Source organism: Nocardia sp. NPDC003726 (assembly GCF_053586955.1).
In genome coordinates, this window is the sequence record NZ_JBSFNF010000005.1 from 292,640 (window position 1) to 345,930 (window position 53,291).

Consider the following 53,291-nt stretch of genomic DNA (forward strand, 5'->3'; position numbering starts at 1 on the left):
ATCCGGCCGGTCGCGGCGCTGGATCAGCGCTTCCAGCACCTCGGAGCCCGCGGTCTCGGCGAGCGCGGCCAGCTCGGCCATGCTGGCCTCGGCCTGCGTGGCGGTCCCCGTGGTCCATACCCCGACCAGCACGACGCGCTCCAGGCGCAGCTGCCGGTACTCGACCTCGGTGATGTCGGTGAGCTCGGTGGACAGGCCCGCGACGCGGCGCAGCGAGCTGCGGTCCTCCAACTGGAGTTCACCCGTGGTGGGATCGGCCGACCAGCCCGAACGCTGCATCCGTGCCCGGTGCTCGGCGACGACGTCGCCGGTCACCGCGTCTTCGCCCGTCACCGCGTCGTCGGCCGCATCGGCGGCGCGGTCGTCCGCGTCCGCCGGAGTGAATTCATACGTCTCTGATTTCCTCATACACCATCCATGCTGCCACGACATCACCGCAGCACGCACGCGGTTATCCGGGCGCGACGCCGCTACCGGCCCTCCCACCAGGATCCGGCGAGGCGGCCGGTGGCCACCAGCACCGACGGACCGCGCAGCCACGCCGAGCCGCGCTCGAGCCCGACGGTCAGTTCACCACCCGGCACGCGGACCGTCACCCGGCCGGAATCCTCGGCGATCCGGAAGCCGTCGGCGGCCAGCGCCGCGGCGGCCGCGGCGACGGTTCCCGTTCCGCAGGAACGCGTTTCGCCCACACCGCGCTCGTAGACCCGCATGTCCACCGACGCCTCGGCGTCCAGCGCCGTGACGATCTCCACGTTCACTCCGTGCGGGAACAGATCCGGATCGAAGCCGGGCGGCACGGTCAGGTCGAGCTTTCCGAGCGCGTCGGCGGACATGCCCGCATCGACGCAGGCCAGATGCGGATTGCCGACATCGATGCCGATCCCGGCAAGTGCCCAGCCCGCGATGGTCGCGGTGGACGGGCCGAGTTCGCGCACCCGGCCCATGCCGACGGTGACATCCCCGGTGACCGAGTTCCCGGCATGCACGGTGACCGGACGCGCGCCGGCGCGGCTGCCGACGACGAAGCTGTCGCGGGTCTCCAGTCCCGACGCGTGCAGGTAGTGCGCGAACACGCGCACCCCGTTGCCGCACATCTCGGCGATCGAGCCGTCGGCGTTGCGGTAGTCCATGAACCAGTCGTCTGCTGCCACGCCGTCGGGAAGCGCCGAGAGCACACCGGCGTCCCGCAGGGCACCGGCCCGCGCGACCCGCAGCACGCCGTCCGCGCCGAGCCCGCGCCTGCGATCACACAGCGCGCCGACCTGCTCGGCGGTCAGCGCGAGACCGGCTTGCGGGTCCGGCAGCACCACGAAATCGTTCTCGGTGCCGTGGCCCTTGGTGAACTCGATGTCCGGCACGTGCGATGTCTCCCTGTCTCGTCGTCACTTGGCAAACGTCCGGCGCTGCCGGGAAATTTCGTAGAGCGCCACCGCGGCCGCCGACGGCGCGCCCAGCGAGCTGGCCGTGCCACCCATCGGGATGTGTACCAGGTCGTCGCAGGCCGTCTGCCAGGCGGCGCTCATGCCGCTGGTCTCGTTGCCGACGACGAGCACGGTCGCGTCGGTGAAGTCGTAATCGTAGGCGGCGTGGCTGCCGTGCTCGTCGGTGCCGACGATGCGGGTGGGGATGCCACGGCGGATCTGCCGGTTGCGGAACTCCAGCACCTGCGCCGGCCCGGCGGCGCGGATCACCGGCACCGCGAACAGCGAACCGGTCGAGGCGCGCACCGCTTGGGGGTCGTACTGGTCGGCGCCGTGCCCGGTGACGATGACGCCGCTGGCGCCGAACGCGTCGGCCGAACGGATCAGCGTGCCGAGGTTGCCCGGCGAGTTGGGCCGGTCGAACACCACGACCACCGGCGCGTCCTCACCAGGCTCACCCGGTTCGAAGGTCTCCAGCTCGGGCTGGCGCGACTCCGCGACGGCGACCAGTTCCGGTATGCCGCCGGACTTCTCGCCGAGCTCGGCCATCAGCTCGGGCACGAGACCGACCTGCGGCACGCCGCTGGTGTCCAGCACTTCACGCGCCCAGCCGGACAGCTCGGGGCCGCCGAGGCGGTACAGCAGCGTCTCCAGCGGCCAGTCGTTGGCCAGGGCCTGCGTGATCGGACGGACCCCCTGCACCAGGAAACGACCGTCGCGATGACGTTTGGTGCGGTTGTTGAGGTAGGCCTGCCACACCTGGACGGAGGCGTTGCGCGTGCTCACACGTCGGGTCACTGCGAAGTCCGTTCTTTCTCGTCGAGCAGGGCCAGCGCCGTCGCGGCCGCGTCCGGGGCGGCGCCGTCCACCCACCGCACCCGGGGATCGCGCCGGAACCAGGAGCGTTGCCTGCGCACATAGCGCCGGGTGCCGATCAGGGTGCGTTCCTGAGCGTGGTTCAGGTCGTATTCGTTGTCCAAATAGGCCAGGACTTGTGCGTAGCCGATCGCGCGGCGGGCCGTGACGCCCTCCCGCAAGCCGCGCTCGATCAGGCCGAGCACCTCCTCGACCAGCCCGCCTTCGAACATGGCCGCGGTGCGCCGCTCGATGCGCGCGTCCAGCGCCGCGGTCTCCCGGTCGACGCCGATGATGACGGTGCCCCAGCGCGGCCGCCCGATGGTCGGCGCCGAGGCGGCGAACGGCCGTCCGGTGAGTTCCACGACCTCGAGCGCACGCACCATGCGGCGCCCGTCGGTGGGCAGGATGGTGGCCGCGGCCGCCGGATCGGCCGCGCGCAGCGCCGCGTGCACGGCCGCGACGCCCTGCTCGGCGAGCACCGCCTCCCACCGCGCCCGCACCGCCGGATCGGTGGCCGGGAACTCCCATTCGTCCAGCAGCGCCTGGACGTACATCATCGAGCCGCCCACGATGACGGGCACCCGGCCGCGCCCCATGATCGCGACGACGTCCGCGCTCGCCGCCGCCTGATACGCGGCCACGGACGCGGTGTCGGTCACCTCGAGCACGTCGAGCTGGTGGTGCGGGATGCCGCGGCGCTGCGCGACGGGCAGCTTCGCGGTGCCGATGTCCATGCCGCGATACAGCTGCATGGCGTCGATGTTCACGATCTCGCCGCCGAGTCGTTCGGCCAGGTCGAGAGCGAGGTCGGATTTGCCGGTCGCGGTGGGGCCGACGACCGCGATCGGAGTGATGTCGGGGTCCGTCACGGCGCGTCGTCTCCCACGGGCCGCCAGAGGCTCACGTGGTAGCCGACGCCGAACGGAGCGTCGCGGTACCGCGTCTCCACCAAGGGGTCGGTGCGGAACAGTCCGGCCAGCACCTGATAGGCCGGGCGGCCCGCCACGCCCAGTTCGGCGCACAACTCGGGGTCGAGTGCCCGCAGCGCGGCGCGATCACCGGTGCTCAGCGCGTGGTCGAGCCGATCCTGCGTCGGACGCGCCCGTTCGTCGAGATAGCCGGGGGCCTTGACGGACAGCGTCGCCGCCCCGTCGGCGACGACCAGCACACCGCGCGGCTCGTCGTCGCCGTCCAGCTCCGCCCGCAGCTTCGCCCCGTACTCCTGGCAATGCCGCGCGGGAGCGCCCGCGGCGACGATGCTCGCCTCGGCGACCGCCTCGGGGGCCACCTGCCCGCGCAACCACGCGCCGATCAGCACGGCCAGCGGCAACCCGGCATCGGCCGGGCTCCCCCCGGCGACCGCGGCACGGGAGAGGCCGACCCGCACGTCAACGCCGAAGCCACGGAACGTACCCGCGGTATCGGGACCGAACGTGCGGTCGTCCGCACCGACGCCGACCACCGTCCAGCGGCCCGTCACGGCCGCGAGGGCGCGCACGGTGTCGAGCACCGCCGACCGCAGCACCGCGCGCGGGTCCGAATCCCCTGGTCCCGCCGTGTCCGTCCGGCCGCCGCACAGTTCGGGAACCAGCACGGGCGGCGAAGGGACGAGGACGGCGACGGAGAACACGTCGTAACCGTAGTCGTTGCCCGGAGCACCGGCGCCGCCCGGCTTCGAGTGTCTCTGCCGGAAACACCGCCAGGATTGATAGTGTTCGAGGAGCTACAACCCAGGTCATCAGGGGTTGGAATCCCCGGGATTCCTCCGTGGGAAGGCGTGGATCGATGGTCACAAGGGCTCGGACCGGGTTGAATGGGATGAGCTAGGGCGTAACCAGGCAGCCGTGACGCGCGGCAGGGACGAGGAAAAATGACCGACAGCAACGGAACCGCGAAAGCCGGCCCCGGCAAGATGCCCCGTTCTTCCGGTGCCCCGAAACCGGGCCGCTCGATTCAACCGCCCAAACCGCACGCGGTCAAACCCGCCCCGGGCCCGGCCCAGCAGCATCCCCATCCCGTCGTCGTGCCCACCGTCTCCGATCCGAGCCTGTGGGGCCGGGTCGACGAAGACGGCACCGCCTGGGTGAAGACCGCCGAGGGCGAACGCCAGGTCGGCTCGTGGCAGGCCGGTGACGCCGCGGAGGGCCTCGCCCACTTCGGCCGCCGGTTCGACGATCTGGCCACCGAGGTCGCCCTGCTGGAGGCCAGGCTGGCCGCGGGCGCGGACGCGCGCAAGACCAAGGCCGCCGCCGTCGCGCTGGCCGAGTCGCTGCCGACCGCCGCCGTCATCGGCGACATCGAGGGCCTGGCCCGCCGCCTGCAAGCCATCGCCGAACACTCCGAGGAAGCCGCCGCGCACGCGAAGGAAGAGAAGGAGCGCGCCAGGCACGAGCACACCGAACGCAAGGAGGCGCTGGCCGCCGAGGCGGAGAAGATCGCCGCCGAGTCCACCCAGTGGAAGGCCGCGGGCGATCGGTTGCGGGAGATCCTCGACGAGTGGAAATCCATCCGCGGCGTGGACCGCAAGGTCGACGACGCGCTGTGGAAGCGCTACTCCAAGGCGCGCGAGGCGTTCAACCGGCGCCGCGGCGCGCACTTCGCCGAACTGGATCGCGAACGCGCCGCCGCGAAGGCGCGCAAGGAAGAACTGTGCGTGCAGGCCGAGGAGCTGTCCGGCTCCACCGACTGGGTGGGCACCGCCAGCGTCTTCCGCGACCTGCTCACCGAGTGGAAGGCCGCCGGTCGCGCACCGCGCGAGGCCGACGAGGCGCTGTGGCGGCGCTTCAAGAGCGCCCAGGACGTCTTCTTCGCCGCGCGCAACGCCGCGGTCTCCGAGCGCGACGCCGAGTTCGAGCAGAACGCCGCCGCCAAGGAGGAACTGCTGAACGCCTACGCCTTCATCGATCCGTCCGCCGACCTGGAAGCCGCGCGCGGCGCGCTGCGCGAACTCCAGGACAAGTGGGACGCCATCGGCAAGGTCCCGCGCGAGCGCATGCAGGAACTGGAAGGCAAGCTGCGGGCGATCGAGAAGCGCGTGCGCGACGCCGTCGACGCGCAGTGGCGGCGCACCGATCCGGAGGCGATGGCCCGCGCCGCCCAGTTCCGTGAGCGTGTGGCGCAGTTCGAGGAGCAGGCCGCGAAAGCGCAGGCCGCGGGCAAGGCCCGCGACGCGGAGAAGGCGCTGGAACAGGCCAAGCAGTGGCGGGAGTGGGCCGAGGCCGCCGAGGGCGCCGTCAGCAACCGCTGACACCGGACACCGACAGCGGCCCCTCCCGACCGGGAGGGGCCGCTGTCGTTCGCGGAACAGGCTCCGGTCAGGAATCGCCCATGAGGCGACGGCGGTCGCGTTCCTCCGCCGCCGCGGCGGCGTTGCGGCGCTGCTCCTCGGCGGCCAGGTGCAGCGCGGTCCGGCTCCACACCACCCGGATCCAGTGGAAGGTGAGCACGACGGTCACGATCGCGCCGAGGATCAGGCCGATGCCGGGGCCTGCGCCGATGTAGTTGCCGAGTCCCGGCGTCTGGCGGTGCCAGATGGACAGCACGCCGAACACGGCCGCCACGGCGCTGCCCGCGACCGCGATCCACGCGAGCACCCAGCGGCGGGTCATCAGCGCCAGCATCGAGAACCCGATGCCGAACACCACCACGAACCACACGAAGATCCGCGAGGGCAGCCCGATGTGCTCGGCCCGCGCGACGTCGGTGTTCAGCAGCACGTCGAAGCCGCGCGCCGCGCCCGCGTGCGGCAGCACCAGCGAGGCCAGCAGCACGAACACCGCGCCTGCCACGACCATCGCGCGGACCCCGGGATCGATCTCACCGGCGATCTTGCGCTCGACGGCGTCCAGATCGTCGCGGAATTGTTCGAAGTCGCTGGTGCTCTCGACCGAGCTCACTGAGTCCTCGTTTCGTTCGTCTCCAGCGGGGCGCGCCTGCTCGCGCCCCGGAGCCGCGGACGCGCCGGGCTGGTCCTCGCCGGACGCGGCAGACCCTTCCACGCCACGAGTGACGTCGTCATCGTCGTCCGCGTTCGTGGTCATGCGCCGCAGCCGGTCGAGCAGCCCGCGGCCGCCGGTTCGGGTGCGGGCGCGCCGATGCGGGGCAATCCGAGCCCCACGCCGATCGGCGCCGTCTTCGGCGTGACGCCACGCTCGTGCGCGTCACCGGCGCGGGTGCGGCGGTGGCTCTTGATCGCGGCATCGGCGACCAAGTGGTGCGGCGCCGCTGCGGTGATGTCCACCGTGACCAGGTCGCCGGGGCGGATCGGCTCGGCCGTGCCGCCCGGGCGGAAGTGCACGAGCCTGCCGTCGCGGGCGCGGCCGCTCATCCGCGCGGTGGCGGCGTTCTTCTTGCCGGCGCCATCGGCTACCAGCAATTCCACCTCGGTGCCGACCAGCTCGCGGTTGGCGGCAAGGGAGATCTCCTCCTGCAGCGCGATGAGCCGGTCGTAGCGCTCCTGGACCACGGCCTTGGGCAGCTGGTCGGGCATCTCGGCGGCGGGCGTGCCGGGCCGCTTGGAGTACTGGAAGGTGAACGCGCTGGTGAAACGCGCCTGCCGGACCACGTCCAGGGTCTCCTGGAAGTCTTCCTCGGTCTCACCGGGGAAGCCGACGATGATGTCGGTGGTGATCGCGGCGTGCGGCATGGCGGCGCGCACCTTGTCGATGATGCCCAGGTAGCGGGCCTTGCGATAGGAGCGGCGCATCGCCTTGAGCACCCGGTCCGAACCCGACTGCAGCGGCATGTGCAGCTGCGGGCAGATGTTCGGGGTCTCGGCCATGGCCTCGATCACGTCGTCGGTGAACTCGGCGGGGTGCGGCGAGGTGAAGCGGACCCGCTCCAAGCCGTCGATGTGCCCGCACGCGCGCAGGAGTTTGGCGAACGCGCCGCGGTCGCGGGGTTCGTCCGGGTCGGCGAACGAGGCGCCGTAGGAGTTCACGTTCTGGCCGAGCAGCGTCACCTCGAGCACGCCTTGGTCCACCAGCGCCTGCACCTCGGCGAGCACGTCACCGGGGCGGCGGTCGACCTCCTTGCCGCGCAGCGAAGGCACGATGCAGAAGGTGCAGGTGTTGTTGCAGCCGACCGAGATGGAAACCCATCCCGCGTAGGCGGACTCGCGCTTGGCGGGCAGGGTGGACGGGAACGCCTCCAGCGACTCCAGGATCTCCACCTGGGCTTCCCTGTTGTGCCGCGCCCGCTCCAGCAGCACCGGCAGCGAACCGATGTTGTGGGTGCCGAACACCACGTCCACCCACGGCGCCTTGCGCACCACGACGTCGCGGTCCTTCTGCGCCAGGCAGCCGCCGACGGCGATCTGCATGCCGGGACGGCTCGCCTTGATCGGCGCCAGGTGCCCGAGCGTGCCGTAGAGCTTGTTGTCGGCGTTCTCGCGCACCGCGCAGGTGTTGAAGACGACGAGGTCGGCCTGCGCGCCGGGCGCGGCCTTCACGTAGCCCGCGTCCTCCAGCAAACCCGACAAGCGTTCGGAATCGTGCACGTTCATCTGGCAACCGAAGGTGCGGACCTCGTAACTGCGTGCTGTGCCCTCGGCGGGCGCGGGAGCCAACACTGCCTGTCCGATCGAATCCACCCGTCCAGGGTACGGGGCGGCCTCCGACGGTTTTCGCGGGCATCTGCCCAGGCTCGGGGGGCGTCCGCGGCCCGAGGACGGAGGGACCGTGAAGTTACGCGCACATGTCGAATCGGCGTGGCGGGAGGGTGTGTCGCGGAAAGTCGGGCAAATTTCCGATTTTTGCCTAAGGTCATGACCATGACCGACGACGCAGCCGCTCCCGGCACGACCGGGGACGCCTCTGCCGGGGACGTCAGCGCCGCCACCAGCGCGCCGCCGATGATCTCGATGCGCAATGTGGACAAACACTTCGGCGACCTGCACGTGCTGAAGGACATCAATCTCGAGGTCCCCAAGGGCCAGGTCGTCATCGTCCTGGGGCCATCGGGGTCCGGCAAGTCGACGCTGTGTCGCACCATCAACCGGCTGGAGCCGATCGATTCCGGCGACATCGCCATCGACGGGACCCCACTGCCCGCCGAGGGCCGCGCGCTGGCCGCGCTGCGCGCCGACGTCGGCATGGTCTTCCAGTCCTTCAATCTCTTCGCGCACAAGACGATCCTCGAGAACGTCATGCTCGCGCCGGTCAAGGTCCGCAAGGTCAAGAAGGACGACGCTCGGACGCGCGCCATGGAGCTGCTCGACCGGGTCGGCATCGCCGATCAGGCCGACAAGTACCCGGCGCAGCTGTCGGGCGGCCAGCAGCAGCGCGTCGCCATCGCCAGGGCGCTGGCGATGAGCCCGAAGGTGATGCTGTTCGACGAGCCGACCTCCGCCCTGGACCCGGAGATGGTCAACGAGGTGCTGGAGGTCATGGTGTCGCTGGCCAAGGACGGGATGACGATGCTGGTCGTCACCCACGAGATGGGCTTCGCGCGCCGCGCGGGGAATCGGGTGCTGTTCATGGCCGACGGCCAGGTGGTGGAGGACGCGGCGCCGGACGCCTTCTTCACCGCCCCGAAGTCCGAGCGTGCGAAGGACTTCCTGGGCAAGATCTTGAGCCACTGACCTGCCGGAACAGCGGCCAGCACACCCACTGGATAGGGAGAAGGAACTCGATGAGGATCAATCGCGCTCTGCGCATCGGCGTCGGGGCGATCGCCCTGACACTCGCCGCCGCGACCGCCACCGCGTGTGGCGGCGGCAGCGACAAGTCCGCCCTGGATCACGCCAAGGACGGCAAGCTCACCATCGGCATCAAGTTCGACCAGCCGGGCCTGGGCCTGCGGAACAAGGACGGGTCCTACAGCGGCTTCGACGTCGAGGTGGCCAAGTACGTAGCCGGGAAACTGGGCGTGCAGCCGAACGACATCACGTTCAAGGAGGCGCCGTCGCCGCAGCGCGAGACCCTGATCGAGAACGGGCAGGTCGACTACATCGTCGCCACCTACTCGATCAACGACAAGCGCAAGGAGAAGGTCGACTTCGCCGGACCGTACTACGTCGCGGGACAGTCGCTGCTGGTGCGCGCCGACAACACCGACATCAACGGCCCGGACAACCTGAAGGGCAAGAAGGTCTGCTCGGTGAAGGGCTCCACCCCGGCCCAGAACATCGAGAAGAACTTCCCCGATACGCAGCTGCAGACCAACGACACCTACTCGCTGTGCCTCGAGGGCCTGCGCGCGGGCTCCTGGGACGCGGTGACCACCGACGACATCATCCTGGCCGGTTACGCGGCGCAGAGCAGCGGCGCGTTCAAGGTGGTCGGCAAGCCGTTCACCACGGAGAACTACGGCATCGGGTTGAAGAAGGGCGACAAGGAACTGCGCGACAAGATCAACGACGCGATCGAGGCGATGATCGCCGACGGTTCCTGGAAGAAGGCGTTCGACTCGACCGTCGGCGCGTCGGGCTACCAGGCCCCGCAGTCGCCGACGGTGAACCGGTACTGAGCGTCCGCACTGCCCGCCCGGCACGGGTGGCCCGTCCCCGACCGGGCCGGGCCACCCGCCGCACCGCCCCTGCCCATCGAGACCCGATCGGAGGAACGCGTCCGCCGTGTTCGACCTGATCTCGAGGTACGACAGCCAAATCCTCGAAGCCTTCTGGGTGACCATCCAGCTGACCGTGCTGTCCGCGGTCGGCGCGCTGATCCTCGGCACCGTCGTCGCGGCGCTGCGCGTGTCTCCCGTGCCGGTCGCCCGCTGGGTCGGCACCGCCTACGTCACCGTCTTCCGCAACACCCCGCTCACGCTGATCATCGTGTTCATGTCGCTGGGCCTCTACACGACGATGGGCTGGCGCCTGGCCGGTGAGGGGCCGGACTCGTTGGCGCAGAACAACTTCCGCTTCGCGGTCGTCGGCCTGAGCATCTACACCGCCTCCTTCGTCTGCGAGTCGCTGCGCGCGGGCATCAACACCGTGCCGATGGGCCAGTCCGAGGCGGGCCGCTCGCTCGGGTTCGGCTTCCTGCAGAACCTGCGGCTGGTCGTATTGCCGCAGGCTTTCCGCTCGGTGATCGCCCCGCTGGGCAGCGTGTTGATCGCGCTGACCAAGAACTCCACCATCGCCTCGGCGATCGGCGTCGCCGAAGCGGCGACCCTGATGGCGGAGATGACCGAGACCGAGGCCGCCGTCCTGGCGATCGGCGCGATCTTCGCGCTCGGCTTCGTGATCCTGACCCTGCCGACCGGCCTGTTCTTCGGCTGGCTGGCCAAGAGATACGAGGTGGCCCGATGAGCACGGGAGCTTCGGTCCTGTTCGACGCGCCGGGCCCGAAGGCGCGGCTGCGCAACAACGTCTACTCGCTGCTGGTCGTGGTCGCCGTGGCCGCGACGGGCTGGGTGCTCTATCGCGGTTTCGCCGACAAGGGGCAGTTCACCGCGGAGAAGTGGAAGCCGTTCCTGGAGGCGGAGGTCTGGTCGACCTACCTGCTGCCCGGTCTGCGCGGCACGGTCGTCGCCGCGCTGCTGTCCATCGTGCTGGCGCTGATCGTCGGCATGATCTTCGGCATCCTGCGGCTGTCGGACCATCGCGTGGTGCGCTGGATCGCGGGAACCGTCGTCGAGGTGGCGCGCGCCATTCCCGTGCTGATCCTGATGATCTTCCTGTTCGCGGTGTACTCCGAGTACGACCTGTTCGCGTCGGAGGATCTCGCGCTCGCCGCGGTGGTCACCGCGCTGACCGTCTACAACGGCTCGGTCATCGCGGAGATCGTGCGCGCGGGCATCCGCTCGCTGCCGAAGGGGCAGACCGAGGCGGCCGTCGCGCTGGGCCTGCGCAAGAACCAGCTGATGCGGTTGATCCTGCTGCCGCAGGCGATCACGGCCATGCTGCCCGCGCTGATCTCGCAGATGGTGGTCGCGCTCAAGGACTCGGCGCTTGGCTACCAGATCACCTACGTCGAGATCGTGCGCTCCGGCCAGCAGCTCGGCGCGGCCGAGCAGAACACGATCCCGGCGCTGATCGTCATCGCCATCGTCATGATCGCGCTCAACAGCGCGCTGACGCTGGTGGCGACCAAACTGGAGCAGCGGCTACGGGCACGCAGACGCGGCAAGGGCGGCGGCGCGGTTGTCGCCGCCGACTCGGTCATCACCGACGCCGCGCCCGGCGTCGACCTCGGCCACAAACCCTGAGTCCGGCGTCGGAACCGTTGCAGCGCAAGCGAACTGGCTACCGCGCGGCAATACCGCACGGCGCGGATCGCGGCGCCGGAGTGTTGCGCTCGAGCTGAGCGCAACACTCGTGCCCGCGCAGGCGTCCGTTCAATCTCGTAGGCATACGCCGATCCCCGGTACGACCGGTGGGACGGTCATCAGTGCTTCAAACCTGCGGGAGTTGATCGATGACCAGCCGTACCTCCGCCCTTTTGTTCGACGAGTCCTTCCCCGACTGGGACGAGCAGGTCGGGATCGGCGGTGGCGCGTTCGCCTACCTGGCACCGGGTCAGCACGCGCGCTACCTCGCCGAAATCGGCGCCCCGCGTCCGTACCCGGCGCCGCGGGTGTTCTTCGCCGGCGAACATCTGTCGGTCGCGCACGCCTGGATCCAAGGCGCGCTGCAATCGGCGCTGGAGTCGGTGCGCCATGTGCTGGATCAGGTGAGCGTGCGGCTTGATCGCGCCACCTGGGTGCTCGCGTCGGTGAGCGCCGTGTGGGGCGCAATCCGCAAGTCCCCGACACAGGAGTAGGAAATGACGGTTACCACGACCTCGATCACGCTGGAACGCGCGACGCTCATCGTCAGCGAGGCGCTCGCCCACGGCACCGCGCACGGCTTCGACCCGCTCACGGCGGCGGTTCTCGGCCAGGGCGGCCATCTCGTCGCGTTACAACGCCAGGACGGCTCCGGCATATTGCGACCACAGATCGCGATAGCCAAGGCCTGGGGCGTGCTCGGCCTCCCCAATCGCGAGATCGCCCGCCGCGCGGCGGCCGCGCCTGCCTTCTTCACCTCGGTGGCGGCACTCGCCGAAGGGCGCATCCTCGACGTGCCCGGCGGCGTGTTCACCCGGGACTCGGCGGGCGGAATTCTCGGCGCGGTGGGGTCGACTGGGGCCGCGACCTCCTTGGAGGACGAACGCGCCGCCATGGCGGGCATCGAGGCCGCCGGTCCATCCTCCGACACAGGAGAGGTGTAGACCGACTATGCCGCACCCGAAACCCGCGCAGCGTTGCACCTCCGCCGCGGCGGTACGAAGGGTACAGACCTCGACCGCCGCGGGCCGGGCCCCGATCGGCTGTCCGAGCAGCGACAATCAGCAAACCGATCGAAAACGTCGTAGCCGTCCGAGATTCCGCTAGACCCGGGATCTCCCCAGTGCGGTGGCCGCACCCGGCACAGGTGAAGCCGCGCACCGGCCCTCCGTATCCCGCACAGCCGACCGGCGTGGAGCGCAGTTGTGAGCGGGATACGGCTCGGCCCGACCGGGCCGGATCGATTCGGCGATCGCCGACGACGACCGCGCATGGCTTCAGCCGCCGTCGCGAGGCGCCGACCCCGGTGCCGGCGACGAACACGCACGAGTTCGTGCGGTTGGACGGCAGCCGGTATACGACATCGCCGGACCGACCGGCCCCGGCTCTGCATCACCGGAAGCCACGTGCGCCATCGAGTTCAATCGATGGACTCGTCGAGGTCGCCCTCGACTCCCCGAGCTGCCAATTCGGTTTTGACCACCCGGTAGGCCGTGGACTGGCCGTAACCCCGCCGGGCGAGCATGCCGACGAGGCGGCGGATCGTCTTGTCCTGGTCCAGGTCTCGCGGCAGCGAGCGCAATTTGCGGCGGACCAGCTCGGCGGCGCGGGCCTCCTCGTCGTCGCCGGTGATGGCTTCGAGAGCGGCCGCGGCATCCGACTGCGCGACGCCCTTGCGCCGGAGTTCCTGCGCGAGCGCCTGTTTGCCTTTACCGGAGAAGGTGTGGCGAGAATGCACCCATTGCTCGGCGAAGGCGGCGTCGTCGACGAGCCCCACTTCGCCGAGGCGATCGAGCGCCCGCTCGCTCACTTCGGCCGAGTACCCCTTGGCGGCCAGACGCTGCGCCAGCTCGGCACGGCTGCGAGCGCGAACGGCCAGCAGACGCAGACACGCCTCCTTCGCCTGCTCGACCGTTCCGCCTTCGGCTCCGGCCGCTCCCGGAGCCGCCGATCCTCCTTCGGAGCCGGCCGATGCCGAGCCGGTCCGCGCTCCCCGGTGACTACGACGGGACCCAGCCGAGCGCACCCGCTGCGGATCGGATGCGCCCGGCCGGGTTCCCATGGTGTCCGGCGCGGCCGAATCACCTTCGGCCCTCCGGACGAGTTCGTGATCCTGCCCGCGGGACCGGGCGCCGTCCGGCGAACCGGAGGCGGACAGGAGTTCTTCCAGCCGGCGCCGCATCTCCTGCACCGCGTCGGCTCGGGCCCGCCCGGAGCCGGACGGAGCCGTTCCGGGCGAGCGACGGCTGTGCGTCGGCTCAGAAATCGGCGGGCACCTCCGCGGCCGCATCGGCCGTCACGTCGGCGCCGATGCCGAGCTTCTCCTTGATCTTCTTCTCGATCTCGTCGCGGACGTCGACGTTCTCCAGCAGGAACTTGCGGGCGTTCTCCTTGCCCTGACCGAGCTGATCGCCCTCGTAGGTGTACCAGGAGCCGGACTTGCGGATGAAGCCCTGCTCGACGCCCATGTCGATGAGCGAGCCTTCCTTGGAGATGCCGTGACCGTAGAGGATGTCGAACTCGGCCTGCTTGAACGGCGGGGAGACCTTGTTCTTCACGACCTTCACGCGGGTGCGGTTGCCCACCGCGTCGCTGCCGTCCTTGAGCGTCTCGATACGACGCACGTCCAAGCGCACCGAGGCGTAGAACTTCAGCGCCTTGCCGCCGGTGGTGGTCTCCGGCGAGCCGAACATCACGCCGATCTTCTCGCGCAACTGGTTGATGAAGATGGCGGTGGTGCCGGAATTGTTCAACGCGCTGGTCATCTTGCGCAGCGCCTGGCTCATCAGGCGGGCCTGCAGGCCGACGTGGCTGTCGCCCATCTCGCCCTCGATCTCGGCGCGCGGCACCAGCGCGGCCACCGAGTCGATGACGATGATGTCGATGGCGCCGGAGCGCACCAGCATGTCGGCGATCTCCAGCGCCTGCTCACCCGTATCGGGCTGGGAGACGAGCAGCGCGTCGGTGTCGACGCCCAGCTTGCGGGCGTAGTCCGGATCGAGCGCGTGCTCGGCGTCGATGAACGCCGCCACCCCGCCCGCGGCTTGCGCGTTGGCCACCGCGTGCAGCGCCACGGTGGTCTTACCCGAGGATTCCGGGCCGTAGATCTCGACGACGCGGCCGCGCGGCAGGCCGCCGATGCCGAGCGCGACGTCGAGCGCGATCGAGCCGGTGGGGATCACCGAGATGGGCTGGCGCGCCTCCTCGCCGAGGCGCATGACGGCGCCCTTGCCGAAGCTCTTCTCCACCTGGGCCAGCGCGAGCTCGAGCGCCTTGTCCCGGTCGTACGCCTGTGGTGCCATGTCCTGATCCCCTTTTCGACGGGTAAGTCTTTCTGTGGTTGGCGCCTACAGTAGAGCGCGGCACCGACAAGTTCCGGCGACCAGCCTAGACGAACAGGTGTTCGAGTCAAGCGACGCGCCCCGCACGCGCCGCGCCGCTCCCGGCGAACTCCGGGCGATCAGCGCACGAGCGCGATCCGGTCGGTGTCCAGCAGCGTCTGCGCCTGTTTGAGCACACGCAGGGAAGGCGTCACCTCCACGTCGGTGATCCCCGCCAGCGCGCCGAGCCGCTCGGTCACATACCGGTAGAGGTCCGCGGTGTCGCGGCAGATGATCGAAGCGAACAGGTTGGACGACCCGGTGGTGGCGGCGGCGAAGACGATCTCCGGGTGCGTGGCCATCGCGCGCCCCACCGCGTCCAGGTCGGCGGGCCGCACGCGCAGCCACAGCGCGCCGCGCACGCCGTAACCCATCCGCTCGATCGCGAAATCGACGTCGAAATACAGCACGCCCGCCGCGGTCAGTTCGGCCATGCGCCGCGCGACCCGCGGCGCCGTCCACCCGGTCGCGGCCGCGAGCTGGGCGTATGGAGCGCGCCCGTCCCGGCCGAGCAGCGTGAGCATCGCCTCGTCGGCCGCCGAGAGGTCCACCGACGCGTTCGGTCCCACACCTGAGCACCTCGGCCGGGCCGGGCCGAGTTCGTCCAACTGAGCGGCGGTGAGCAGGTGCCGATAGCGCGGCCACTCCTCGTCCAGCGGGAAACGATGGATGACCTCGTGCGCGGCCAGTTCCAGCACTTGCGGGGCGCGGGGCAGGATCTGCAACAGCAGCGCGTCGCGCCGCTGGATCGAGCGCGGCCTGCCGACGCAGGTGACCTCGGACCCGGTGGACAGCAGAGTCACCCAGCTCAGATCCGGGAAACGGGCCAGCGATTCGGCCAGCCGCAGCGCTTTGTCCGGTGTGGATTTCAGGCGCAGCACCCAGCGCGCGTGGCCCAGCGGCACCGCGTTCACCTGCCCGGCCACGTGCAGGATGCCGCGCTGTCGCAGGGCGCGGTACCGCCGCGCCACCGTCTGCTCGGAGACCCCGAGAACGCCGCCGAGCCGGGCGAACGGAATCCGGGCGTCGTGCACCAGCGCGTGCACGATCTGTTTGTCCAGCACATCGAGTTCGGAGGATTCGCTCGAGCTGTCGTCATCCACTAGAGGAATCTAACGCTGATGTGGCTGCGGATAGGGGGTTCCGGTCGATTGCCGCACGCTTGGCGTCGAAATCGTTCGAATCCGCCGTGGAGGCTCCCGTGAGGAAATGGCTCCCCTTGTTCGCCGCGTGCCTGGGCACGCTGATGCTGCTCATCGACGTCACCATCGTGAACGTCGCCCTGCCGGACATCGCCGCCGATCTGGACACCGGTTTGTCCGGCTTGCAGTGGGTGGTGGACGGCTACGCCCTGGCGCTGGCCGCATTGCTGCTGGTGCTCGGCTCGCTCGCCGACCGGGTCGGCGCGAAGCGCGCCTACCTGGCCGGACTGGTCGTCTTCGCGGTCGCCTCGCTCGGCTGCGGCGTCGCCCAGAGCGCGGCCGGCCTCGTCGCGGCGCGCGCGCTGCAAGGCGTCGGCGGCGCGGCCATGTTCGCCACCACGCTGTCGCTGCTGCACGCCACCTACACCGGCCGCGACCGCGGCGTCGCCTTCGGCGTCTGGGGCGCGGTGTCCGGCGCGGCGGCTGGCATCGGCGTGGTCCTCGGCGGCGTGCTCACCGAGGCGCTGTCGTGGCGCTGGATCTTCTTCGTCAACCTGCCCATCGCCGTGCTGGCGATCGTTCTCACCGCCGTCGTGTTCCCGCCCGCTCGGCGGCGGGCGGGCCGAGCGGTGGACGTGCCCGGCATGCTGGCCTTCGCGACCGCGGCGACGGCGGTCACCTACGGCGTCATCCGCGGCGGCGAGCACGGCTGGACGGACGCGGCCGCGCTGACCGCGTTCGCGCTGGGCGCCGCCGCGGCGGCGATCTTCGGTCGGGTCGAGGCACGCGGTGCCGCGCCGATGTTCCCCTTGGCACTGCTGCGCAATCGCGATTTCGGCGCGACCCTGTTCGGCGCGTCCGGTCAGACGTTCGCCGCGTTCGCGAGCAGTCCTCTGATCTCGCTGTGGCTGCAGCAGCAACTGCGCATGTCGCCGCTGCACGCGGGTCTGGCGATGCTGCCGATGGCCGCGACCGCGTTCGTGGTGGCGGGCGCGTTCGGACGGCTGCTGCACGACGTCGCGCCGAAGTGGACCATCGGCGCGGGGTTGGTGGTGGTCGGCGTGGGCAGCTGGCTGCTGATGCTCGTCGGGGCGGGGTCGTCCTGGGTCGCCCTGGTGCCGGGATTCGTGGTGATCGGCATCGGCATCGGCGTCAACGCGCCCGCCCTGGTCTCGGTCGGCATGGCCGCGGTCGCCCCGCAGCAGGCGGGCACCGCCGCGGGTGCGGTGAACACCGCGCGGCAACTGGGCCTCGCGCTCGGCGTCGCGGTGCTCGGCACCGTCTTCCGCGGGGTGGCCGACGCCGCGCAGCCGATGACGGCGCCGCACTTCGTCTCCGGGCTCGACGCGGCGTTCGGCGTCGCGGCCGCGGTGGGCATCGGATTCGGACTGATCGCGTTCGCGTTGTTCCACCGCCAGCGCGCGAACGCCGGGGCCGACGCCGAGCGCCAGACCGTCGCCGCCTGACCCCACTCCCCCGCGAACGGCGGCGCCCCGGCCGGGCGTCGCCGTTTCGCACCGAGCCGGCAGTTCTAACGCTGCGGCAGCACGGACTCGTCACCCGGATCCCTCGGCCCGAAGATGCGCCGCTCGGATTCCTCGATCCGGACATCGTTGATGCTGGCCTCGCGCCGGGACATCAACCCGTCCGGCGCGAACTCCCACTGCTCGTTGCCGTAACTGCGGAACCACTGTCCGGATTCGTCGTGCCATTCGTACTGGAACCGCACCGCGATGCGGTTGCCGTCGAAGGCCCACAGATCCTTGCGCAACGCGTAGCCGTTCTCGATCGACCACTTCCTGGTGAGGAATTCGACGATGGCGTCGCGGCCGGTGAAGAACTCGTCGCGATTGCGCCACACCGAATCCTCGGTGTAGGCGGCGGCGACCAGTTCCGGATCGCGGGTGTTCCACGCGTTTTCGGCAGCCCGCACTTTGGCCTTGGCGGATTCCGCGTCGAACGGGGGCAGGGGAGGTCGCATGACAGCTACCTTTCTCGAAGTTTCACGGATTCACGGGAGAAAGCTCGGCAGGACCCCATCGCAACGCTCCCCCTGATCGCTCGACCACCTCTTCGATGGCGAAATCGATCGAGCACTGCGCGCCCGCGGTGAATGTTTCGGGCGCCCAGATCAATTCGGCGGTGCCGGTGAGCTGCAACATGGCGCCCGTGGACCAATCCGGGATCAGGATTCCGCAGCGGGGATCGACCGCGATGTTGCCGAGCGTCATGAACATCGAATTGCCCCGATAGTCCGGCCAGCGCAGCCGGGTGGGCGAGAGCACCTGCAGGAAGCCGGGATTCCCACCGCGGTGCGAGGCGTCGGCGTTGCCCTCCTCGTCCGCGGTCGCGACGAAGAACGTGTCGGCCGAGGCGATCGCGGCCCGCTGATCGGCATCCAGTGCGGCGCCGTGACGCACCTTGGGCGCGGCGGCACCGGGTGTGTAGCTCTCGACGTCCCGCCGGGAGATGTACTTGGGGCAGTTCGAGTACACCTGATCGGTGACAATGCGCAAGCCCGCGCCGTCCGGCGCCGATCTTCCGTTGACTCGCATCCGCCTGCGCCGCTGCGGTTGCAGGGCAATCATGCCGACGCGGGAGCGCCGGGTCAGCGCTTCGTGCAGCGGATCGGCGGCGGCCGGACGGGTGCCGATCGAAATGGTCCGCTCGTCCACCGCCCGGACGAATCCCGGCTGCCCGACCAGCTCGCTCGCCCACATCCGGCCCGCCGCGTCGGCGGCGGCGAGCACCACCATCCGCTGGTCGGCCAGGAAACCGGCGGCGACCGCGGGAATATCGGAACGGATCATGCGGCCGACCCGGTCGGCGATGTCGCCCTGCCCCATCCGGCGTTGCACGGCGATCTCCCCGCGATGGAACGCCCCCATCACGATGCTCCCTTCGCTACCCGGCCGGGTCAGAAGAAACCGCAGGTCGGTGCGGCGCCGCTGGGCGCGGGGGCGGATTCGGCGCCGCTGGGCGCGTACACCTCGAGCCGGATGCCGTCGGGATCGGTGAAGAAGATCCCGCCCGACGCGACGCCCTCGCCGTGCGCCACCACGCCGTCGTGGGCGAAGGCGACCGAGAGCTCCCGCAGCACCCGTTCCACCGCGCGCACCTCGTCGATGCTGCCGACCTGGAACGAAAGATGATGCAGCCCCGGCGTTTCGGTGGAGAACGCGCCGTCGCTCTGCTCCCACAGCGTGACGACCAGCTTGCCGTCGCGGCCGAGGAAGGCCCAGCGGCGCCGCTCGTCGGCGCTCGCGGCGATCTGGTCGAAACCGAACGCCCGGCGATAGAAGTCCACGGAGCGATCCAGATCGGAGACGTTCAGGCCGATGTGACCGGTGCTGAGCTGAGGCGCGGCGACCGAGGTCATGGGTTCCTCCTAGGAAGATTAAACCACCTTATGTGGTTTCACTGGTTAGAACCTACCCAAATCCGGACGCCAGTGTCAACCATTCAAATAGTTTTACCGGTTAGAAAGGAGGTGGTGGCCGTGGCCGACAACGCGCGCTCGGTACCCTCGGGCATGCCCGATCCACGCCCCCACCTCGGTGAACCCCTGGCGCTCGATCTGCTGAACACCAGATGGATCGAGCACGGACCACAGGACCTGCTCACCGATGTCACCGGCCTGCGCACCTGGCTGGCCTCGGCGGGACTGACCGATCGCGCGACCGCCGACGAGGCCACTTTGCACGCGGTGGTGGCCGCTCGCGCCGCCATCTACGACGCGGTCGTGCACGCCTCCCCGGCCGGGCTCAACGACGTGCTCGACCACGGCCGGGTACGTCGCACGCTCACCGCGACCGGTCCCGCCGACCTGGTGGACGTCCCGGAGCCGGCCTGGCTGCCCGGCTGGCTGGCCGCCGACAACCTGCTGGAGCTGTTGGGCACCGCACCGGACCGGATCCGGCAATGCGCGCATCCGGAATGCGTGCTGTTCTTCTACGACACCTCGAAGAACGGCACCCGCCGCTGGCACTCCATGGCCACCTGCGGCAACCGCACCAAAGCGGCGCGGCACTACGCGCGAAAAGCCTGAGCCTTCAGAACAATTCGTCCAGCAGCCGGTAATACGTCAAGCGACTCTCGTCCGGCTCGGCCAGCCCGTAGGCCGCGAAGAAGGCCGCCACCTCCGCTTCACCGTGATCGGCGCGCAGATCGCGCGCGGCAAGCGCCAGATCGCGGTAGCGGTCGGCCACACCGAGGCCGGAGACATCGAGCAGGACCCCGTTCGTCAGCACGTTCGGCGGAGTGAAATCGCCGTGCGCCACCACCAGGTCCTCTCGATCCGGCCGCTGCGCCAGCAGCCGCGCGAGGATCTCCGCCGGGGTGGCTGCGGTGTTGTCGTCGTCGAAATCGTCCGCGTCCACGAGTCCCTCGACCACGTTGCGGCGCGCCCGCGCCAGCACGACGTCCAGGCTCTCGTCGAACGGGCACTCGGCGACCGGAATGTCGTGCAACCGCCGCAGCAGTCTGCCGAGCGCCGTGCCGACCGACGCCGCGCCCGTGTCCGCAGACCAGCTCGGTGCGCCCGCGTCCGCGAGCACCAGCACGTCGTCCTCGAACGCCGCGACCTCCGGCACGGGTATCCCGTGGTCGCGCAGCCAGGTGAGCCGCTGATACTCGGCGACCGCCTTGGGCCCGCGCTCGAGCCAGTAGACGCCGTCGACGCGCACGACCTCACCGCTCATGCCCTCGTGCCGGTCCGACCAGCTCGGCGCCGCGCCGAGCAGCGCCGCGACGGTGGGTGGCAACGGGATCGGCAGCTCGTCGAGCGTGTCCAGCGCCGCGCGGGTGGATTCGATCTCCTCCGGATCGCCCTCGGCGATGCGCAGCCGCATCGCCTCGGCCAGCAGTTCGCGCGCCTCGGGCAGGTGGCCGCGCTCGGCGAGCGCCTTGCCCAGGTGCTGCACGGCGAACGAGAGCACCTCCGGCGCGGCCACCCGCGCGTGTTCCACGGCGCGGCGGTACAAGCGCTCCGCGGTGCCCGCGTCGCCACGGTAGCGGTAGACGTCGCCCAAGTTGATCCACACGGTGATCCGGCGCCGTTCGGTGTCCACCAGTTCGAGCGCGCGATCGAGGTGATCGAGCGCCTCGTCGTAGCGGCCGAGCAGCATCAGCTCGATGCCGGTCTGCCGGTAGCCCGCGAAGTCGTCGGGACGCGCCTGCGCCACCCGGACGGCCAAACGCTCCGGGTCGTGCGGGATCATTCGCTGCCGCTCGTCGAATCGGTACAGCGGCTCGTCGCGCTCCACCTGCCCGGGGGCGCTCACCAGCGCGTCCTCGGCACGTCGAACTCGGCGCACAGGGCGCGCCAGACGTCGCGGGGATCGGTCCCGGCCTCGATGGCTTCGGCGCCCGTGCGCCCGCCCAGCGCGGGAATCACGTGGTCGGCCAGCAGGGCGTCGCCGCGGGCCACACCGAACTCGGTGTGCAACAGTTCCTGAAACTCGGTCAACCGCACCGTCCCGAACTTACTCCGGTCGCAGGCGTTCGCTGGTCAGGGGCACACCGGCACCCGCTCCGGTCACGAGTGAACGGCTTGGCGGACCTGGTGGCACAGGGCGACCGGATCCGGGAAATCGGGGGTGGCGGCGGCCTCCTGCGCCGCTCGGGTGTAGCGGGGATCGGCGAGGATCGCACCGACCGCGGCGCGAACGGCCTCGGGCGACAGCGGCCGGACGACAATCGAACTGCCTTGCCGCGCCACGCGATTGGCCAACTCCCACTGGTCGCCGCCGCCGGGAACGGTGACGATCGGCACCCCGGCGGACAACGTCTTGGCCAGCAGTCCGTGACCGCCGCCGCCGACGACGACGGACGCGTGGGTCAGCAGTTCGTCCTGCCGCCCCAGCCCCGCCGTGGCCCACGGCGGCAGATCGGCGGGCGGCGTGTCCAGCATCGAAATGGCCACGCGGACACCGGTTCCCTCCAGCGCCTCCAGGACGGTCTCGACCATGCCCGCCACACCGGTGTGCGCGGTCGATGGGGCGACCATGACCAGCGGTGCGTCCCCGGGCGGGAGATCGAGGATCGCGTCGGTCGGCTCCCACAGCAGCGGGCCGATCACGTGGGCGTTCTCCGGCCAGTCCGGGCGCGGTACCTCGAGCGCGGGCAGGGTGGCGATCAGGCGAGCGGCGGGGCCGGGATCGTCGGCCGGGAGACCGACGCTCTCGCGCGCCCGCCCGCGCTGGCGACGCCCGTTGCGCAGAGCACGCGCGGTCAGGCCGCGCAGCACGCCGTCGCGCACCCGTCCGCGCAGGCCCACACCTGGCGCGAGCCCACTCCCGATGGGCGGCAACCCCTTCGACGGCAGGTACAGCGGGTGCGGGGACAGTTCCACCCACGGAACGCCGAGCCGCTCGGCGGCCATGCCGCCGCCCGCGGTCAGCACGTCGGAGATCACCAGTTCGGGTAGCATGGCGCTGAGTTCGGGCAGGATCTCGGTGGAGATGTGCGCGGCCCGCTCGTGGATGCGCTGCCCGGCGTCGGCGTCGTCGTCCACCGGTCGCGGCGCAAGGCCTTTGAGTCTGCGCACCCCGATTCCGGCGGCGAGTGCCGCGTCGAACCACCGCGGACCGGTGAACAGGACCGGCTCGTCACCGGCCGCCAGGAATTGGGAGCACAACGCGATAGCGGGGAATGCGTGACCGGGATCGGGCCCTGCGACGACGGCTACTCGCATCCGCCTAGCCTGCCACACCCTCGGGCGGGCCGATCACTCCCGCGTCGCGGCGTCCGCCGCTACAGCTTGCTCACCGTCGAGTTGTCCGACCCCGACACCGCCTTGTACAGCAGGTACAGCCCGAACACGATGGCGCTGATGACCAGGATCGGGAACAGGCCTTTGATCAGCGCGCCGATGACGGCCAGCGCGATCCAGACGACCGCGACGATGCCGATGATCTTCCACAACATTTCGATGCCTCCATGAGTCGGTTTCCGCTTCGAGCATGACACTCGGATCAGCGGGAATCACCAGGTGAGAAGGCATTTCGGGGTTGAAATCAGGGTTCACCCTTACTCCGCGGCCCGGCTGGGCACGCGGCGATCGGGGTTTCGGCGCCGACCGGTCGTTCCCCGTCCGGAACACAGACGCTGGTGCGCGCGTCGGCGGACGCGCGCACCAGCATCGGCAACGTGCCGCTCAGCCTTGACGCTCGGCGTCCGGCAGCTCTCCGGCCAGCGGATCGTCCTGCGGCATGCCATCCGGTTCCCGCATACCCAGATCGGCCGTGTCGATCGCGTAGGGATCGACCGTCGGTTCCCGGCCCACGCGCGACCGGTCGCCGGTCGGCGGCATCGGCAAGGTCTCCTCGTCCGGACCCGCGTGGTTGCGCCTGCGCGCCGTCACGACGTCTTCCGGATCACCGGTCCGCCGCTGCGGCGGACGGGTCATCGCGGGGCGGGCGCGCGGCGGCTGCGGCACCGGCTGCCTGCCGTAGACGTCCCAGGCGGACTGATCCGGATCGATCTGGTAGTGGTCGAACAGTTCCTGCTCGGCCTGCGGGCTGATCTGGCCGTTGTGGTCGAGCTGCGGCGAGGCCTTGACCGCGTCCTTGCCGACTCGCACCTGCAACACCGCCGACTCGGGGCGGTGTTCGGCGCCGGCCAGCGGGACCAACGCGTCGGCGCTGAACAGGCCGGTGGATACCGCGATCCAGGTGGGTGATCCGGAATTGTTGTCGACGTAGACCCGTTTGACCTTGCCGATCTTCTCGCCTTCGGGGCCGTACACCGAGCTGCCGATGAGCGTTTCCAGCATTTCAGTCATGGGTTCCTCCGCAGTTCGTCCGTGCGATGCGCAGCCCGACAGACCGCGGCTGGCCACCGCCCGTGCTGGGAAAAGAGTTCAATCGCTGATGGGTCGATCGGTGGCGTCGGGGGCCGCGGCCACGCGCTGCGCTCTGCGCGACAGCCGCACCGGGTCCTCGGCGCTGTCATACGTCAGATACCGGCTGACGTCCAGCCGCTGCGTGTCCTGGTCGAGCAGCGATCGACGATGGGAAACATCGAGCATGACGTGCTCCTGCCAGTAGTGCATGTGCCCGGCCCCAGACGAGGCCGGAGGTGATCAGCTACAGGGTGGCAACTACCCGTACTTCGGCCGATCAAACCGGACTCGCCTGGCAATTCGACGACACGCCGCAGCAGGAGGATAAAACAGCTATCTGCTAGCTATCAGGATCCGGCGCGCTCTGGACGGGCCTGCGCGCGGCCGCTCCTGATCAGCGTCAGCGCCGACGGGCCGCTGGTGAACCGGAAGTCCGTGCCACGATGGTCCACCTCGCCGTCGGTGGCCAGCGACACCGGCTCGCCGGTGACCCGCACCTCCACGCGGGAGACCCTGCGGTGCCGATAGGTGGGCGAATACTCCAGCGTGCCGGTGAACGTCGCGAAGACCAGCCGCAACCGCGAGAACGGGACGTCGGCACGCAGGTAGCGGACATCGAGCGTGCCGCCGTGCAACTCCGGACGCGACATCGGGATCTGGTCGGCCGGGTGGTAGGCGCCGTTGCCGACGAACAGCATCCACAGCGCGGTGCGCGTGCCATCGACGATGACGTGCAGGGGCTGGGCCCGGAAGAGCACGCGCACCATGGCGATTCCCGCCGCGGGCCATTTGCCGATCCGGCGTTCCCAGCGCTCGCGGACGCGAACGAAATCGGGATAGCCACCGAGACTGGCGGTGTTGACGAAGGTCCGTGGCTCGGCGCCGTCGAAGCGAACCTGCGCCACGTCGACGGCCACCGCTTCGCCCGCTTCCAGCCCGGCGACGGTCACATCGACCTCCGCCACTCCGGCGTCCCTGGCGAAGTGGTTCAGCGTGCCACCGGCGAAGACCGCCAGCGGCAACCGGTGCCGCACCGCGTACTCGGCGACGGCCGACACCGTGCCGTCCCCGCCGACGACGCCGAGAGCACGGATGCCGTCGCGCCGCAGCAGTTCGTCGACCCGCTCCCCGACATCATCGCCGCCGCCGAGTTCGAGCACGTCGGCGGCGGGCAACCGCGTGCGAAGGGCGGCGAGCGTATCGTCGCCGTCGCCCGATCCGGCGTGCGGATTGCCGATCAGCAGCAATCCTGCGCCTTGCGGCAGCGGTTCTATATGCGCGACCGGGCCGAGGACAGCGGGAACCTCGTCGCGCACCGCCCACCACCGCCGGGTGGCCAGCGCGATCGCGCCGCCGAACAGCGCGCCCGCGACCACATCGGAGGGCCAGTGCACACCGATGTGCACCCGCGAATATCCCACCGCGGCGGCCACCGGGGCGACCGCGACGGCCGCACGGGGCGATTCCAGCGCCATGCCCGTCGCGAAGGCCGCGGCGGAGGCCGCGTGCCCCGAGGGAAACGACGAGGAGACCGGCGGAGCGACCAGCCTGCGCACGAATGGAACGGATTCGTCCGGCGGACGGCGGCGCGGGAACAGCGGCTTGGCCACCCCGTTGGCCACGCCGCTGGCGATGCTCAGAGCGAGCAGCCCGCGCACCGCACCGCGGCGGGTCGAGCGATCCCCGGCGACGAACAGCACCGCTCCCAGCCCGATCCACAATCGACTCTTGTCGGCGGCGGTACTCAGAGCCTTCAGCACCCGGTCCGCCGGCGTCGCGCGCACGCGCGCGCTGCGACCGACCAGCCAGCGATCCAGGCTGCTCGTCATTCCGATCACCCCACCGTCGCGTTCGCGAGCCGAGAGAAACCGCATCGCTGCAGCCTACCGGCCGCCTGTGCGCCGCGCCTTGGCCCGCGGCGGGACACATGTGCTCAGGTGTCCACCCGATCCAGCAACGCGGTCGCGACCGAGGCAAGTTCAGTGCACGGATGTACTCTGATCTCGAACGCCAAACGGCGCTGCGCGACAACAGGGAAGGGATGATCGAATGACGCAGACACCCCAATCAGCACACAGTCATGCACTGAATCTCGTCTGACGGCGGGATCTCGATGGAACAGACGAACGAGCTGGCACAAGAACTCGCGGCCGCGGCCCGGCGGCACGGCTCCGCGATCGCGGGCATCGTCGGATCGGCCGCACGCAAGGCGTCGTGGGAGGTTCTCGATCTCATGGCCGAGAGCCGCGAACTCGTCGGCGCGGCGTTTCGCGCCAGGGCCGAGGAATTGCGCCGCCGGGACCGGCCGAGCTGACCGGACCCGATCAGATCGGTGGCCGTTGCGACGCGGACACCGATTTGTCGGCCACCTCGATGAGGGCCTGCGCCCAGCCGTCCAGCCGGTCGGAGGCGTGGCGCAGGTCCGCCACGATGGTGTCGAAGTTGTGCCGCACCACGGTGTGCTCCGGGACCGCGAGAATCCGGCCCGCCGCGGCAACCACCTGCTCGTACTCCGCGACGCCCGCATCGAGCCTGGCCAGGATCAGCCGCAGGTTCTCGGTGAGCGCCACCGCCGCGGGGGAATCCGCGCTTCCGATGGCGCCGAGCCCCTGTTCCATCGCCGTGATGTCGGCGGCCAGCGCGTGCAGCGCCGCGGCCCCCGAAGCAGCCGTTTCGAGCATGTCGGCCAGTTCGTCCGGAGGCAGCCGATGCGAACGGGCGATCTGGGCGCCCATACCGTGCAACGCCTTCTCCGCGCGCACCAGACGCGCGATCGTCGGCCTGGCCTTCGACCACAACGGGGGGAGCTTGCGCGGAATGAAGGCCGCCTGCGGCAGCGGCGCTCCGCGCAGTCGCAGATAGCGGCGAGTGCTCAGCGCCGCACCGGTCACCAGCGCCACCGCGCCGCCGCCGACCATGACCACGGCCCACACCGGCGCCGAAAGGGCAACCAGGCCAACGGTTCCCACTGTGGTGAGGCCGGACACCGTGCCCAGCTGGAAGCTGCGGCGGCGGGCCCTGCGGCGGCGGCGCAACTCCCGCTCCCGTGGATCGGCCCAGCGGCGCACCGCGACGAGCGCGTGCTCACCGGCTTCGCGCAGACTGTCCGGCAGGCTGCCCGGCTGTGGCGCGAGCGCGGCCTGTGCCCGGATCATCGCCGTCCCGCGCAGGCGCCGCGTCTCGAGGCGCCGCTCGCGAAATGCACTGCCGCTCATACCTTCTCTCCCACCGGTCGCACCCATCGGACAGACCGAGACCCGACTCGGCCGACGGCCGGCCGGTCGGGTCCCCACGCCTTGTCCCCCAGTGAACCAGCCCCCACCGACACGTGTTCGCCGAACACCCGGTCGCGGCTACTGCTGCGCGGCCTGTCCCTTGTTCATCTGCGGCTGCGCCGCCTGTGCCGGGTTGATGGCGGGCTGGGCGCCACCGGCGGGCAGCTGGTCACCGCGCATGGACGCGCGGATCTGCTCCAGCTTGCTGTGCCCGGCCATCTGGATGCTGGCCTGCTGCACCTCGAGCATGCGGCCCTGCACCGAGTTCTGCGCCAGTTCCGCGGCGCCGAGCGCGTTGGCGTAGCGGCGCTCGATCTTTTCGCGCACCGCGTCCAGGCTCGGCGTGCTGCCCGGGGCCGACAGCGTGGAGTCCATCTGCTGCAGCGAGGCGGAGACCTGCTCCTGCATCTTCGCCTGCTCCAGCTGGCTGAGCAGCTTGGTGCGCTCGGCGACCTTCTGCTGCAGCAGCATCGCGTTCTGCTCCACGGCCTTCTTCGCCTGGGCGGCCGCCTGCAGCGACTGGTCGTGCAGGACCTTCAGGTCCTCGACCGACTGCTCGGCGGTGACCAGTTGCGCGGCGAACGCCTCGGCGGCGTTGGTGTACTGGATCGCCTTCTCGGTGTCACCCGCCGCGGTGGCCTGATCGGCCAGCAGGACGGCCTGGCGCGCGTTGGCGTTGAGCTTCTCGACCTCGTCCAGCTGCCGGTTCAGCTTCATCTCCAGCTGACGCTGGTTGCCGATGACCGACGCGGCCTGCTGCGAAAGGGCCTGGTGCTGCCGCTGGGCTTCCTCGATAGCCTGCTGAATCTGGACCTTCGGATCCGCGTGCTCCTCGATCTTGGAATCGAAGAGGGCCATCAGGTATTTCCAGGCCTTGACGAACGGATTAGCCATCGATTGATCCCGCCTCCATCTGACATGCCGCGCTCGGGCGCGACTCCAGTGCGCGACCGTCACGCACTCGATATGTGCCTATCCTCCACCATGTGGCACCCGGGCCGGGCGAACCCGGCCCAACCGACGCCTAACGGAGAATCTATCCGCTTTCCGCGCCGGTCCGCAGCGTTGCCGCCGCTGCCGCCTCTCGCCGCCCGTCACGCACCCTTCACCAGGACCAACATGTCCGATCGCGGAGCGGGGATGACGATCCGGGTGTCCTCCGCCAGCGGCAGCGGCCGCGCGGCGGGCTCGGCCACCGACATGGCGGCCGACGCGGGCGCGGCCTCCGGCTCGGCCTGCGCGGCGGGCTCGGCCGCGGTGCGCTCCGGCTCGGCAGCGGCCGTCGCGGCCTCGTCCGCACCGGCGGTCGCTCCGTCGACGCCCGCCATGATCGTGCTCACATCCCACAGCACCCGCGACAGCGGCACGTCCAGCGCTTCGCAGATGGCGGCCAGCAATTCGCTGGAGGCCTCCTTGCGGCCCCGCTCGACTTCGGAGAGATAGCCGAGGCTCACCCGCGCCGACGTCGACACCTCGCGCAAGGTCCGGTTCTGGGCGAGACGCGCACGCCGCAAACTGTCCCCGATCGCCTCTCGCAGCAGCGTCATCTCGTTCTCCTTCGCTCCCGGTCGCCGGGCCGACGCGATTTTCGACCCCACGCATGCCGTTCTTTCTGGCACAACGTCGGAGCCGGGGCGGATGGTTCCCGCCGGGACATCTCAGCCGCTCCGCCCGTCGCGGTCGGCCGGGTCCGTGCCCGCCTCCCGCACACACCGCAGCAGTTCCGCCACCGCCGTGCGCGTCGCACCGATTCTGATCGTCCACCGGTCGCCGGGGAGTTTCAACCGCACCACCTCGGTATGCCCCGGACCGGCCAGTCCGAGGAAAACCGTGCCCACCGGGTGCCCGTCCTGCGAATCGGGGCCGGCCACGCCGGTCAGCCCCACACCCCAGTCCGCGCCGCAGCGCGTGCGGGCGCCGACGGCCAGCTGTTCGGCGGTGCTCGCCGCGACCGGGCCCTCGGCTGCGAGGACCTCGGCGTCGACGCCCGCGAGGCTCTGCTTGAGGTCGGTGGCGTACACCACCAGCCCGCCGCGCAGCACGGCGCTGGCGCCCGGCACCCCGGCGATGGTCGCGGCGAGCAGGCCCGCGGTCAGCGATTCCGCGGTGGCCACCGTTTGCCGCACCGTCACCAGAGCGCGAACGAGTTCGATGGCGGGCACGTCGGCGAGCAGCGGATCGCTCATACGCCGCGGTTCCGCCCCGAGCCGCCCGCGAACCACACCCGGGCCGCCTGACCGACGTAGTCCAGCCCGGTGGCCACGGTCAGCGCGACCGCCAGGTACATCAGCGGCATGCCGATCCCGGCGGCCCAGCCCGACAGCGGCAGCAGCAGCATCGCGATGGCCAGCGATTGGACCAGCGTCTTGAGCTTGCCGCCGCGCCCGGCCGGGATCACCCCGCGCCGCACGACGACCAGGCGCAGCAGCGTGACGCCGATCTCCCGGCCGCAGATCACCAAAGTGATCCACCAGGCCAGATCACCGAGCACGGACAGGCCGATCACCGCCGACCCGATCAGCGCCTTGTCCGCGATGGGGTCGGCCAGTTTGCCGAAGTCGGTCACCAAACCATATTTGCGAGCAAGTTGCCCGTCGAACCGATCCGTGATCGCGGCGAGGCCGAACAGGGCCGCGGCGGCGATCCGCCACCCGGTCTGGTGACCGTCTCCGGCGAACAGCGCCACGACGAACAGCGGCACGATCGCGATGCGCAGCATGGTGAGCACGTTCGCGATGTTCAGCAGCGGCGGACCGCTTTCGGCCTGCGCGGGGGCGAAGCCGGGGCGCAGCGGGGCGGGCGCGCTCCAGGGGCGGTCCGTCTCGTCGGGTTGCACGCTCATGCCGTCGCCTCACCGGCGATCGGCTCGCTCACGGCCGCCTCGCCGGACCGCCGCGCCGGGCGGCGCGGTGCGGTGAGCTGAACGAGTGGATCTGCGGCACACGTTCAGACTATCGGTAGCCGGGCCGACTACTGTGCACCCCATGACCTCTCGGGGACCACTAGGTGGTTCGACAAGCGACGCGTATCCGGGCGCGGCTTCGGCCGCGCACAGCTCCCTCCCGGTCGTCCGACGCGCGCGAACCTCCGATGTGCCCGAGATCAAGCGCCTCGTCGACGTCTACGCGGGCCGGATCCTGCTGGAGAAGAACCTGGTCACTCTCTACGAGGCGGTGCAGGAGTTCTGGGTCGCCGAACTCGACGGCCGCGTGGTCGGCTGCGGCGCGCTGCACGTGCTGTGGGCCGATCTCGGGGAAGTGCGCACGGTCGCGGTGCACCCCGATGTCAAAGGCAGCGGTGTGGGCAAACTCATCGTGCGGCGGCTGATCGAAGTGGCACGCGAGCTGGAGTTGGAGCGGCTGTTCGTGCTGACCTTCGAGGTGGAGTTCTTCGGCAGGCACGGGTTCGTCGAGATCGACGGCACGCCGGTCACCGCCGAGGTGTACGCCGAGATGTGCCGCTCTTACGACACCGGTGTGGCCGAATTCCTCGATCTCAGCTATGTGAAGCCGAACACTCTCGGCAATACTCGAATGCTGCTGACGCTCTGAGTCCATCCCCCACAGGAAGCGATACCCGTGCCGATCTTCGCCGTCCATTACGTCTACTCCGAGGCCACCACCGCGGGCCGGGACGTCCATCGCCCCGAGCACCGGGCCTGGCTGGCCGGTCTGCTCGAGGCGGGGACGCTGCTCAGCAGCGGTCCGTACCCGGACGGGTCCGGAGCGCTGCTGCTGTTCCGAGCGCAGGACGCGGGGCAACTGAAGGACCTGCTCGCCCAGGATCCGTTCGCGCGGGAGAACCTCATCGATGACGTCCGCGCGGTGGAGTGGGCCCCGGTCTTCGGAGCCTTCGCCTCCTGAGGGCTACCGGTCGGTTCGGACCCGCGTGCGCAGCAGGCTGGCGACCGTCGCGATCACCAGGATGACCAGGATCACCCCCAGCGAGACGGGTGTGGAGATCTCCGGCGCCGCGACGTGCTCGCCGCCGTTGACGAACGGCAGCGTGTTCTCGTGCAGGGCGTGCAGCACCAGCTTCACGCCGATGAACGCGAGGATCGCCGCCAGCCCGTAGGACAGGTACACCAGCCGGTCGAGCAGCCCGCCGATCAGGAAGTACAGCTGTCGCAGGCCCATGAGCGCGAACGCGTTCGCGGTGAAGACCAGATACGGCTGCTCGGTCAGGCCGTAGATGGCCGGGATGGAGTCCAGCGCGAAGAGCAGGTCGGCGAAGCCGATGGCCAGCAGCGCCAGCAACAGCGGCGTGACCGCCCGGCGGCCGTCGACCCTGGTGACCAGCTTGTCGCCGTCGTATTCGTCGGTCGTGGGCAGCACCCGCTTGGCCAGCGCGACGATTCTGCTGTCTCGTTTCTCCTCGACCTCGACCTCGTGGCCGCTCTCCCGCAACAGCTTGACCGCGGTGTAGACCAGGAACAGCCCGAACAGATAGAACACCCAGCTGAACGCGCTGATGGCGGCCGCGCCGACGGCGATGAACGCGCCGCGCATGACCAGTGCGAGCACGATGCCGATCAGCAGCACCTTCTGCTGGTAGATCCGCGGCACCGCGAAGGTGGCCATGATGATCAGGAAGACGAACAGGTTGTCCACCGAGAGCGCCTTCTCGGTGACGAAACCCGCGTAGTACTCCCCGGCGTAGGTCGAGCCCCACCGCCAGGCGACCACGCCGCCGAACAGCAGCGCCAGCCCGATGTAGACCGCGGACCAGAACCCCGATTCCCGGAAGGTCGGCTCGTGCGGGGTGCGGACATGGGCGAAGAAGTCGAAGACGAACAGGCCGAGGATCACCACGACGGTGATCGCCCATTCGAGTGCGGTTACGTGCATACGGTGTGCCGATCGAAGAACATGATGTCCATAATGCCCGAATTGTCCGTTACTGCGCGATTGCGGGATGATTGCCACCCATAATTCCACACGCGTTCACCAGGCCGGCCGCGCCACAGTCGTCGCGAGTTGTCCGCGATCACCACTCCCGCGACCGGTAGCCGGAAAGGCTGCCGCCTAGCGGATACCCCTCGGCCGACCGGGAACTGAACGGGGTAGGGTCGTCGGCGACGCGAAAGCGCTTCCCGGCACCGGCATCCGGTGCTACTTTCTGAGCCGCGAAGATCAGACCACAGGAAGGCGAGACGATGACCGCGACGACTGGGCGACACGGGTTGCCGAGCGGTTTGTCGCATGTCCGCGTCGTGCTATCGGTCTCGTCCGTCTCTTGGCGCACGAGCGCGCGGAGCCGCCCCTGAACGTGTCTTTCGCAGACCCGTACCGAGCAGGGGGTCACTCCGCGGCGAACAGCCTGGAGTGACCCCTTTTTCGTGCGACCGATCCCTCGTAGCCCAATCGGTAGAGGCGCCGGACCTAGATTCCGGGAGATGCGAGTTCGAATCTCGCCGAGGGAACCGATCGGATCATTCCGGCGACTCGGCGGGCTCGCCGTCCCCGCCGCCACGGATCGACCACAGCAAGCCTTCCAGCTCATCGGGTTTCACCAGCACGTCGCGTGCCTTGGAACCCTCGCTCGGGCCGACCACGCCGCGGGTCTCCATGAGGTCCATCAACCGTCCCGCCTTGGCGAAACCGACGCGCAGCTTGCGCTGGAGCATGGAGGTGGACCCGAACTGCGAGGTGACGACGAGTTCCACCGCCTGAAGGAAGACGTCGAGGTCGTCGCCGATATCGGGGTCGACGTCCTTCTTCTCGCCCGCCTTCGCGGCGGTGACGCCCTCTTGGTATTCCGGCTCCGCCTGGTTCTTGGTGAAGTCGACGACGGCGTGGATCTCCTCGTCGCTGATGAACGCGCCCTGCAGCCGGGTCGGCTTACCCGCTCCCATCGGCAGGAAAAGGCCGTCGCCCATGCCGATCAGCTTCTCCGCGCCGGGCTGGTCGAGGATGACGCGCGAGTCGGTCAGCGAGGACGTGGCGAAGGCGAGCCGGGAGGGCACGTTGGTCTTGATCAGGCCGGTCACCACGTCCACCGAGGGCCGCTGCGTGGCCAGTACGAGATGGATGCCGGCCGCGCGGGCCTTCTGGGTGATGCGGACGATGGCGTCCTCCACGTCGCGCGGAGCGGTCATCATGAGGTCGGCCAGCTCGTCGACGATGGCCAGGATGTACGGATAGGGCCGGTACACCCGTTCGCTGCCCAGCGGCGCGGTGATCGCCCCCGACTTCACCTTCTTGTTGAAGTCGTCGATGTGGCGCACCTTGTTGGCCTGCATGTCCTGGTAGCGCTGTTCCATCTCCTCGACCAGCCAGGCCAGCGCGGCCGCGGCCTTCTTCGGCTGGGTGATGATCGGCGTGATCAGGTGCGGAATGCCCTCGTACGGCGTAAGTTCCACCATCTTCGGGTCGATCAGGATCATCCGCACCTCGTCCGGCGTCGCCCGCTGCAGCAGCGACACCAGCATCGAGTTCACGAAGCTCGATTTACCCGAACCGGTGGAACCCGCGACCAGCAGGTGCGGCATCTTGGCCAGGTTCGCCGAGACGAACTCGCCCTCGATGTTCTTGCCGAGACCGATCACCAGCGGATGGTGGTCGTTGCGCGTGGACGGCGCCTTGAGCACGTCGGCCAGCCGGACCAGCTCACGGTCGGCGTTCGGCACCTCGATGCCGACGGCGGACTTGCCCGGGATCGGCGCGAGCAGCCGGACGTTCTCCGTGGCGACGGCGTAGGCGATGTTGCGCGCCAGCGCGGTGATCTTCTCCACCTTCACGCCGGGGCCGAGCTCGACCTCGTAGCGCGTCACCGTCGGGCCGCGGACGAACCCCGTCACCGCCGCGTCGATCTTGAACTGCACCAGCACCTCGGTGATCGCCTCGATCATCGATTCGTTGGCGGCGCTGCGTTTCTTGGGCGGATCGCCATCGGTCAGCAACGACAGCGGCGGCAGCGTGTAGTCGCCCTCGACCTCGCGATCGGTGACGAACTCCAGCTGTTTCGGCGGCGGTGGCGTTTGATCCTCCACGACCGCGGCGGGGCGCTGCTTCTTCGGCTTCGGTTTCGGCGCGGGTTCCTCGGCCGCGATCTGCTTGGCGTCGCGCAGCGGGGGCTCGCCCAGCGACTCGGTGACCGCGTCGGGATCGCCGAACTCGTCGGGCGGGTAGTTCTCCGCGGGCGTGCGACCGCGCCGCCTGGTGGTGGCGCGATGCACCGGGAATCCGTCGGCGTCGTAGTCGGCCGGGTCGTAGTTCCGGTGCTCGCCGTCGAATTCGCCGTATCCGTCGTCGGTCTCGGCGCCGAGGTAGCGCCGCAGCTTGGCCGGCACCTCCCGCACCGTCGTCCCGGTGATGAGCAGCGCACCGAAGACGGTGGCCAGCAACAGGATCGGGACCGAGAGCCAGGCGGTGAGGCCGTCGGTCAGCGGCCCCCCGGTCACGAAGCCGACGAAACCGGCGGCGCGGGAACGCCCGTGCGCGTCGGTGGGGGCGCCCGCGGCGATATGCCACAGCCCGAGGGCGGGCAAGCCGATCAGCAGGCCGCCGAGCACCAGGCGCGGCCGGATCTCCGGGCGCGGTTCGGTGCGCATCAGGACGACGGCGATCCCGGAGGCGACGAACGGTAGAGCGGCGGAGGCCGATCCGGAGATCGCGCGGATCACGTCCTCGACCAGATGGCCGATGGGGCCGCCCGCCGACAACCAGACCGCCGCCGCTATCACGGCGCTCAGCGCGATGAGTGCCAGCGCGATGCCGTCGCGCCGATGCCCGTGTTCGATCTCCCCCGCGCGGCTGAGGGCGCGCGTGGTCGCGCCGAGCCCACGGGCCAGCATGGTCCAGCCGCTGCCGATGCCCCGGGTGATCACCGCGAGCGGAGCCGTGTCGGACGGACGGCGCGCCGGGCGCCGGGCCTGCGTGGCGCGCCGGCGGGGCGTGGTGGCGGTCCGGGGCGTCGCTGTGCGGGGCGTCGCGGTACGGGGCGTGGCCGCGCGAGAGCGCGCCGTGGTGGTCCTCCCCCGCGCAGATCCCGCCCGCGCCCGAGTCGTCGTGGTGCTGCGGGACTTACCTGCCATGGCCCCAGGCTAGCCGCAATCGCCCCATCGAAACCATCCGCAACACTGGCGCCGTTGCGCCTCTAGCGGCTTTTGGCCGGTTCCGGGTTCCCCCGACGGCGCGAGAACACCAAAATCAGACCGATCGGTCCGATTCCAGGACCGTCCGGACGGCCTCGGGGGACCCGGAGGTCTCCAGCCGCACCTCGTCCCGGCCGAAGGCGTGCAACACCAGTTCCGACGGCTTGCCGGTGAGCGTGACGACGTCCTCGGACGCGGACCGTACCACCGTCCGCCTGCCGTCCGGCGTCGCCAACTCGACCGTGACCGGCACCTTGCGGTAGGCCATTCCGGCCATCTTCCGCAGCACCGACCACAGCCGGTCCTCGTCGGCGGCGGGCAGTTCGCGTGGCTGCCAATCGGGCTCGGCGCGGCGCACGTCCTCGTGGTGGACGAACATCTCCGACAGGTTGACCACCGCGTCGACCGGCCGCAGCGGCGACCACCACGGCGGACCGGTACGCACCAGCTCCAGCAGCTCGGGGAACGGCTTGCGCGCCGCCTTCGCCTGCACGCGCTCCAGATACCCCGCGAACGGCCGCAGCAGGATGCCCGGCGCGGCGTCGGGTCGTCGTTCCCGAACCACCAAGTGCGCGGCCAGGTCTCGCACGGTCCACGCACCGCAGAGCGTCCGCGCGTCCGGCCCCGCTGCCCGCATCGCCTCGACGATCCCTCGGCGCTCCCGCTGTGCCATAGTCACACCCCCGAACATACCGACCACCCGGCCACGCCGCCGCGCGGCACGACGCGCCGCGGTCACCGCAACCGCGGCGCCACTCGCCGATCCACTCGGGAGCCTCCCTCGGCGCGCGGCCGATCACGGCGTTCGCCGCTCTCCCTGCCGGGAAATCTCCGGCTAGCGTTATGAGAGTCGGCTCTGTACCTTGTCACTCGGTCCATCGGGTCGTGGGCCAATGACAAGAAGGGGCAAATCCTCGTGAAGAAGTTTGCTACCGGTGTGGCCGCGCTCGCGGCGGTCGGTGCGGCGCTGGCTGTCAGCGCGCCCGCCGCGAATGCCTACACCAACAACTACGGCGCGATCGCGCTGTCCACCTCCACCGGTTTGATCGGGTACTCCTACGACTACCCGAACTCGGCTGCCGCAGAGCAACGCGCCGTGAGCGCCTGCGGCGCGGCGGATTGCGAGTCGGTGGTCTGGTTCCGCAACGGCTGCGGCGCCGTCGCCTATTCCAGTGGCACCGGCACCTGGAGCTGGGGGTACGCCTCGTCACGGCGCAGCGCGCAGGGCCAGGCGCTGGCGCACAACGATTCCGACGCCTACATCGTGCACTGGAACTGCACGTCCAACCACGGCTGACGCCCGGACTTCGAGTCGAAGGAAACAACGTGAAGCACCGCACTTTCCGGACCACCGTGGCCGTCGTCCTCACCGCACTGGCCTGCTCGCTCACCGCCTGCGCCTCCAACGACGACTCCTCGTCCACGAGCACCAGCGCCACCCCCGGCCACGCGGCCGGTGAGTTGGAGGGCGGCTCCGGCAAGGGCGACAAGGAGGCCGGCTCCGCGCCGACCACGCCGTCCTCGCCCGCACTGCCGAAGCCCACCGTGCAGCAGCTCAACGAGCGGCTGCAGAAGGCGTTCGATCCGAACGTGCCGAACACCGAGAAGATCAGCTGGATCCAGGCCGCCGAGCAGGATCCCTATCTGGTCGCCAACCTCGTCGACGCCGCTAAGAAGCAGAAGGTCACCGTCGAGGTCACCAACGTGGGTGATCCGAAGGACGGCAAGCTGAAGGCCGACGCCAAGGTCACCATCGACGGCACCCCGGTGGACGACGCGTTCATCCAGTTCGTGTCCGAGGGCGGCCAGTGGAAGGTCGACCACACCTTCGCCTGCAACATCGTCAAGAGCGCGAAGATCGAGTCGGCGGCCTGCCAGGAGTAGGCATACCGATACGGGAAAAGCGCCGGACAGCGCAGCTGTCCGGCGCTTTCGCTGTCGATGAGGTCAGACCCCGATGACGGTCGGCACGATCATCGGACGGCGACGGTAGGTCTCGGCCACCCAGCGGCCGACCACGCGGCGCACGCCCTGCGCGATGCGATGGGTGTCGGTGACGCCCTCCCCCGCCAGCCGCAGCAGTTCGGCTTCCACCAGTTCCGCCGCGTCGAGCAGGGCGGTGGGGTCGTCGGAGAAGCCGCGTCCGCTCAGTTCCGGAGTGCTCACCGCCTTTCCGGTGGTCTCGTCAATGGCGACGGTGATCGAGATGAATCCGCCCTCGCCGAGCACCAGCCGGTCCGACAGCGTCGACTCCCCGACGTCGCCCACCGACAGTCCGTCGACGTACACATGGCCCACCGGCACCCGGCCGACGACCGAGGCGATGCCGTCGACCAGATCGACCACCACGCCGTCCTCGGCCAGCACCACCCGCTCCTGCGGCACTCCGGTCGCCACCGCCAGCGCCGCGTTCGCGCGCAGGTGGCGCCATTCGCCGTGCACCGGCATCGCATTGGTCGGCCGCACCGCGTTGTACAGGTACAGCAGCTCGCCCGCCGAAGCGTGCCCGGAGACGTGCACCTTGGCGTTCTGCTGGGTGATCACCGTGGCCCCGAGCCGGGCCAGGCCGTTGACCACCGCGAACACCGAGTTCTCGTTGCCGGGGATGAGCGAGGAGGCCAACACCACCAGGTCGTCGGGACGGATGTTGATCTGGCGGTGATCGCCGCGCGCCATGCGCGACAGCGCCGACAGCGGCTCGCCCTGCGAACCCGTGGAGATCAGCACCAGGCGGTGGCTGGGCAAGGTGGCGGCGACATCCAGGTCGACGACCACGCCCTCCGGCACGGTGAGGTAGCCCAGATCCTGGGCGATCTGCATGTTGCGGACCATCGAGCGGCCCACGAAGCACACCCGCCGCCCGTACTTCTGCGCCACGTCGACGACCTGCTGGATGCGGTGCACGTGACTGGCGAAGGAGGCGACGATGACCCGGCCGTTCGCCTTGCCGATGACCGAGTCCAGCACGCCGCCGATCTCCCGCTCCGGCGTGACGAATCCGGGCACCTCGGCGTTGGTGGAGTCCACCAGGAACAGGTCGACGCCCTCGTCACCGAGCCGGGAGAATCCGGCCAGGTCGGTGAGCCGTCCGTCCAGCGGCAGCTGGTCGAGCTTGATGTCACCGGTGTGCAGGGCGACGCCGGCGGGCGTGCGGATGGCGACCGCGAGCGCGTCGGGAATGGAGTGGTTGACGGCGAAGTACTCGCAGCCGAACGGGCCGTGCGTGGTCTGCTGCCCCTCGGTCACTTCGATCAGCTTCGGGTGCAGGCGGTGTTCCCGGCATTTCGCGGCGACCAGCGCGAGGGTGAACTTGGAGCCCACGACCGGGATGTCGGGCCGCAGCCGCAGCAGGAACGGCACCGCGCCGATGTGGTCCTCGTGTCCGTGGGTGAGCACGACGGCCACCACGTCGTCGATCCGGTCCTCGATGGGGCGGAAGTCCGGCAGGATCAGATCGACGCCCGGCTGCTGGTCCTCCGGGAACAGCACGCCGCAGTCGACGACGAGCAGTTTGCCGCCGTACTCGAAAACCGTCATGTTACGGCCGATTTCGCCGATGCCGCCGAGGGCGACCACACGCAGGCCGTTCTCGGGCAGAGCGGGCGGGGCGCCCAGCCGGTCGTGCGCGGCGATCGGATCCGCTTGCGCCGGAGGCTCTTCGGCCCGCCGTGCGCCGGACTGTCCCCGTCCGCGGCCCGCTCGACGGGACCCGGAATCCTGCCCTCTGGCCGCTCGGCGCGTCTGCGCAGGCGCTGCCGGCTGCTCGGCCGGTGCGGCGGAAACCGACGTTTCGGCCAGTGGAGGCTCGGGCAGCGCGACGGGCTCCGGCGGCGCGGCCTGCTGCGCCGGAGCGGGTGCGGGCGCTCCCGCGGGGCGGGACGCGCTGCGGCGGCGACGGGGTAGGGACTCGTTCACGACAGCACTCCGACCGCTCGCAGGTCCGCGGCCAGCGCCTCCAGCTGCTCGCCGGTCGGCATCAGCTGGGGCAGCCGCGGCTCGCCGACCTCCACTCCGAGCAGCCGCAATCCGCCCTTGCTCATCGCGACGCCGCCCAACCTGGCCATCGCGGCGTGCAGCGGCAGCAGCGTGGTGTTGATCTCGCGGGCACGCACGACCTCGCCCGCGGTGTACGCCTCCAGCAGCGCGCGCAGCCGCTCCGGCGCGAGATGCCCGATGACGCTGATGAATCCGGCCGCGCCCACCGACAGCCAGGGCAGGTTGAGCGCGTCGTCGCCGGAGTAGAACGTCAGGCCGGTGCTCGCGATGAGTTCGGCGCCCATGTTCAGGTCGCCCTTGGCGTCCTTGACCGCGACGATGCGCGGATGCTCGGCGAGCTTGCGGATGGTGTCGCTGGCGATCGGCACCACCGATCGTCCGGGGATGTCGTACAGGGTGACCGGCAGGTCGGTGGCATCCGCGACGGCGGTGAAATGCGCGACCAGTCCCTCCTGGGAGGGCCGGGAGTAGTACGGCGTCACCACGAGCAAACCGTGCGCACCCGCCCGCTGCGCGTTGCGCGCGAGTTCGATCGAATGTGCGGTGTCGTAGGTGCCCGCGCCCGCGATCACCGTCGCGCGCGTGCCGACGGCATCGACGACGGCACGCAGCAGATCCGCCTTCTCCGATTCGGTGGTGGTCGGCGATTCACCGGTGGTCCCCGAGATCGCGAGCAGGTCGACGCCGCGGTCGACCAGGCGGGCCGCCAGCGCGACCCCGGCATCGACGTCGAGCTTGCCGTCGGCACTGAAGGGGGTCACCATCGCGACACCTACCGTGCCGGACGCACGCAGCTCCGTTGGCGTCGATTCACCGTTCGTCATGGTCAGAAAGGCTACCCGGTCCGGGACACGCCCTCGACACCGTCGTCGGCGATCAGGCCGCAACAAGGACGCGAATCCATATCACCGGCAGCGGCATGATGTCATTTTGCCGCTTGCCTGATGTCATATATGACGTCAGACTGACATCATGGATTTGAACAAGTACACCAGCAGGCTCGGCGAGAACCTGCTCGCCGCCGCCGCACTCGGCGACGAGAAGACGCAGGCCACGGCCGCCGCACTGGCGGCGGCCACCGAAGGGCCGGCCCGCTTGGTGCTGCTGGCCGCACTGTCGGAGCTCGCGGCCGAGGTCAGCGCCGCGCTCGGCGACCGAACGGTGCACGTCTCGGTCGACGGCACCGACGCCTCCATCGATGTGCGCAAGAGCACGACGGGCGAGGAAGCCCCCAGCTTCGAGGAGATGACCGGAGACATCAGCAGGGTCACGCTGCGGCTGGTGGAGCAGATGAAGGCGCGTGCGGAAGAGGCTGCCGCACAGAGCGGTCAGTCCCTGAACTCGTGGCTGTCGAGCGCCGTCCACGGAGCCTTGCGCGACCAGATGCGCGGGTACGGGCCCAAACGAGACACCTGACCCGAACGCGCTACAGCAGCGCCGCGAGATTGCCGCGATCGCCGACGACGACCTCGTCCAGTTCCAGCCAGTCGGCCATCTCGCGCAGCGCGCCGCCGAGTGCGTGCGCGGTGGCGGCGGTGTCGTATCCGGGCTCGGCGAACGCGGCGGGCACCCACAACCGGCCGCTCGCGCGTTCCGCCCGCAGATCGACGCGGCCGACGAGTTCGCCGTCGAGCAGGAACGGGAAGACGTAATACCCGTGCACCCGCTTGTGTTCGGGGGTGTAGATCTCGATGCGGTAGTGGAAGTCGAATATTCGCTCGGTGCGGGCGCGGAAGAAGATGAGCGGGTCGAACGGGCACAGCAGCGCCGCGCCTTCGATGCGGCGCGGCGTGGGAGCGCCCGCCCGCAGATAAGCCGGTTTCCCCCAGCCCGCCACCTCCACCGGGATCAGCTCACCCGCGTCCACCAGATCGGCGATGGCCGGTTCGGTCTGAGTGCGCTCGAGCCGGTAGTAGTCCCGCAGGTCCGCTTCGGTGCCGATGCCGTGCGCGGTGGCGGCGCGCAGCACGAGTTCACGCACGGCGTCCGGCTCGGCCACGTCGCGGGCCAGCACCTCCGCAGGCAGCACCCGCTCGGTCAGGTCGTAGTGCCTGGCGAAGCCCACGCGCGTGGCCACCGACAACGCGCCCGCCGCGAAGAGTTGCTCGCAGATCATCTTGGTATCGCTCAGATTCCACCAGGAACCCTTCGGGCGCGGCTTGTCCAGCTCCAGGTGGCGCTCTACCTCGCCCGCGGTGGCCGGGCCCACCGCGGTGATCACGTCCAGGATGTCCTTGCCCAGGGTGGGGTTGCGCTCGACCACCTTGCGCATGCCCGACCAACGCCCGTGCTCGTATCGCCGCATTCGCCAGCGCAGCAACGGCCAGTCCTCGACCGGGATGAGCGCTGCCTCGTGCGCCCAATACTCGACGAGCGACCGGGGCTGCCGCGAGCCGTTGCTCCATGCGGCCTGATCCAGGATCGTGCGATCGTAGGGGCCGATCCGGCTGAACACCGGCGCGTAATGCGCCCGCACCACCGCCGACACCGAATCCAGCTGCAGCAGTTGCGTGCGGTCCAGCACTCCCAGCACCGTCCGCCGCGTGATCCGACCGGGCCTGCGCGCCCCGAAACCCTGGGCCGCCAATGCCGTTCGCCGCGCCGCCGCAGCACCCATCTTCCGCATGACAGGCAACGATGCCACGAGGCACCGACAGTGTCTGATTTCCAGCGCCTGCGGCGCTGGGTGTTCGCATGCTCGGTCTCGCTTCGCTCGAAACCGGTGGTTGAGGTGGTGTGGTCACGTGACGTGGCAACGGCGCGGCCCGGGAAGCATCCGTTGGCAATAGCTGGGGACCGGGTCGGGCGATCAACGTACTCGGAGGGGCCGATGCTCGGTCTCGCTCGGCTCGGCTCGGCTCGGCTCGGCTCGGCTCGGCTCGGCTCGGCTCGGCTCGGCTCGGCTCGGCTCGGCTCGGCTCGGCTCGGAAGACATGGTTGAGCCGGTGTGGTCACGTGACGTGATAACGGCCTGAGGCCAGGTCGGCCATTGGGAGTGGCTGAGAACCGGGTTGGAGCGGTCAACCTACGCGGAATGGAGCGACTCCGATGTCGCAGATGGGCCGTGGAAGCGCGCGGCAAGTTTCGTCGCGGTGGGAGCCGCGTCGGCAGGTCAGGTGGATACCGTGATCGTGCCGGTGGCGTCTATCTCGGTGCGGCGGTCGCGGTCGGACGCGGTGGCCAGGACGGTGGCCAGGATGCGGCGGCCGGTCGGGAGGATGCGGACGGTGACCGAGCCGTCGTTGGCGGCGTCCAGTTCCCTGGTGGCCGCGTCGATCACCTGCTGGCGCACCTGATGCGGGACGCCGGTGAAACCGCCGTCGTCGAGCAGGATCACCTCCACGCCGCGGGAGCGGGCGCCGCGGGCGGCGCTGCTGAGCTGGTCGGTGGCCAGCTGCGGGGCCCGCAGCCCGTCGCGGAGTTCGGCTTCCAGGAGCCTGCACTGTTCGCGCTCGGCGGCGGTGAGTTCGTCGCCATCGGCAATGCGTTCCAGGATCGGGCGAGCGACCGCGTCCAGCCGCGCCAGCTGACGGGTGCGTTCGGAGTTCTCCGCGGCCATCGCGGCCTCCGCGGCGGCGCGCATGGCCGCTTCCTCGCGCAGCAGCCGCAGCGATCGCTGGGTGGGCCGCATGATCGCCGCGAACAGGGAAACCCCGGCCACCGTGGCGACCGGCACGATCGAGCCGACGGCGACACCCACCCGCAGACCGGCCACCATGCCGACCACGGCGATCACCACGCCGATGCCGGCGACGCCGAGCCAGGCCGCGGCCAAGCGTCCGCGCAGCACCAGCACGGCCAGCACATAGGAGGCGGCGAACGCCGTCCACACCTGCTTGGACCAACCGTGCTCGACGTCGAACGACGTCAGGGCGGTGGCCAGCGGACCGGAGGCGGCGACGAATACGGTCGCCTGCCACGGCAGCGGATCGGTCGGCGCCGCCACCACCACGACTCCGGCCAGCGCCAGCACGACCAGCGCCGCGATGGCGGCTGCCACCGGCGATTCGGAGAAGTTCCTGATCATGTACAGCGCGATGGTCGCTTCGAGCACGGTCAGGAACAGCCAGGCCGCGCGGTCGCGGAGCCCGAGCAGATCGCGCAACCCGAATTCGGTTTCCTGCTCAGCCATTTCCGCCCCACACCAGCGTCACGGTCGTCCCCTCGCCCGGCTCCGACTCCACGAACCCGGCGCCACCGGCGAGCTGACGCATGCGGCCCAGGATGCTCACCGAGATGCCGAGCCGATCCACGGGCACTTCACTCAGATCGAAACCCGCGCCGTCGTCGCGGAACACCACCCGGATACCACCGGCGCTGATCGTCACCGTGACGGTCCGGCGCACCTCGCGCCCGGGGACGGTGGCGTGCCGCAGACTGTTGCGCGCGGCTTCGGCCAGCGCGGCCGCGATCGTGCTCGCGGCGTCCACCGGCAGGTGCAGATCGTCGAATCCGGCCCAGCGCCGTGTGGTGAACCGGATGCCGGGGTTCACCTCGTGCACGGCCGAACGCAGGAATCCGATGGCGGATTGCGCGTCCAAGCGGTCGGGTTCGGTCTCCGCGACCCGGCACTCGTCGAGTTGTTCCAGGGTTCGTTCGGCCTGGCGGCGCAGCACCGGGGATTCGGTCCCGGCCCGGGAAGCGTCCAGCAGCGTGGACAGCACCGCGTCGTGGATCAGCGCGGCGAATCGCGCGCGTTCCCGTTCCCTGGCTGCCGCACCGGCGACCGCCGCGGCGCGGCTGCTCTCGATCGCCGACTCACGATCCACTCGGGCCGCCGCCGCCCTGGCATAGATCACGCACCACAGGAACAGCGCGCTCAACCCGGCCGCCCTGGCGAAATCGCCGAGCAGCGCCAGGGCGGTGGTCTCCCGCAGCACGATCAGATTGACCAGTGCGCTGAACGCCGCGCCCACCACCAGGTAGGTCACGGCCAGCGGCGGCCGCCAGGCGAGCACGGCCGCGAGAACGCCCAACGCCAGCACGCGGTACAGCCACACCGAAGCCGCCTCTTCGGCATTCGGCACCGCGTACGCCAGCGGAACCACCGCCATGGCCCCGAGGAAGCTCACCGCCGCCGCACCGGCCACCCGCTGGATCACGCGCGTGCTCATCCCGACCGAGACGACCGCGAGCGCCGGGAAGAGCCCGAACGCCAGCGCCACCTCGACGGCCGTCCACCGGACGGGCACGAAACGACTCTGATCGGCGATCTCGGGCAGTTCCACGATCGCGGCGATCACGCCAGCGATGCCGATGGCGAAGCCGAACCGGCGCAGGATCCGATCGGCGGCGCCCTCGGAGGCCTTCTCCCTGGACAACGCGAGGACGCCGCGACGCCAACGGCTCGCACGTGGCCGTTCGCGTGGGAGGGAGCGAGGGTGCGACGGGGTGTCCAGCATGCTGGACGCGGTCATCCGCGCGGCTGCCGCTCTGGCACCGGGAGCCACCCGTCCTCCACCGCCCGCTTGTACAGGTCGGTCTTGGTCGGCGCCGGCCGACCGGCGTCGGCGTACTTCTGGCGGATCCGGCCGAGATAGTCGTTGACCGTCTGCTCGGACAGACCGGTCAGCCGCGCGACCCGGGAGGCCTTCTCCCCGGACGCGTACAGCGTGAGCACTTCCTCTTGGCGCGGGCTCAGGCCCACGTTCGACAATTGCGGATCGCCGTCGATGGCGGCGGCCCAGTCGGTGGTGACCACCTGTTCGCCGCTGGCCGCACGACGCACGGCGGCGACGACGGTCGGCACGTCCTCGGACTTGCGCACCACGCCGAGCACCCCGGCGCGCGCGGCGGAGCGCACCAGGAACGCGTTGTCCGCGCCGGTGAAGACCAGTACCTCGATGCCGCGGTCACGCAGGGCGCGCACGTTGTCCTCGGGCGAGGACCCGTCGGCCAGCCGCAGGTCCAGCACCACCAGATCGAGCTTCGGCGCGCCGTCGGCGGCGGCCAGCAGTTCCGGCACGGTGCCCGCGGTCAGCACCAGATCGAGATCCCTTTCCGGCGCAAGCATCGCGGCGAGACCGATCGCGACCGACTCGTGGTCCTCGACCAATCCGATCCGGCGCGGGGCGTTCTCGCTACCTTCGGCCCAGGTCACCTGGTTCTCCCATCCCGAGCTACTCGTCCACATCCCCACCGCGACAACATCGCAGACAGTATGCCGGGCAATGGCGTGCCGTGGTCAGACACCAGAATTCGGGGGATTCACGGCATGAGCCCGGCCGCGAGCGTGGCGCCCAGTTCCCAGCACCGCCGCAGGTCCTCCTTGGCGGGCGGGCCGGAGTCACCACCACGGCGGCCTGCTCCCAGCCGTCGCGGTGCCGCCCACCCCCGCTCCGCGCACCCTCGTCTACACCGGTCTCAGCTCGACGGCGCAGGCGGCCGGTGCGTCGAGGAGCGGAATGTCGAAGTACCGCGCGGCCCGGCGGCGCTGCGAGTCAGCCGCCTTCGTCCTCGATGCGCTGCCGGATCGCCTCCACCGTCCGGTCCTTCGGGAGGCGCTCTGGCCAGCAGACGACCGCGACCAGCACGGCGCCGGGCAGCGCGAAGACCAGCACCCATCCGAGCATGATCCACATCCTCAGACCTCCGAGTCTCGCACCGAGATCGGCTCCTCCTCGATGGTTTCCAGGAGGCCACGACGTGCGGCGAGCAGCAGGTCTTCGTCCACCGGGACATATGACACGGCGGCGAAGGCATTCGCCCTGTGGGCGTGGAGTTTCGCGTAATCGTCCGGGTCCATCGGCCATCCGTCCGGGTGGACGAATGACCATGACCCGTCGTCGTGCTGGAGATGGCGCGGGCCCTCGCCTTCCGGTGCGAGCCCAAGTTTCCGAGCATCTTCGTCGTCGCGTCGCGCGGATAGGTCCACGGCCGCCCCTTCCGTCGTCTAGTGGCACCCGCCGCCGGGGAGTAGTCACCGACCCCAGCACCACAGCGGGGGCAGCGTGCCGAGACTGTCGCCTCGGCATCGACCCGGCGGCGGGGCTTGAAAATGCACGCTAAGCGTGGGAAGCCCCCTTCGGATAGAAAAGTGCGCGTGAGTGCGCAAGTGTTGTCAAAGACCGAGCAACACAGAAGAATCAGCGCACAGTTGCACACTTCGGCCCGCACACGCGCCACGAGAGGACAGCACCATGAAGGTTCGATTCATCGGCGGTGAATCCGGTGGCGACGGATCGCCCCGGCTCTACGTCACCGAGACCGATCCGCCGCGCTACGCGGCGCAGGGTTGGCTGACCGACGATCCGGGCACCGTCGAGATCCCGCACAAGTTGCTGTGGTTCACCGAGCCGGGCACCTGCATATCGGGTGTGCGCGACACCGGGCACGGGACATTCCTGCTGACGGGCGAGCCTGTCACCGACCCGGAAGCGCTGGCGATCATGCAGATTCCGACCCACGAGACGGCCGTGTTGGTGCCGATCAGTCAGGAGGTGCGCCCGGATGCGCCTGCTTCACGGCGCTGCTGAGCTGCGACCGGTGTTCGCCACCGCCCAGCGTTCCGCCTTCCACCTGGAAACGCACGACGACTACGCCAGCGAGTCGGAAGCCGAGTCGCTGTCCGCCTTCCGCGCCGACGAGACCACCGACCCCGGAGGGGAATGGTTCTCGGGCTGGACCAACCACGTTGCCGCCACGGTGGCGCGCGGGGTGGAGGTGCGGCGTGCCCGTATCGTCACCGAGCCACACACGCTCTACACGCGGTATCTGCTCGCGCTGAGCCGCCACAATGTCGCGGCCGGTGAGGACATCCGCTATCTGGCACGGCACTACGCCGATCCATCCGACTCGGCCACGGAGGATTTCTGGTTGTTCGATGAGCGGGCGGTGGCGTTCTCCCTGTTCGATGCCCGCGGGTTCTGGGTGGGGGCGGCTCTGACCGACGAGCCCGTGATCGTCGCGCACGCGGTCGCGATCCGCGACCGGGTGTGGTCGGCGGCGACTCCGTTCGAGGAGTACGCGGACCGATGAATGGGGCGGCACGGGCGAAAGTGGCTCTTGGAGCACGACTTCGAGAGCTGCGCAAAGATGCGGGGCTGGACGGGCGGCAGTTGTCCACCGCTGCCGGGTGGCACTGGTCCAAGACATCCCGCATCGAGCACGGCAAGCAGATGCCGAGCGAATCGGACCTGGCGGTGTGGTGCCGGGTGTGTGACGCGAAGCTAGCGCTACCCGATCTGGTCGCGGCGTTGCGCAACGTCCGGGCGCAGTGGGCCGAGTGGCGGCGTATCACCGCGACCGGGCACACCCGCCGACAACAGCGCGGTCAAGAACTCGAATCCGAAACACGGCAGCTTCGCATCTACAACCCCACCATCGTGCCCGGCCTGCTCCAGACCGAGCCGTACGCCCGTGCGGTGCTGGCGCAGTGCATCGGATTTCTCGGCACCCTCGATGATCTGGACACCGCCGTTGCGGCACGAATGGCACGGCAGGACATCTTGCGCAGCGGCGGCACGCGGGTGGTCGTGCTGGTCCACGAGGCGGCGCTACACACCACCCTCGGAGACGACAAGGTGACCGCCGGGCAACTGCGGCACCTGCTCGACGTGGCCTTCGGGAATCCGCGCCTGGGCTTCGGCGTCGTCCCGCTGCGAGCCGGGTTCGTCTACCTCTCCGGCAGCTTCCACCTGTTCGATCGTCGGCAAGCGCTGATCGAAACCGCCAGCGCCGAACTCACCATCACCGCACCGAGTGAGCTAGAGCTATACGAACGGCTCTGGGACGGGCTACACAGCCAGGCCGTCTACGGCGACGCCGCCCGAGCGCTCATCGTGCGAGCCCTGGAGCGGCGTACGGGGGCTGCGTGAGATCTGGCGGAGCATAGAGGCGGCCTCCGACAGTTTCGGCGCGCTGCCCAGGCACAATGTGAGCCCAACTCGGCTGAAGCGACACCACTGCTCATTCCATGAGCTGGGCCGCCACTGTCGCCCCGAGCTCCCAGCACGCTTCCAGGTCGGCCTTCGATGGCTGACCCGAGACCACCACGTACTCAGCGGCTTTCACCCACCCCAGGCCGGTGGTGATCGAGGTGACGCCCTTCTCCGCACCCTCGGTGCCCTCGTTGCCGTGAAAGTACGCGCCGAACGGGCGGCCACGGGTGGAATCGAGGCAGGGGTAGTAGATGACATCCAGCCCGTGTTTGAGGGCGCCGCTCATGTACCCGAGGTTGGCCGGGGTGCCGAGCAGGTACCCGTCGGCCTCCAGCACGTCGGTCGGCGACAGGGACAGGGCCGCGCGGCGCACGACCTCCACGCCTTCGATTTCCGGATCGGTCGCGCCGGATACCACGGCCTCGAACATCGCCTGACAGTGCGGCGAGGGCGTGTGATGGATGATCAGCAACCGGGCCACTCTGCGATGGTATCGGCCCGCGCGATCGTCAGTCGGCGCCGCGCTCGTGCCGTTCCAGCGCGACCGCGCGGCGCATGGTCTCGCGGGCTCGGGTGCGGTCGCCCGCGTAGTCGTAGGCGCGGGCGAGGCGATAGGAGACGCGCCAGTTGTCCGGGTCGGCCTCCCACTCCGCCTTGACCGTCGCGAACAGCTCGTCGGCGGCCGCGCGTTCGATGCGGCCGGACGGCATGCGCGGCAGCGCGGAGGTGTCGAGTTCGAGCCCCTCGTCGTGGATGCGCCGCGCCAGGTGCTGATGCGCCAGCGCCGCGCGCACCGTGGCCACCACGATCCACACGCCGAGCAACGGCAGGATCAGCACGCCGACGCCGATCACGATCGCGGCCACCTCGCCGGAACCGATCAGGCTGAACGCGATCCGGCCCAGCAGCAGGAAGTAGAAGACGAGCACCAGGACGAGCGCCGCGATCGGCGCCACTACCTTGACGACCTCCCCGCCGCCCTTCCGGTCGTCCGGCTCCGAGCCGCTCACGGTCGCGCTCCGGCGCGGCCCGGCTGCCGGACGCTCACAGGTCGAGGAACGGGTCGAGTCCGACGGTGAGACCGGGGCGGTTCGCGATCTCCCGCACGCCGAGCAGCACACCGGGGGCGAAGGAGGAGCGGTCGATGGAGTCGTGCCGGATGGTGAGCGTCTCACCTTGCGTGCCGAACAGCACCTCCTGGTGGGCGACCAGACCGGCGAGGCGCACCGAGTGCACGCGCACCCCGTCCACGTCGGCGCCGCGCGCACCCTCCAGCTCGGTCGTCGTCGCGTCGGGGCTGCGGTCGAGGCCCGCCTTGTCCCTGGCGGCGGCGATCAGCCCCGCGGTGCGGTAGGCGGTGCCCGACGGCGCGTCCGCCTTGTTGGGGTGGTGCAGCTCGATGACCTCCACCGATTCGAAGAATCGGGCGGCCTGCTCGGCGAAACGCATGGACAGCACCGCGCCGATGGCGAAGTTGGGCGCGATCAGCACGCCGACCTCCGGGCGACCCGTCAGCCAGCCGCGTACCTCCGCCAGCCGGGCCTCGTCGAAACCGGTGGTGCCGACCACCGCGTGGATGCCGTGCTCGACCAGGAACTTCAGGTTCCCCATCACCACGTCCGGGTGGGTGAAGTCGACGACCACCTGGGTATCCGCCGCGGTGAACTGGTCGAGCGGATCGTCCTTGTCGACGGCCGCGACGAGTTCCAGATCGTCCGCCGCCGTCACCGCCGCGCAGATCGCCTGTCCGACTTTGCCCCGCGCTCCGAGCACTCCGACCCGAATGGTCACCGCACCTCCTCGTTCCGTTCCCGGTCGGGAATCAGCCTAATGGGCCGGGCCGACCGCGATCCCGCCGCCCGACGGTGACCGGCGAAGGGGCGGCAACCCGACTTCACCCCTCGACCCACGCCGGTCCGAACACAGCCGAGGCAGCCGCTCGATGAACACCGCCGGACGCAGTCCGCCTTCGATCCGCGCCGGGCCGAGCAAAGGCGAGGCAGCCGCTCGATGAACACCGCCGGACGCCAGTCCGCCTTCGATCCGCGCCGGGCCGAGCAAAGGCGAGGCAGCCGCTCGATGAACACCGCCGGACGCAGTCCGCCTTCGATCCGCGCCGGGCCGAGCGAAGGCGAGGCAGCCGCCTATTGCGCCGCCCCCCGCGGCTCCCCGACCTCCGCGTCGGGAACGCCGCCGAGGTTCGCGACCATTCGTTGCAGGATCCGCATGGTCTCGGCGAACTGCTCATCGCTGATCCCTTCCGCCAATTGCTTTCTGCGCCGGGCGATCCGGACGAAGGCCTCGTCGTGGGTGCGGCGGCCCCGCTCGGTCAGCGACAGCAGGCCGGCGTCGTCGCGGACCAGTCCGTCGGCGACGAGTGCGGCCAGTTCGGCGGGCCATTCGGAGTCGTCGGTCCAGAAGGTGTCGAGCGCGTCGCGGATGTCGTCGGCGCGCTGCGGCACGTCGGCCAGCGAGTGCGTGACCTGCCAGCGCCTGCGGCTGAACCCGCCGGAGGCGAGGTCTTCATCGAAGCGCTCGTTGATCAGTCGATCGAGTTCCACCAGCCAGTACCCGATGCCACGGTGGATGGCCATCAGCACTCCTATACATGTTGAGCAACAATTACATGTACTCTTACATATAAATCCACGGCATGACAGAGTGAGCACATGGACGAGCACGACGCGATCACCGTCGCCGTCGAAGCGGCGATGGTCCGGATCCGGCGCAGGCAGACGCGCGGTGCGCTGAGCGACGGCGCGATTCCCGTCGCCGTGTTCCGCGCGCTGGACGCCGTGGCCGACGGCGCGGCCGACACGGTCGGGGCACTCGCTCCCGCACTCGGCGTCGATCAGCCGAGGGCCAGTCGCCTTGTCGCCCAAGCGGTGTCGGCCGGCCTGCTGGAACGCGTCGCCGATCAGCGCGACGGACGGCGGTCGGTCCTGCGCCTGACCGCAGCGGGAAACCGGGCGGTGGCCGCGGCAAGAGCGGGCAGGCGCACCGCCATGGCCGCCGCGATGGCGGACTGGACCCCCGCCGAGCGCGCGGAGTTCGCCCGCCTGCTCGAACGATTCGTCGACCGGATGGACCGGCCCGCCGACTGAGCCGCTCGCGCCGGACGCGGAGTCCGGCGGCGGACCGGGTCAGTCGAAGACGATGACCTGGCGCAAGGCGTGGCCCGCGGCGAGTTCGTCCATGGCGCGGTTGATCTCGTCGAGCCCGACGTGCGCCGAGACGAGCCGCTCCACCGGCAGGCGTCCCGCCCGCCACATGCGGACGTACTCGGGAATGTCGCGCGACGGCACCGCGGAGCCGAGGTAGCTGCCGACGATGGAACGCCCCTGGGCGACCAGGGCCAGCGGCGAAATGCTCGCGCGCGCGTCGGGAGCGGGCAGTCCGACCGTGACGGTGGTGCCGCCGGGAGCCGTCGCGGCGACAGCGGTCTCGAAGGCGCGGACGTTGCCCGCGGCCTCGACCACCACCTCGGCCTGCACACCGAGCTCGGCGACCTCTGCCGGGGTGTAGGCCGCGTGCGCGCCCAGTTCCCTGGCCAGCGCCAGCTTCTCCGGCACGGTGTCGACCGCGATCACCTCGTGCCCCTCGGCGGCGAGCGACACCGCGACCAGCACCGCCGCCATACCGACGCCGCCGAGGCCGACGACCATCACCCGGTCGCCTGCGCCCGGCCGCGCCGAATTCAACAGCGCCCCACCGCCGGTCAGCACGGCGCAACCCAGCACGGCGGCCACCTCCGGAGGCACGTCGTCCTCGACCGGCACCACCGACCTGCGATCCACCACCGCGTGCGTGGCGAAAGCGGAGACACCCAGGTGGTGGTGCACGTCGGCGCCGGCACGGGACAACCGCCGCCCGCCGTTGAGCAATTCGCCCGCGTTGTTGGCGACGCTTCCGGGCACGCAGGGCGTGCGGCCGTCGGTCGCGCACCCCGCGCACTCGCCGCACCGCGGCAGGAACGTCATGACCACGCGCTGCCCGACCGCGATGTCGCCGTCGCCGGGACCGACCGCTTCCACCCGGCCCGCTGCCTCGTGGCCGAGCAGCATCGGCACCGGCCGCACCCGGTTGCCGTCCACCACGGACAGGTCCGAATGGCAGATCCCCGCCGCCTCGATCCGCACCAGCAGCTCTCCCGGCCCCGGCTCGCGCAGCTCCAGGTCGCATACGGTGATCGGCGCCGACTCGGCGAACGGCGCCGGCGCCGCGATCCGCTCCAGGACCGCTCCACGAATCTTCATGCCGCCGACGCTACCGCGCCCGGTGGTGCGAGCACATCGGACGGTGGCCGCCGCCGGACGCGGCCCGCGTACGATGCCGCGCATGGCGGTGGATCTGGTCGACGCGGTCGTGCGATTGCACGCCGACCTCGCTACGTGGCTCGGATCGCAGGCGCCCGCGGAGGTGTTCGAGCGGTTCGCGGCGGCGCAGCACGAGCGGTTCAGCATGGTGACGATCGGTGGCGAAGTGCTGGGGCGCGGCGCGTTGCTCGCGGGGCTGCGCGGTGCGCGCAATTCCTCGCCCGGGTTGGCGATCGACGTGTCCGAGATCGAGGAACTCCTGCGGGCCGGCGGCACCGCGGTGGTGCGGTTCCTGGAGACGCATCGAACGGACGCGAGCGTCACCCGTCGCCGGGTGACCGCCGTGCTGACGACCGACGACCCCGGCGGACCACGCTGGCTGACGGTGCACGAAACCGACTCCGCACCGGCCTGATCCTTCCCAGCCCCGGGATGTTCGCGGTGCGGCCGCGTCCTGCGTGCCGCACAATTCCTGCCGCGTTCCCGGACGCGATTCGGTGGCCGGGAACGACGTGGACTCGAGGAGGTCGGTGCCGGTGGACCGGTGGGAACGCGACGGCCTGCGCTCCGCCAACAGCGGAATCCGCAACCAGGTCGACCACATCCTGGACGCGCTCGCCGAGCAGCGCCCCCACGTGGCGGAGCTGCGCGACAAGCTGTCCGCCGTGCGGTGCACGGCCGAGTCGGCGGACAAACTGGTGGAGGTGACCGTGGACGCGGCGGGGGTCATCGTCGACGTGCGGTTCGCGCCGACCGCCCTGCGCGGCACACCGGAACAACTGGGCCGTTCGGTCACCGAAGCGGGCAGGCAGGCGGCTCGGCTGGCCCGTGAGCGGCACGCGGCGATCATCGCGCCGCTGGTCGCCGAAG

62 protein-coding genes and 1 tRNA gene (2 of these 63 running past the window's edge) are annotated in these 53,291 nt (G+C 70.2%); 22 read left to right on the forward strand and 41 right to left on the reverse strand.

Going from position 1 to position 53,291, the window contains the following annotated elements; genetic code table 11:
• From hflX to ACWDMM_RS09630, 5 genes are all read right to left on the reverse strand, one after another.
• Window positions 1-279 carry the beginning of a GTPase HflX gene (gene hflX, locus ACWDMM_RS09610; RefSeq protein WP_195082385.1) on the reverse strand. The gene continues 1,149 nt to the left of window position 1, outside the view, so only the first 279 of its 1,428 coding nucleotides appear in the window; the start codon lies at window positions 277-279; its stop codon lies off the left edge, out of view.
• A 191-nt stretch (window positions 280-470) separates the two neighbouring features.
• Window positions 471-1,352 carry a diaminopimelate epimerase gene (dapF, locus tag ACWDMM_RS09615; protein WP_449936943.1) on the reverse strand — a complete coding sequence of 294 codons (882 nt, stop codon included), beginning with the start codon at window positions 1,350-1,352 and terminating at the stop codon, window positions 471-473.
• Between the two features lie 33 nt (window positions 1,353-1,385).
• Window positions 1,386-2,222: a TrmH family RNA methyltransferase gene (locus tag ACWDMM_RS09620; RefSeq protein WP_195042463.1), complete on the reverse strand. Its 837-nt coding sequence runs from the start codon at window positions 2,220-2,222 to the stop codon at window positions 1,386-1,388.
• Window positions 2,219-3,151, reverse strand: a complete 933-nt coding sequence (gene miaA / locus ACWDMM_RS09625; protein ID WP_324190600.1) for a tRNA (adenosine(37)-N6)-dimethylallyltransferase MiaA — start codon at window positions 3,149-3,151, stop codon at window positions 2,219-2,221. The genes ACWDMM_RS09620 and miaA overlap by 4 nt, the downstream gene beginning before the upstream one ends.
• Window positions 3,148-3,912 carry a hypothetical protein gene (locus tag ACWDMM_RS09630; RefSeq protein ID WP_449936872.1) on the reverse strand — a complete coding sequence of 255 codons (765 nt, stop codon included), beginning with the start codon at window positions 3,910-3,912 and terminating at the stop codon, window positions 3,148-3,150. The genes miaA and ACWDMM_RS09630 overlap by 4 nt, the downstream gene beginning before the upstream one ends.
• A gap of 240 nt (window positions 3,913-4,152) precedes the next feature.
• On the opposite strand from ACWDMM_RS09630, the gene ACWDMM_RS09635 reads away from it, so the two are divergent.
• Entirely contained in the window at window positions 4,153-5,529 is a 1,377-nt protein-coding gene (locus ACWDMM_RS09635) for a DUF349 domain-containing protein (RefSeq protein ID WP_195082159.1), read from the forward strand.
• A gap of 67 nt (window positions 5,530-5,596) precedes the next feature.
• Here ACWDMM_RS09635 and ACWDMM_RS09640 read toward each other — a convergent pair whose 3' ends face one another.
• Window positions 5,597-6,322 (reverse strand): Rv2732c family membrane protein, encoded by a 726-nt coding sequence (locus ACWDMM_RS09640; RefSeq protein ID WP_449936874.1) that lies wholly within the window; start codon window positions 6,320-6,322, stop codon window positions 5,597-5,599.
• A complete protein-coding gene (miaB, locus tag ACWDMM_RS09645) occupies window positions 6,319-7,872 on the reverse strand; it encodes a tRNA (N6-isopentenyl adenosine(37)-C2)-methylthiotransferase MiaB (protein ID WP_357206797.1) in 1,554 nt (517 codons plus the stop codon). Before miaB ends, ACWDMM_RS09640 begins: the two co-directional genes overlap by 4 nt.
• 261 nt (window positions 7,873-8,133) lie before the next feature.
• Here miaB and ACWDMM_RS09650 point away from each other — a divergent pair, with 261 nt between their 5' ends.
• The 6 genes from ACWDMM_RS09650 to ACWDMM_RS09675 all read left to right on the forward strand — a co-directional run bounded on the left by ACWDMM_RS09650 (window position 8,134) and on the right by ACWDMM_RS09675 (window position 12,439).
• Window positions 8,134-8,862, forward strand: a complete 729-nt coding sequence (locus ACWDMM_RS09650; RefSeq protein WP_195078963.1) for an amino acid ABC transporter ATP-binding protein — start codon at window positions 8,134-8,136, stop codon at window positions 8,860-8,862.
• Window positions 8,863-8,912: 50 nt separating this feature from the next.
• Window positions 8,913-9,749 carry a glutamate ABC transporter substrate-binding protein gene (locus tag ACWDMM_RS09655; RefSeq protein ID WP_195078850.1) on the forward strand — a complete coding sequence of 279 codons (837 nt, stop codon included), beginning with the start codon at window positions 8,913-8,915 and terminating at the stop codon, window positions 9,747-9,749.
• Between the two features lie 106 nt (window positions 9,750-9,855).
• Window positions 9,856-10,536, forward strand: a complete 681-nt coding sequence (locus tag ACWDMM_RS09660) for an amino acid ABC transporter permease (RefSeq protein WP_357108091.1) — start codon at window positions 9,856-9,858, stop codon at window positions 10,534-10,536.
• Window positions 10,533-11,435, forward strand: a complete 903-nt coding sequence (locus ACWDMM_RS09665) for an amino acid ABC transporter permease (protein ID WP_195078848.1) — start codon at window positions 10,533-10,535, stop codon at window positions 11,433-11,435. The genes ACWDMM_RS09660 and ACWDMM_RS09665 overlap by 4 nt, the downstream gene beginning before the upstream one ends.
• Before the next feature lie 209 nt (window positions 11,436-11,644).
• Window positions 11,645-11,989: an FAD-dependent oxidoreductase gene (locus tag ACWDMM_RS09670; RefSeq protein ID WP_323124738.1), complete on the forward strand. Its 345-nt coding sequence runs from the start codon at window positions 11,645-11,647 to the stop codon at window positions 11,987-11,989.
• A 3-nt stretch (window positions 11,990-11,992) separates the two neighbouring features.
• Complete coding sequence (locus ACWDMM_RS09675; RefSeq protein WP_357108095.1) at window positions 11,993-12,439, forward strand: GlcG/HbpS family heme-binding protein; 447 nt, start codon at window positions 11,993-11,995, stop codon at window positions 12,437-12,439.
• Between the two features lie 476 nt (window positions 12,440-12,915).
• On the opposite strand, the gene recX is transcribed toward ACWDMM_RS09675, so the two are convergent.
• From recX to ACWDMM_RS09690, 3 genes are all read right to left on the reverse strand, one after another.
• Window positions 12,916-13,557: a recombination regulator RecX gene (gene recX, locus ACWDMM_RS09680; RefSeq protein ID WP_397069160.1), complete on the reverse strand. Its 642-nt coding sequence runs from the start codon at window positions 13,555-13,557 to the stop codon at window positions 12,916-12,918.
• A gap of 196 nt (window positions 13,558-13,753) precedes the next feature.
• Window positions 13,754-14,797 (reverse strand): recombinase RecA, encoded by a 1,044-nt coding sequence (gene recA / locus ACWDMM_RS09685; RefSeq protein WP_043728224.1) that lies wholly within the window; start codon window positions 14,795-14,797, stop codon window positions 13,754-13,756.
• A 158-nt stretch (window positions 14,798-14,955) separates the two neighbouring features.
• The gene (locus ACWDMM_RS09690) at window positions 14,956-15,978 is read right to left on the reverse strand and encodes an Lrp/AsnC family transcriptional regulator (RefSeq protein ID WP_323124737.1); all 1,023 of its coding nucleotides are present in this window, start codon (window positions 15,976-15,978) and stop codon (window positions 14,956-14,958) included.
• A gap of 98 nt (window positions 15,979-16,076) precedes the next feature.
• Between ACWDMM_RS09690 and ACWDMM_RS09695 the strand changes: the two genes are divergently transcribed.
• A complete protein-coding gene (locus ACWDMM_RS09695; protein WP_449936882.1) occupies window positions 16,077-17,483 on the forward strand; it encodes an MFS transporter in 1,407 nt (468 codons plus the stop codon).
• A 65-nt stretch (window positions 17,484-17,548) separates the two neighbouring features.
• Here ACWDMM_RS09695 and ACWDMM_RS09700 read toward each other — a convergent pair whose 3' ends face one another.
• From ACWDMM_RS09700 to ACWDMM_RS09710, 3 genes are read right to left on the reverse strand one after another with little or no spacing between them, the layout of a single operon-like run.
• Window positions 17,549-17,998: a nuclear transport factor 2 family protein gene (locus ACWDMM_RS09700; protein ID WP_195078845.1), complete on the reverse strand. Its 450-nt coding sequence runs from the start codon at window positions 17,996-17,998 to the stop codon at window positions 17,549-17,551.
• Window positions 17,999-18,020: 22 nt separating this feature from the next.
• On the reverse strand, window positions 18,021-18,905 hold the full coding sequence (locus ACWDMM_RS09705; RefSeq protein WP_195078844.1) for a pyridoxamine 5'-phosphate oxidase family protein: 885 nt from the start codon (window positions 18,903-18,905) through the stop codon (window positions 18,021-18,023).
• A gap of 29 nt (window positions 18,906-18,934) precedes the next feature.
• Window positions 18,935-19,396: a VOC family protein gene (locus ACWDMM_RS09710; protein WP_195078843.1), complete on the reverse strand. Its 462-nt coding sequence runs from the start codon at window positions 19,394-19,396 to the stop codon at window positions 18,935-18,937.
• Between the two features lie 153 nt (window positions 19,397-19,549).
• On the opposite strand from ACWDMM_RS09710, the gene ACWDMM_RS09715 reads away from it, so the two are divergent.
• Entirely contained in the window at window positions 19,550-20,065 is a 516-nt protein-coding gene (locus ACWDMM_RS09715) for a CGNR zinc finger domain-containing protein (protein WP_195078960.1), read from the forward strand.
• A gap of 4 nt (window positions 20,066-20,069) precedes the next feature.
• Here ACWDMM_RS09715 and ACWDMM_RS09720 read toward each other — a convergent pair whose 3' ends face one another.
• The 7 genes from ACWDMM_RS09720 to ACWDMM_RS09750 all read right to left on the reverse strand — a co-directional run bounded on the left by ACWDMM_RS09720 (window position 20,070) and on the right by ACWDMM_RS09750 (window position 25,689).
• Window positions 20,070-21,299 carry a phosphotransferase gene (locus ACWDMM_RS09720; RefSeq protein ID WP_357108106.1) on the reverse strand — a complete coding sequence of 410 codons (1,230 nt, stop codon included), beginning with the start codon at window positions 21,297-21,299 and terminating at the stop codon, window positions 20,070-20,072.
• Window positions 21,296-21,490, reverse strand: coding sequence for a DUF3046 domain-containing protein (locus ACWDMM_RS09725; RefSeq protein ID WP_195078842.1), 195 nt, complete (start codon window positions 21,488-21,490; stop codon window positions 21,296-21,298). The genes ACWDMM_RS09720 and ACWDMM_RS09725 overlap by 4 nt, the downstream gene beginning before the upstream one ends.
• A 63-nt stretch (window positions 21,491-21,553) precedes the next feature.
• Entirely contained in the window at window positions 21,554-22,711 is a 1,158-nt protein-coding gene (locus tag ACWDMM_RS09730; RefSeq protein WP_195078841.1) for a glycosyltransferase, read from the reverse strand.
• Window positions 22,712-22,770: 59 nt separating this feature from the next.
• Window positions 22,771-22,944: a hypothetical protein gene (locus ACWDMM_RS09735; protein ID WP_039799283.1), complete on the reverse strand. Its 174-nt coding sequence runs from the start codon at window positions 22,942-22,944 to the stop codon at window positions 22,771-22,773.
• Between the two features lie 229 nt (window positions 22,945-23,173).
• Window positions 23,174-23,800 carry a PRC-barrel domain-containing protein gene (locus ACWDMM_RS09740; RefSeq protein ID WP_357108110.1) on the reverse strand — a complete coding sequence of 209 codons (627 nt, stop codon included), beginning with the start codon at window positions 23,798-23,800 and terminating at the stop codon, window positions 23,174-23,176.
• Window positions 23,801-23,878: 78 nt separating this feature from the next.
• Entirely contained in the window at window positions 23,879-24,046 is a 168-nt protein-coding gene (locus ACWDMM_RS09745) for a hypothetical protein (RefSeq protein ID WP_357108113.1), read from the reverse strand.
• A gap of 161 nt (window positions 24,047-24,207) precedes the next feature.
• Window positions 24,208-25,689: a bifunctional phosphatase PAP2/diacylglycerol kinase family protein gene (locus ACWDMM_RS09750; protein ID WP_357108116.1), complete on the reverse strand. Its 1,482-nt coding sequence runs from the start codon at window positions 25,687-25,689 to the stop codon at window positions 24,208-24,210.
• 284 nt (window positions 25,690-25,973) lie between these two features.
• Here ACWDMM_RS09750 and ACWDMM_RS09755 point away from each other — a divergent pair, with 284 nt between their 5' ends.
• The gene (locus tag ACWDMM_RS09755; protein ID WP_067809022.1) at window positions 25,974-26,174 is read left to right on the forward strand and encodes a hypothetical protein; all 201 of its coding nucleotides are present in this window, start codon (window positions 25,974-25,976) and stop codon (window positions 26,172-26,174) included.
• Window positions 26,175-26,184: 10 nt separating this feature from the next.
• Here the strand turns inward: ACWDMM_RS09755 and pspM are convergent, their stop codons facing one another.
• From pspM to pgsA, 5 genes are all read right to left on the reverse strand, one after another.
• A complete protein-coding gene (gene pspM / locus ACWDMM_RS09760) occupies window positions 26,185-27,075 on the reverse strand; it encodes a phage shock envelope stress response protein PspM (RefSeq protein WP_323124733.1) in 891 nt (296 codons plus the stop codon).
• Window positions 27,076-27,213: 138 nt separating this feature from the next.
• Window positions 27,214-28,029, reverse strand: coding sequence for a phage shock protein PspA (pspA, locus tag ACWDMM_RS09765; protein ID WP_195078837.1), 816 nt, complete (start codon window positions 28,027-28,029; stop codon window positions 27,214-27,216).
• A 200-nt stretch (window positions 28,030-28,229) separates the two neighbouring features.
• Window positions 28,230-28,682, reverse strand: a complete 453-nt coding sequence (locus ACWDMM_RS09770) for a helix-turn-helix domain-containing protein (protein ID WP_195078836.1) — start codon at window positions 28,680-28,682, stop codon at window positions 28,230-28,232.
• Between the two features lie 111 nt (window positions 28,683-28,793).
• Complete coding sequence (locus ACWDMM_RS09775; RefSeq protein ID WP_195078835.1) at window positions 28,794-29,321, reverse strand: CinA family protein; 528 nt, start codon at window positions 29,319-29,321, stop codon at window positions 28,794-28,796.
• Window positions 29,318-29,977, reverse strand: coding sequence for a CDP-diacylglycerol--glycerol-3-phosphate 3-phosphatidyltransferase (gene pgsA / locus ACWDMM_RS09780; RefSeq protein WP_195078834.1), 660 nt, complete (start codon window positions 29,975-29,977; stop codon window positions 29,318-29,320). The genes ACWDMM_RS09775 and pgsA overlap by 4 nt, the downstream gene beginning before the upstream one ends.
• 142 nt (window positions 29,978-30,119) lie before the next feature.
• Here pgsA and ACWDMM_RS09785 point away from each other — a divergent pair, with 142 nt between their 5' ends.
• Complete coding sequence (locus ACWDMM_RS09785) at window positions 30,120-30,686, forward strand: amino-acid N-acetyltransferase (protein ID WP_195078833.1); 567 nt, start codon at window positions 30,120-30,122, stop codon at window positions 30,684-30,686.
• Window positions 30,687-30,713: 27 nt separating this feature from the next.
• Complete coding sequence (locus tag ACWDMM_RS09790; protein ID WP_195078832.1) at window positions 30,714-30,998, forward strand: YciI family protein; 285 nt, start codon at window positions 30,714-30,716, stop codon at window positions 30,996-30,998.
• A gap of 3 nt (window positions 30,999-31,001) precedes the next feature.
• On the opposite strand, the gene ACWDMM_RS09795 is transcribed toward ACWDMM_RS09790, so the two are convergent.
• Window positions 31,002-31,982 (reverse strand): TerC family protein, encoded by a 981-nt coding sequence (locus ACWDMM_RS09795; protein ID WP_195078831.1) that lies wholly within the window; start codon window positions 31,980-31,982, stop codon window positions 31,002-31,004.
• 501 nt (window positions 31,983-32,483) lie between these two features.
• Here ACWDMM_RS09795 and ACWDMM_RS09800 point away from each other — a divergent pair.
• Window positions 32,484-32,557: transfer RNA gene (locus tag ACWDMM_RS09800), tRNA-Leu, on the forward strand.
• A 9-nt stretch (window positions 32,558-32,566) separates the two neighbouring features.
• Here ACWDMM_RS09800 and ACWDMM_RS09805 read toward each other — a convergent pair.
• Window positions 32,567-35,170: a DNA translocase FtsK gene (locus ACWDMM_RS09805; protein WP_195078830.1), complete on the reverse strand. Its 2,604-nt coding sequence runs from the start codon at window positions 35,168-35,170 to the stop codon at window positions 32,567-32,569.
• A gap of 115 nt (window positions 35,171-35,285) precedes the next feature.
• Entirely contained in the window at window positions 35,286-35,909 is a 624-nt protein-coding gene (locus ACWDMM_RS09810; RefSeq protein WP_195078829.1) for a TIGR03085 family metal-binding protein, read from the reverse strand.
• A gap of 237 nt (window positions 35,910-36,146) precedes the next feature.
• Here ACWDMM_RS09810 and ACWDMM_RS09815 point away from each other — a divergent pair, with 237 nt between their 5' ends.
• Together ACWDMM_RS09815 and ACWDMM_RS09820 are read left to right on the forward strand one after the other, a co-directional pair.
• The gene (locus ACWDMM_RS09815; protein WP_323124732.1) at window positions 36,147-36,527 is read left to right on the forward strand and encodes a DUF4189 domain-containing protein; all 381 of its coding nucleotides are present in this window, start codon (window positions 36,147-36,149) and stop codon (window positions 36,525-36,527) included.
• 29 nt (window positions 36,528-36,556) lie between these two features.
• Complete coding sequence (locus ACWDMM_RS09820) at window positions 36,557-37,114, forward strand: hypothetical protein (RefSeq protein ID WP_195078828.1); 558 nt, start codon at window positions 36,557-36,559, stop codon at window positions 37,112-37,114.
• Between the two features lie 63 nt (window positions 37,115-37,177).
• Here ACWDMM_RS09820 and ACWDMM_RS09825 read toward each other — a convergent pair whose 3' ends face one another.
• Both ACWDMM_RS09825 and dapA read right to left on the reverse strand, forming a co-directional pair.
• Window positions 37,178-39,145: a ribonuclease J gene (locus ACWDMM_RS09825; protein WP_323124731.1), complete on the reverse strand. Its 1,968-nt coding sequence runs from the start codon at window positions 39,143-39,145 to the stop codon at window positions 37,178-37,180.
• On the reverse strand, window positions 39,142-40,050 hold the full coding sequence (dapA, locus tag ACWDMM_RS09830; protein WP_195078827.1) for a 4-hydroxy-tetrahydrodipicolinate synthase: 909 nt from the start codon (window positions 40,048-40,050) through the stop codon (window positions 39,142-39,144). Before dapA ends, ACWDMM_RS09825 begins: the two co-directional genes overlap by 4 nt.
• A 148-nt stretch (window positions 40,051-40,198) precedes the next feature.
• Here dapA and ACWDMM_RS09835 point away from each other — a divergent pair, with 148 nt between their 5' ends.
• The gene (locus ACWDMM_RS09835; RefSeq protein WP_195078826.1) at window positions 40,199-40,642 is read left to right on the forward strand and encodes a hypothetical protein; all 444 of its coding nucleotides are present in this window, start codon (window positions 40,199-40,201) and stop codon (window positions 40,640-40,642) included.
• 10 nt (window positions 40,643-40,652) lie between these two features.
• On the opposite strand, the gene ACWDMM_RS09840 is transcribed toward ACWDMM_RS09835, so the two are convergent.
• The 6 genes from ACWDMM_RS09840 to ACWDMM_RS09865 form a co-directional block, all read right to left on the reverse strand.
• Window positions 40,653-41,852, reverse strand: a complete 1,200-nt coding sequence (locus tag ACWDMM_RS09840; protein ID WP_195078825.1) for a winged helix-turn-helix domain-containing protein — start codon at window positions 41,850-41,852, stop codon at window positions 40,653-40,655.
• 486 nt (window positions 41,853-42,338) lie between these two features.
• On the reverse strand, window positions 42,339-43,358 hold the full coding sequence (locus ACWDMM_RS09845; protein WP_195078824.1) for a hypothetical protein: 1,020 nt from the start codon (window positions 43,356-43,358) through the stop codon (window positions 42,339-42,341).
• A complete protein-coding gene (locus ACWDMM_RS09850) occupies window positions 43,351-44,547 on the reverse strand; it encodes an ATP-binding protein (RefSeq protein WP_323124730.1) in 1,197 nt (398 codons plus the stop codon). Before ACWDMM_RS09850 ends, ACWDMM_RS09845 begins: the two co-directional genes overlap by 8 nt.
• A 92-nt stretch (window positions 44,548-44,639) precedes the next feature.
• On the reverse strand, window positions 44,640-45,359 hold the full coding sequence (locus tag ACWDMM_RS09855; RefSeq protein WP_397069162.1) for a DNA-binding response regulator: 720 nt from the start codon (window positions 45,357-45,359) through the stop codon (window positions 44,640-44,642).
• A gap of 307 nt (window positions 45,360-45,666) precedes the next feature.
• Window positions 45,667-45,798, reverse strand: coding sequence for a hypothetical protein (locus ACWDMM_RS09860; RefSeq protein WP_323124729.1), 132 nt, complete (start codon window positions 45,796-45,798; stop codon window positions 45,667-45,669).
• Window positions 45,799-45,809: 11 nt separating this feature from the next.
• The gene (locus ACWDMM_RS09865; RefSeq protein WP_195078821.1) at window positions 45,810-45,971 is read right to left on the reverse strand and encodes a hypothetical protein; all 162 of its coding nucleotides are present in this window, start codon (window positions 45,969-45,971) and stop codon (window positions 45,810-45,812) included.
• A 394-nt stretch (window positions 45,972-46,365) separates the two neighbouring features.
• On the opposite strand from ACWDMM_RS09865, the gene ACWDMM_RS09870 reads away from it, so the two are divergent.
• From ACWDMM_RS09870 to ACWDMM_RS09880, 3 genes are read left to right on the forward strand one after another with little or no spacing between them, the layout of a single operon-like run.
• Complete coding sequence (locus tag ACWDMM_RS09870; RefSeq protein ID WP_195078820.1) at window positions 46,366-46,701, forward strand: hypothetical protein; 336 nt, start codon at window positions 46,366-46,368, stop codon at window positions 46,699-46,701.
• Complete coding sequence (locus ACWDMM_RS09875; protein ID WP_195078819.1) at window positions 46,676-47,203, forward strand: DUF6879 family protein; 528 nt, start codon at window positions 46,676-46,678, stop codon at window positions 47,201-47,203. The genes ACWDMM_RS09870 and ACWDMM_RS09875 overlap by 26 nt, the downstream gene beginning before the upstream one ends.
• On the forward strand, window positions 47,200-48,042 hold the full coding sequence (locus tag ACWDMM_RS09880; RefSeq protein ID WP_195078818.1) for a helix-turn-helix domain-containing protein: 843 nt from the start codon (window positions 47,200-47,202) through the stop codon (window positions 48,040-48,042). Before ACWDMM_RS09875 ends, ACWDMM_RS09880 begins: the two co-directional genes overlap by 4 nt.
• A 91-nt stretch (window positions 48,043-48,133) precedes the next feature.
• Here the strand turns inward: ACWDMM_RS09880 and ACWDMM_RS09885 are convergent, their stop codons facing one another.
• The 4 genes from ACWDMM_RS09885 to ACWDMM_RS09900 form a co-directional block, all read right to left on the reverse strand.
• Window positions 48,134-48,586: a flavodoxin family protein gene (locus tag ACWDMM_RS09885; protein ID WP_195078817.1), complete on the reverse strand. Its 453-nt coding sequence runs from the start codon at window positions 48,584-48,586 to the stop codon at window positions 48,134-48,136.
• A 28-nt stretch (window positions 48,587-48,614) separates the two neighbouring features.
• Window positions 48,615-49,115: a hypothetical protein gene (locus tag ACWDMM_RS09890; RefSeq protein ID WP_195078816.1), complete on the reverse strand. Its 501-nt coding sequence runs from the start codon at window positions 49,113-49,115 to the stop codon at window positions 48,615-48,617.
• Between the two features lie 34 nt (window positions 49,116-49,149).
• Window positions 49,150-49,896, reverse strand: a complete 747-nt coding sequence (dapB, locus tag ACWDMM_RS09895; protein ID WP_195078815.1) for a 4-hydroxy-tetrahydrodipicolinate reductase — start codon at window positions 49,894-49,896, stop codon at window positions 49,150-49,152.
• A gap of 353 nt (window positions 49,897-50,249) precedes the next feature.
• On the reverse strand, window positions 50,250-50,699 hold the full coding sequence (locus ACWDMM_RS09900; RefSeq protein ID WP_357112559.1) for a hypothetical protein: 450 nt from the start codon (window positions 50,697-50,699) through the stop codon (window positions 50,250-50,252).
• Between the two features lie 75 nt (window positions 50,700-50,774).
• On the opposite strand from ACWDMM_RS09900, the gene ACWDMM_RS09905 reads away from it, so the two are divergent.
• On the forward strand, window positions 50,775-51,209 hold the full coding sequence (locus tag ACWDMM_RS09905) for a MarR family winged helix-turn-helix transcriptional regulator (protein WP_195078813.1): 435 nt from the start codon (window positions 50,775-50,777) through the stop codon (window positions 51,207-51,209).
• 39 nt (window positions 51,210-51,248) lie between these two features.
• Here ACWDMM_RS09905 and ACWDMM_RS09910 read toward each other — a convergent pair whose 3' ends face one another.
• The gene (locus ACWDMM_RS09910; RefSeq protein WP_067810058.1) at window positions 51,249-52,361 is read right to left on the reverse strand and encodes an alcohol dehydrogenase catalytic domain-containing protein; all 1,113 of its coding nucleotides are present in this window, start codon (window positions 52,359-52,361) and stop codon (window positions 51,249-51,251) included.
• A gap of 82 nt (window positions 52,362-52,443) precedes the next feature.
• On the opposite strand from ACWDMM_RS09910, the gene ACWDMM_RS09915 reads away from it, so the two are divergent.
• Window positions 52,444-52,836 (forward strand): hypothetical protein, encoded by a 393-nt coding sequence (locus ACWDMM_RS09915; protein ID WP_357112553.1) that lies wholly within the window; start codon window positions 52,444-52,446, stop codon window positions 52,834-52,836.
• A 115-nt stretch (window positions 52,837-52,951) separates the two neighbouring features.
• Window positions 52,952-53,291, forward strand: partial view of a YbaB/EbfC family nucleoid-associated protein gene (locus ACWDMM_RS09920; protein ID WP_195078810.1) — the 5' portion only. It continues 107 nt past the right edge of the window; only the first 340 of its 447 coding nucleotides appear in the window; it begins with the start codon at window positions 52,952-52,954; its stop codon lies off the right edge, out of view.

Bases quoted from the DNA above. Each gene is read 5' to 3' on its own strand.
- ACWDMM_RS09665 (WP_195078848.1), top strand. From the start codon at position 10,533: ATGAGCACGGGAGCTTCGGTCCTGTTCGACGCGCCGGGCCCGAAGGCG.
- ACWDMM_RS09745 (WP_357108113.1), bottom strand. From the start codon at position 24,046: ATGCTCGATGTTTCCCATCGTCGATCGCTGCTCGACCAGGACACGCAG.
- ACWDMM_RS09875 (WP_195078819.1), top strand. From the start codon at position 46,676: ATGCGCCTGCTTCACGGCGCTGCTGAGCTGCGACCGGTGTTCGCCACC.
- ACWDMM_RS09700 (WP_195078845.1), bottom strand. From the start codon at position 17,998: ATGCGACCTCCCCTGCCCCCGTTCGACGCGGAATCCGCCAAGGCCAAA.
- ACWDMM_RS09905 (WP_195078813.1), top strand. From the start codon at position 50,775: ATGGACGAGCACGACGCGATCACCGTCGCCGTCGAAGCGGCGATGGTC.
- ACWDMM_RS09715 (WP_195078960.1), top strand. From the start codon at position 19,550: ATGCCCGATCCACGCCCCCACCTCGGTGAACCCCTGGCGCTCGATCTG.
- ACWDMM_RS09860 (WP_323124729.1), bottom strand. From the start codon at position 45,798: ATGCTCGGATGGGTGCTGGTCTTCGCGCTGCCCGGCGCCGTGCTGGTC.
- ACWDMM_RS09670 (WP_323124738.1), top strand. From the start codon at position 11,645: ATGACCAGCCGTACCTCCGCCCTTTTGTTCGACGAGTCCTTCCCCGAC.
- pspA (WP_195078837.1), bottom strand. From the start codon at position 28,029: ATGGCTAATCCGTTCGTCAAGGCCTGGAAATACCTGATGGCCCTCTTC.
- ACWDMM_RS09785 (WP_195078833.1), top strand. From the start codon at position 30,120: ATGACCTCTCGGGGACCACTAGGTGGTTCGACAAGCGACGCGTATCCG.
- ACWDMM_RS09705 (WP_195078844.1), bottom strand. From the start codon at position 18,905: ATGGGGGCGTTCCATCGCGGGGAGATCGCCGTGCAACGCCGGATGGGG.
- ACWDMM_RS09880 (WP_195078818.1), top strand. From the start codon at position 47,200: ATGAATGGGGCGGCACGGGCGAAAGTGGCTCTTGGAGCACGACTTCGA.
- ACWDMM_RS09795 (WP_195078831.1), bottom strand. From the start codon at position 31,982: ATGCACGTAACCGCACTCGAATGGGCGATCACCGTCGTGGTGATCCTC.
- recX (WP_397069160.1), bottom strand. From the start codon at position 13,557: ATGGGAACCCGGCCGGGCGCATCCGATCCGCAGCGGGTGCGCTCGGCT.
- ACWDMM_RS09655 (WP_195078850.1), top strand. From the start codon at position 8,913: ATGAGGATCAATCGCGCTCTGCGCATCGGCGTCGGGGCGATCGCCCTG.
- ACWDMM_RS09770 (WP_195078836.1), bottom strand. From the start codon at position 28,682: ATGACGCTGCTGCGAGAGGCGATCGGGGACAGTTTGCGGCGTGCGCGT.
- pspM (WP_323124733.1), bottom strand. From the start codon at position 27,075: ATGAGCGGCAGTGCATTTCGCGAGCGGCGCCTCGAGACGCGGCGCCTG.
- ACWDMM_RS09730 (WP_195078841.1), bottom strand. From the start codon at position 22,711: ATGCGAGTAGCCGTCGTCGCAGGGCCCGATCCCGGTCACGCATTCCCC.
- recA (WP_043728224.1), bottom strand. From the start codon at position 14,797: ATGGCACCACAGGCGTACGACCGGGACAAGGCGCTCGAGCTCGCGCTG.
- ACWDMM_RS09845 (WP_195078824.1), bottom strand. From the start codon at position 43,358: ATGGCTGAGCAGGAAACCGAATTCGGGTTGCGCGATCTGCTCGGGCTC.
- ACWDMM_RS09735 (WP_039799283.1), bottom strand. From the start codon at position 22,944: ATGTTGTGGAAGATCATCGGCATCGTCGCGGTCGTCTGGATCGCGCTG.
- ACWDMM_RS09855 (WP_397069162.1), bottom strand. From the start codon at position 45,359: ATGTGGACGAGTAGCTCGGGATGGGAGAACCAGGTGACCTGGGCCGAA.
- ACWDMM_RS09750 (WP_357108116.1), bottom strand. From the start codon at position 25,689: ATGACGAGCAGCCTGGATCGCTGGCTGGTCGGTCGCAGCGCGCGCGTG.
- pgsA (WP_195078834.1), bottom strand. From the start codon at position 29,977: ATGAGCGTGCAACCCGACGAGACGGACCGCCCCTGGAGCGCGCCCGCC.
- ACWDMM_RS09640 (WP_449936874.1), bottom strand. From the start codon at position 6,322: ATGACCACGAACGCGGACGACGATGACGACGTCACTCGTGGCGTGGAA.
- ACWDMM_RS09635 (WP_195082159.1), top strand. From the start codon at position 4,153: ATGACCGACAGCAACGGAACCGCGAAAGCCGGCCCCGGCAAGATGCCC.
- ACWDMM_RS09710 (WP_195078843.1), bottom strand. From the start codon at position 19,396: ATGACCTCGGTCGCCGCGCCTCAGCTCAGCACCGGTCACATCGGCCTG.
- ACWDMM_RS09900 (WP_357112559.1), bottom strand. From the start codon at position 50,699: ATGGCCATCCACCGTGGCATCGGGTACTGGCTGGTGGAACTCGATCGA.
- ACWDMM_RS09775 (WP_195078835.1), bottom strand. From the start codon at position 29,321: ATGAGCGATCCGCTGCTCGCCGACGTGCCCGCCATCGAACTCGTTCGC.
- ACWDMM_RS09650 (WP_195078963.1), top strand. From the start codon at position 8,134: ATGATCTCGATGCGCAATGTGGACAAACACTTCGGCGACCTGCACGTG.
- ACWDMM_RS09910 (WP_067810058.1), bottom strand. From the start codon at position 52,361: ATGAAGATTCGTGGAGCGGTCCTGGAGCGGATCGCGGCGCCGGCGCCG.
- ACWDMM_RS09805 (WP_195078830.1), bottom strand. From the start codon at position 35,170: ATGGCAGGTAAGTCCCGCAGCACCACGACGACTCGGGCGCGGGCGGGA.
- ACWDMM_RS09755 (WP_067809022.1), top strand. From the start codon at position 25,974: ATGGAACAGACGAACGAGCTGGCACAAGAACTCGCGGCCGCGGCCCGG.
- ACWDMM_RS09675 (WP_357108095.1), top strand. From the start codon at position 11,993: ATGACGGTTACCACGACCTCGATCACGCTGGAACGCGCGACGCTCATC.
- ACWDMM_RS09840 (WP_195078825.1), bottom strand. From the start codon at position 41,852: ATGCGGAAGATGGGTGCTGCGGCGGCGCGGCGAACGGCATTGGCGGCC.
- ACWDMM_RS09870 (WP_195078820.1), top strand. From the start codon at position 46,366: ATGAAGGTTCGATTCATCGGCGGTGAATCCGGTGGCGACGGATCGCCC.
- dapA (WP_195078827.1), bottom strand. From the start codon at position 40,050: ATGACGAACGGTGAATCGACGCCAACGGAGCTGCGTGCGTCCGGCACG.
- ACWDMM_RS09835 (WP_195078826.1), top strand. From the start codon at position 40,199: ATGGATTTGAACAAGTACACCAGCAGGCTCGGCGAGAACCTGCTCGCC.
- ACWDMM_RS09740 (WP_357108110.1), bottom strand. From the start codon at position 23,800: ATGACTGAAATGCTGGAAACGCTCATCGGCAGCTCGGTGTACGGCCCC.
- ACWDMM_RS09865 (WP_195078821.1), bottom strand. From the start codon at position 45,971: ATGGACCCGGACGATTACGCGAAACTCCACGCCCACAGGGCGAATGCC.
- ACWDMM_RS09915 (WP_357112553.1), top strand. From the start codon at position 52,444: ATGGCGGTGGATCTGGTCGACGCGGTCGTGCGATTGCACGCCGACCTC.